Annotated in this window: 51 protein-coding genes (2 of these 51 running past the window's edge); 33 read left to right on the top strand and 18 right to left on the bottom strand. The window is 51.5% G+C overall.

The features are described 5' to 3' along the window. The 6 genes from F608_RS0118215 to F608_RS0118250 all read left to right on the top strand — a co-directional run. A protein-coding gene (locus F608_RS0118215; RefSeq protein WP_022667092.1) for a methyltransferase MtaB domain-containing protein crosses the window boundary here: on the top strand, window positions 1–202 show its end. Its footprint begins 1,172 nt before the window's first position; the window shows 202 of its 1,374 coding nt (coding positions 1,173–1,374); its start codon lies off the left edge, out of view; its stop codon occupies window positions 200–202. Window positions 203–452: 250 nt separating this feature from the next. Then, window positions 453–2,150, top strand: a complete 1,698-nt coding sequence (locus tag F608_RS0118220) for a methylamine methyltransferase corrinoid protein reductive activase (RefSeq protein WP_027362880.1) — start codon at window positions 453–455, stop codon at window positions 2,148–2,150. Window positions 2,151–2,196: 46 nt separating this feature from the next. Further along, on the top strand, window positions 2,197–2,802 hold the full coding sequence (locus F608_RS0118225; protein ID WP_022667094.1) for a hypothetical protein: 606 nt from the start codon (window positions 2,197–2,199) through the stop codon (window positions 2,800–2,802). Between the two features lie 287 nt (window positions 2,803–3,089). After that, window positions 3,090–3,869 carry a substrate-binding periplasmic protein gene (locus F608_RS0118240; protein WP_022667097.1) on the top strand — a complete coding sequence of 260 codons (780 nt, stop codon included), beginning with the start codon at window positions 3,090–3,092 and terminating at the stop codon, window positions 3,867–3,869. A gap of 26 nt (window positions 3,870–3,895) precedes the next feature. Continuing rightward, on the top strand, window positions 3,896–5,314 hold the full coding sequence (locus F608_RS0118245; protein ID WP_022667098.1) for a methyl-accepting chemotaxis protein: 1,419 nt from the start codon (window positions 3,896–3,898) through the stop codon (window positions 5,312–5,314). Between the two features lie 13 nt (window positions 5,315–5,327). After that, window positions 5,328–5,939, top strand: a complete 612-nt coding sequence (locus F608_RS0118250; protein WP_244154331.1) for a response regulator — start codon at window positions 5,328–5,330, stop codon at window positions 5,937–5,939. A gap of 16 nt (window positions 5,940–5,955) precedes the next feature. Here F608_RS0118250 and F608_RS0118255 read toward each other — a convergent pair whose 3' ends face one another. After that, window positions 5,956–7,242 carry a nickel pincer cofactor-dependent isomerase, group 22 gene (locus F608_RS0118255; RefSeq protein ID WP_022667100.1) on the bottom strand — a complete coding sequence of 429 codons (1,287 nt, stop codon included), beginning with the start codon at window positions 7,240–7,242 and terminating at the stop codon, window positions 5,956–5,958. 189 nt (window positions 7,243–7,431) lie between these two features. Here F608_RS0118255 and F608_RS0118260 point away from each other — a divergent pair, with 189 nt between their 5' ends. Both F608_RS0118260 and F608_RS32515 read left to right on the top strand, forming a co-directional pair. After that, on the top strand, window positions 7,432–8,436 hold the full coding sequence (locus F608_RS0118260; RefSeq protein WP_022667101.1) for a TAXI family TRAP transporter solute-binding subunit: 1,005 nt from the start codon (window positions 7,432–7,434) through the stop codon (window positions 8,434–8,436). 147 nt (window positions 8,437–8,583) lie between these two features. After that, complete coding sequence (locus tag F608_RS32515) at window positions 8,584–10,497, top strand: TRAP transporter permease (RefSeq protein WP_022667102.1); 1,914 nt, start codon at window positions 8,584–8,586, stop codon at window positions 10,495–10,497. Between the two features lie 125 nt (window positions 10,498–10,622). Here F608_RS32515 and F608_RS0118270 read toward each other — a convergent pair whose 3' ends face one another. Genes F608_RS0118270 through F608_RS0118280 form a run of 3 tightly spaced genes read right to left on the bottom strand, consistent with a single transcriptional unit; the run spans window position 10,623 to window position 13,415 of the window. Then, on the bottom strand, window positions 10,623–11,903 hold the full coding sequence (locus F608_RS0118270; RefSeq protein WP_022667103.1) for a TRAP transporter large permease: 1,281 nt from the start codon (window positions 11,901–11,903) through the stop codon (window positions 10,623–10,625). 1 nt (window position 11,904) lies between these two features. After that, on the bottom strand, window positions 11,905–12,378 hold the full coding sequence (locus tag F608_RS0118275) for a TRAP transporter small permease (protein ID WP_022667105.1): 474 nt from the start codon (window positions 12,376–12,378) through the stop codon (window positions 11,905–11,907). Window positions 12,379–12,386: 8 nt separating this feature from the next. Beyond that, a complete protein-coding gene (locus tag F608_RS0118280) occupies window positions 12,387–13,415 on the bottom strand; it encodes a DctP family TRAP transporter solute-binding subunit (RefSeq protein WP_022667106.1) in 1,029 nt (342 codons plus the stop codon). Between the two features lie 311 nt (window positions 13,416–13,726). Here F608_RS0118280 and F608_RS0118285 point away from each other — a divergent pair, with 311 nt between their 5' ends. The 6 genes from F608_RS0118285 (at window position 13,727) to hypD (ending at window position 20,820) form a co-directional block, all read left to right on the top strand. Then, window positions 13,727–14,761, top strand: coding sequence for a hypothetical protein (locus tag F608_RS0118285; RefSeq protein WP_022667107.1), 1,035 nt, complete (start codon window positions 13,727–13,729; stop codon window positions 14,759–14,761). 20 nt (window positions 14,762–14,781) lie between these two features. Beyond that, complete coding sequence (locus F608_RS0118290) at window positions 14,782–15,723, top strand: carbon-nitrogen hydrolase family protein (RefSeq protein ID WP_022667108.1); 942 nt, start codon at window positions 14,782–14,784, stop codon at window positions 15,721–15,723. A gap of 210 nt (window positions 15,724–15,933) precedes the next feature. Further along, a complete protein-coding gene (locus tag F608_RS0118300) occupies window positions 15,934–16,737 on the top strand; it encodes a histidinol-phosphatase (RefSeq protein WP_022667110.1) in 804 nt (267 codons plus the stop codon). Window positions 16,738–16,935: 198 nt separating this feature from the next. Beyond that, entirely contained in the window at window positions 16,936–17,706 is a 771-nt protein-coding gene (locus F608_RS32520) for a FadR/GntR family transcriptional regulator (protein WP_022667111.1), read from the top strand. After that, a complete protein-coding gene (locus F608_RS0118310) occupies window positions 17,615–18,457 on the top strand; it encodes a glycyl-radical enzyme activating protein (RefSeq protein WP_084681189.1) in 843 nt (280 codons plus the stop codon). Before F608_RS32520 ends, F608_RS0118310 begins: the two co-directional genes overlap by 92 nt. Before the next feature lie 2 nt (window positions 18,458–18,459). After that, window positions 18,460–20,820, top strand: coding sequence for a trans-4-hydroxy-L-proline dehydratase (gene hypD / locus F608_RS0118315; RefSeq protein ID WP_022667113.1), 2,361 nt, complete (start codon window positions 18,460–18,462; stop codon window positions 20,818–20,820). 13 nt (window positions 20,821–20,833) lie between these two features. Here hypD and tsaA read toward each other — a convergent pair whose 3' ends face one another. The 3 genes from tsaA to F608_RS0118330 are packed head-to-tail and all read right to left on the bottom strand — an operon-like array spanning window position 20,834 to window position 22,226. Beyond that, the gene (tsaA, locus tag F608_RS0118320; protein WP_022667114.1) at window positions 20,834–21,544 is read right to left on the bottom strand and encodes a tRNA (N6-threonylcarbamoyladenosine(37)-N6)-methyltransferase TrmO; all 711 of its coding nucleotides are present in this window, start codon (window positions 21,542–21,544) and stop codon (window positions 20,834–20,836) included. A gap of 14 nt (window positions 21,545–21,558) precedes the next feature. Continuing rightward, a complete protein-coding gene (locus tag F608_RS0118325) occupies window positions 21,559–21,945 on the bottom strand; it encodes a type II toxin-antitoxin system VapC family toxin (RefSeq protein ID WP_022667115.1) in 387 nt (128 codons plus the stop codon). Further along, window positions 21,942–22,226, bottom strand: a complete 285-nt coding sequence (locus F608_RS0118330) for a type II toxin-antitoxin system Phd/YefM family antitoxin (RefSeq protein WP_208599543.1) — start codon at window positions 22,224–22,226, stop codon at window positions 21,942–21,944. The genes F608_RS0118325 and F608_RS0118330 overlap by 4 nt, the downstream gene beginning before the upstream one ends. A gap of 119 nt (window positions 22,227–22,345) precedes the next feature. On the opposite strand from F608_RS0118330, the gene F608_RS0118335 reads away from it, so the two are divergent. Continuing rightward, entirely contained in the window at window positions 22,346–23,173 is an 828-nt protein-coding gene (locus tag F608_RS0118335; protein WP_022667117.1) for an alpha/beta hydrolase, read from the top strand. Window positions 23,174–23,237: 64 nt separating this feature from the next. Here the strand turns inward: F608_RS0118335 and F608_RS0118340 are convergent, their stop codons facing one another. Continuing rightward, a complete protein-coding gene (locus tag F608_RS0118340) occupies window positions 23,238–23,429 on the bottom strand; it encodes a hypothetical protein (protein WP_022667118.1) in 192 nt (63 codons plus the stop codon). A gap of 121 nt (window positions 23,430–23,550) precedes the next feature. Between F608_RS0118340 and F608_RS32525 the strand changes: the two genes are divergently transcribed. Then, window positions 23,551–24,519, top strand: coding sequence for a LysR family transcriptional regulator (locus F608_RS32525; RefSeq protein ID WP_022667119.1), 969 nt, complete (start codon window positions 23,551–23,553; stop codon window positions 24,517–24,519). A gap of 40 nt (window positions 24,520–24,559) precedes the next feature. Here F608_RS32525 and F608_RS0118350 read toward each other — a convergent pair whose 3' ends face one another. Then, window positions 24,560–25,333 carry an enoyl-CoA hydratase/isomerase family protein gene (locus F608_RS0118350; protein ID WP_022667120.1) on the bottom strand — a complete coding sequence of 258 codons (774 nt, stop codon included), beginning with the start codon at window positions 25,331–25,333 and terminating at the stop codon, window positions 24,560–24,562. A gap of 212 nt (window positions 25,334–25,545) precedes the next feature. On the opposite strand from F608_RS0118350, the gene F608_RS0118355 reads away from it, so the two are divergent. From F608_RS0118355 to F608_RS0118370, 3 genes are all read left to right on the top strand, one after another. After that, entirely contained in the window at window positions 25,546–26,568 is a 1,023-nt protein-coding gene (locus F608_RS0118355) for a ketopantoate reductase family protein (protein WP_022667121.1), read from the top strand. A gap of 177 nt (window positions 26,569–26,745) precedes the next feature. Beyond that, window positions 26,746–26,955, top strand: coding sequence for a dodecin family protein (locus F608_RS0118360; protein ID WP_022667122.1), 210 nt, complete (start codon window positions 26,746–26,748; stop codon window positions 26,953–26,955). A 252-nt stretch (window positions 26,956–27,207) separates the two neighbouring features. Next, window positions 27,208–27,825 (top strand): LysE family translocator, encoded by a 618-nt coding sequence (locus F608_RS0118370; protein WP_022667124.1) that lies wholly within the window; start codon window positions 27,208–27,210, stop codon window positions 27,823–27,825. Between the two features lie 89 nt (window positions 27,826–27,914). On the opposite strand, the gene pspC is transcribed toward F608_RS0118370, so the two are convergent. From pspC to pspA, 3 genes are read right to left on the bottom strand one after another with little or no spacing between them, the layout of a single operon-like run. Further along, complete coding sequence (gene pspC / locus F608_RS32530; RefSeq protein ID WP_022667126.1) at window positions 27,915–28,361, bottom strand: envelope stress response membrane protein PspC; 447 nt, start codon at window positions 28,359–28,361, stop codon at window positions 27,915–27,917. Between the two features lie 2 nt (window positions 28,362–28,363). Further along, the gene (locus tag F608_RS0118385; protein ID WP_027362886.1) at window positions 28,364–28,618 is read right to left on the bottom strand and encodes a hypothetical protein; all 255 of its coding nucleotides are present in this window, start codon (window positions 28,616–28,618) and stop codon (window positions 28,364–28,366) included. A 36-nt stretch (window positions 28,619–28,654) separates the two neighbouring features. After that, complete coding sequence (pspA, locus tag F608_RS0118390; protein WP_022667128.1) at window positions 28,655–29,338, bottom strand: phage shock protein PspA; 684 nt, start codon at window positions 29,336–29,338, stop codon at window positions 28,655–28,657. Window positions 29,339–29,577: 239 nt separating this feature from the next. Between pspA and pspF the strand changes: the two genes are divergently transcribed. Then, window positions 29,578–30,690 carry a phage shock protein operon transcriptional activator gene (gene pspF / locus F608_RS0118395; protein WP_084681190.1) on the top strand — a complete coding sequence of 371 codons (1,113 nt, stop codon included), beginning with the start codon at window positions 29,578–29,580 and terminating at the stop codon, window positions 30,688–30,690. Here pspF and F608_RS35865 read toward each other — a convergent pair. Then, the gene (locus tag F608_RS35865; protein WP_161626873.1) at window positions 30,685–32,772 is read right to left on the bottom strand and encodes a LysM peptidoglycan-binding domain-containing protein; all 2,088 of its coding nucleotides are present in this window, start codon (window positions 32,770–32,772) and stop codon (window positions 30,685–30,687) included. The two genes, pspF and F608_RS35865, sit on opposite strands and share 6 nt — an antisense overlap. 259 nt (window positions 32,773–33,031) lie before the next feature. Here F608_RS35865 and F608_RS0118405 point away from each other — a divergent pair, with 259 nt between their 5' ends. Continuing rightward, window positions 33,032–33,337, top strand: a complete 306-nt coding sequence (locus F608_RS0118405; protein ID WP_022667131.1) for a hypothetical protein — start codon at window positions 33,032–33,034, stop codon at window positions 33,335–33,337. Between the two features lie 941 nt (window positions 33,338–34,278). Further along, window positions 34,279–35,400 (top strand): LbtU family siderophore porin, encoded by a 1,122-nt coding sequence (locus F608_RS0118420; protein WP_022667134.1) that lies wholly within the window; start codon window positions 34,279–34,281, stop codon window positions 35,398–35,400. A gap of 53 nt (window positions 35,401–35,453) precedes the next feature. Here the strand turns inward: F608_RS0118420 and F608_RS0118425 are convergent, their stop codons facing one another. The 3 genes from F608_RS0118425 to F608_RS0118440 form a co-directional block, all read right to left on the bottom strand. Continuing rightward, window positions 35,454–36,641: an aminotransferase-like domain-containing protein gene (locus F608_RS0118425; RefSeq protein ID WP_022667135.1), complete on the bottom strand. Its 1,188-nt coding sequence runs from the start codon at window positions 36,639–36,641 to the stop codon at window positions 35,454–35,456. Window positions 36,642–36,951: 310 nt separating this feature from the next. Beyond that, the gene (locus tag F608_RS32540; protein WP_022667137.1) at window positions 36,952–37,848 is read right to left on the bottom strand and encodes a PA2778 family cysteine peptidase; all 897 of its coding nucleotides are present in this window, start codon (window positions 37,846–37,848) and stop codon (window positions 36,952–36,954) included. 85 nt (window positions 37,849–37,933) lie between these two features. Further along, window positions 37,934–38,314, bottom strand: a complete 381-nt coding sequence (locus F608_RS0118440) for a PA2779 family protein (protein ID WP_022667138.1) — start codon at window positions 38,312–38,314, stop codon at window positions 37,934–37,936. Window positions 38,315–38,680: 366 nt separating this feature from the next. Here F608_RS0118440 and F608_RS0118445 point away from each other — a divergent pair, with 366 nt between their 5' ends. From F608_RS0118445 to F608_RS35050, 6 genes are all read left to right on the top strand, one after another. Continuing rightward, a complete protein-coding gene (locus tag F608_RS0118445; RefSeq protein ID WP_033398829.1) occupies window positions 38,681–39,382 on the top strand; it encodes a response regulator in 702 nt (233 codons plus the stop codon). Then, a complete protein-coding gene (locus F608_RS0118450; RefSeq protein WP_027362889.1) occupies window positions 39,379–39,993 on the top strand; it encodes an AAA family ATPase in 615 nt (204 codons plus the stop codon). The genes F608_RS0118445 and F608_RS0118450 overlap by 4 nt, the downstream gene beginning before the upstream one ends. 138 nt (window positions 39,994–40,131) lie before the next feature. Next, window positions 40,132–42,699, top strand: coding sequence for a BTAD domain-containing putative transcriptional regulator (locus F608_RS0118455; RefSeq protein WP_027362890.1), 2,568 nt, complete (start codon window positions 40,132–40,134; stop codon window positions 42,697–42,699). Window positions 42,700–43,131: 432 nt separating this feature from the next. Beyond that, the gene (gene fdnG, locus F608_RS0118470) at window positions 43,132–46,170 is read left to right on the top strand and encodes a formate dehydrogenase-N subunit alpha (protein WP_153307541.1); all 3,039 of its coding nucleotides are present in this window, start codon (window positions 43,132–43,134) and stop codon (window positions 46,168–46,170) included. A 13-nt stretch (window positions 46,171–46,183) separates the two neighbouring features. Next, entirely contained in the window at window positions 46,184–46,927 is a 744-nt protein-coding gene (locus F608_RS0118475) for a 4Fe-4S dicluster domain-containing protein (RefSeq protein WP_022667141.1), read from the top strand. A gap of 60 nt (window positions 46,928–46,987) precedes the next feature. Beyond that, on the top strand, window positions 46,988–47,875 hold the full coding sequence (locus tag F608_RS35050; RefSeq protein ID WP_022667142.1) for a formate dehydrogenase accessory protein FdhE: 888 nt from the start codon (window positions 46,988–46,990) through the stop codon (window positions 47,873–47,875). Window positions 47,876–47,973: 98 nt separating this feature from the next. Here F608_RS35050 and F608_RS32550 read toward each other — a convergent pair whose 3' ends face one another. Further along, on the bottom strand, window positions 47,974–49,497 hold the full coding sequence (locus F608_RS32550) for an FMN-dependent alpha-hydroxy acid dehydrogenase (protein ID WP_022667143.1): 1,524 nt from the start codon (window positions 49,495–49,497) through the stop codon (window positions 47,974–47,976). A gap of 1,171 nt (window positions 49,498–50,668) precedes the next feature. On the opposite strand from F608_RS32550, the gene F608_RS0118500 reads away from it, so the two are divergent. From F608_RS0118500 to F608_RS0118525, 5 genes are all read left to right on the top strand, one after another. Then, the gene (locus tag F608_RS0118500) at window positions 50,669–51,388 is read left to right on the top strand and encodes a transposase (protein WP_022667146.1); all 720 of its coding nucleotides are present in this window, start codon (window positions 50,669–50,671) and stop codon (window positions 51,386–51,388) included. 53 nt (window positions 51,389–51,441) lie between these two features. Then, a complete protein-coding gene (locus F608_RS0118505) occupies window positions 51,442–52,110 on the top strand; it encodes a transposase (protein ID WP_022667147.1) in 669 nt (222 codons plus the stop codon). Between the two features lie 291 nt (window positions 52,111–52,401). Beyond that, entirely contained in the window at window positions 52,402–52,746 is a 345-nt protein-coding gene (locus F608_RS0118510) for a DUF7670 domain-containing protein (protein ID WP_022667148.1), read from the top strand. Window positions 52,747–53,054: 308 nt separating this feature from the next. Further along, the gene (locus F608_RS0118520; protein ID WP_022667150.1) at window positions 53,055–53,873 is read left to right on the top strand and encodes a hypothetical protein; all 819 of its coding nucleotides are present in this window, start codon (window positions 53,055–53,057) and stop codon (window positions 53,871–53,873) included. A 503-nt stretch (window positions 53,874–54,376) separates the two neighbouring features. Next, entirely contained in the window at window positions 54,377–55,753 is a 1,377-nt protein-coding gene (locus F608_RS0118525; protein WP_022667151.1) for an IS4 family transposase, read from the top strand. A gap of 128 nt (window positions 55,754–55,881) precedes the next feature. Here the strand turns inward: F608_RS0118525 and F608_RS32555 are convergent, their stop codons facing one another. After that, window positions 55,882–57,671 carry the 3' portion of a sigma 54-interacting transcriptional regulator gene (locus F608_RS32555; RefSeq protein ID WP_022667152.1) on the bottom strand. Its footprint extends 181 nt past the window's final position, so 1,790 of the gene's 1,971 nt are visible here — the last part of the coding sequence; its start codon lies beyond the right edge, outside the window; its stop codon occupies window positions 55,882–55,884.

A 57,671-nucleotide genomic window follows, 5' to 3' on the forward strand; every position in this document is an offset into this window, starting at 1 on the left:
CGCCCTTGCCGGTGCCAAAAAGGCCGGTGAGATTGTCCTGAATGATCCCAAAATGAAGTTGACAAATCTTGAAAAAACCGCTCTTGAAGGTGCCATGAAAGATATGGACGCTCTGCCTGATAATGAGGGCAGCTTCATTGATATGTGCCTTGGCAAATACCAGAATGTCAAAGGATTTAACCCGGCTTCCTATGGTCTTTAGATCACACCGGAATATGGATTGAATCTTTGGTAACGGTTTTTTAACCAACCCATGTCCGGGGGTGTAAACTCATCCCGAACGGATAGTCCTTGATCGGGGAGGCATTGCAGGGTGCTCACAAAGAGTTCTCTGCAGTGCCTTTCCTTATTGTTAAATCTATGGTTATAATTATCCGCAACAGGGCATGAAACCCGGCACCGGTTTCGATTTCGGCGTTCATACAAACAAATTGGGAGGCTCAAGACTTCAAATGGCGAAAATCGGCATTGCACTGGACCTCGGCACAAGCGGATTCCGTGGGCAGGCTATCGATCTGGATCAAAACGGCATCATCTTATCAACGGCGGTTACGACCCGTCATCCTCTTCCCGGAGCCAATGTCATAGACCATCTCCATTTTGCTCTGGAAGTCGGATTGGACTGGGCCCACAGGGTCGTCATTTACGCCGTCAACCGAGTCATTGACAACCTCAGGATCGACAGAGAGGATGTGGTCTGTCTCGCGGTTTGCGGCAACCCCATTCAATTGTCTCTTTTCCAGGAGATTGAAATCCGGGATCTGGCCTACGCAGGAAAAAGAAAACTGGATGCCATGGGGGTTGTCCCCCCCAAACGGGATGCACAGATCGTAAAAGCCCTTGAAATCAAAGAGCTTGATCTGCCGCCGGAGATAGATGTCTTGATTCCGCCGGCGGTCCGGCACGAGATCGGGGCCGATGCCCTGGCCATGATGCTCCAGACCGGCATGCTGGAAAAAGATGAAATCTCCATTACCACGGATTACGGAACCAATGCGGAGATGGCCCTTTTTTACAAGGGCACGGTTTTTACCGGGTCCACGGCTGCCGGCCCGGCCCTTGAGGGACAGCAGATTGAAGACGGGCTTCTGGCGCTTCCGGGTGCCATCTGCGATGTTGAGTTTGAGGCAGATGAAGACAGGGACTGCATCCGGTGCCGCCAGCGAACGGGAGCCCGGGATCAGGCCAGGAAAGGAAGACTAAAAACCTCTGTCCTGAATCAAGATATGTCCAGTATCCAGGGGGATATTGTTGACCCGGAAACGGGCGATCTTATTGCCCGGGGGGAAGCAGATGCAGTCGGTATTACCGGAACCGGGGTGGTGGCTCTGCTCAGCCAGGGGATATCCGCCGGCCTCATCCGGATTCCAAAGATCACCACATCATATCAGAAGATCTTTCTGCCCAACGGACTGAAATTTACGGAAAAAGACCTGCTGGAGGCCGGCAAAGCCATCGGTTCTGTCCGTGCAGGTCATATCACCCTGTGCCAGGAAGCTCAGATCAAACTCGAAGATATTGAAACCGCCTATATGTCCGGTGCATCCGGAACCTATGTGGATGCCCTAAAGGCCCAGGAAATCGGTATGATCCCGCCCGGGGTCGAGAAAATTTACCAGGTGGGAAACACCTCTCTGGCAATGGCCAGGGATATGGTCAGGGATGTGAACGAACTCTGGCGCATGAAGAAAATAGCCGATGATCTGCGGCAGCATCATTGTATGTTCGCCTCTTCCAAAGTCTTTGAGAAGGTATATATCCTGGAACTCTCCCATTGGACAGAGGGGATGAACCTGAAGCAATACCAGAAATTTTTAAAAAAGTATGGTCTGCCTCCCTTAACCGAGGTGACCCGGCAGCCCGAGGTCATTAAAACCGTGGAAAAAGATATCCCGGATCTGGGTAGAATGGGGCTTGAGATTATTTCAAACATCGGTCATCAAAAGACCATTATTTTTCAAAGATGCCTGGGTGACGGCGCCTGTGTGGAGGAGTGCCCTGAAAAGGCCATCGCCATGGAGGAAGAGGATGGGGAATTCAAAATTATTATTGACCTGGCCCAGTGCGACGGAGTTGCCTGCAGAAGGTGTGAAAGGGCATGCAAAGACAAGGTGTTTGACCTGGTTCAATTGATTACTTCTCCGGAATGATCTTGATAAAGGATAACGGCCAAAGATGTAATGGAGTGAGTATGCAATGGACAAAGATGAAATAGACAGGTGGTTCCTCTCTGGATTTAAAAAGGTGACAGGCATCAAGGCCGCTTTTCCCTTATTTGATGAGGACCGGGAAAAGATTCTTGATATTGAGCAGGATGCCGAAGACAGATCTTTGATGGGGCTGGGCAAAGTAATCAATTCAGGCGTCAGAAAGGTGTTAAATGATCAGCGGGTCTATGTGGCTCTCACGGATATGGATTTTGAATGGGGATGCCATTCCACACTGATATTGAAGAAAGGAAGTGAAGTGGTGGGCCGGGAAATCAGGGATAAGGATGAGATTGAAAAATTATCCGGAAAGGAAAACGTCTGGTTCATGCACCGCAATTTTGTGGTTTTCAAGGATAAAATTTCCTTTCCCGGGGATATTATGAAAAAGATCTGCCATTTTGAAATCCCCGGGCTTGAGGGAGACTGGTGCAAACCGGAAAATGAAAAAATAAAATGCCGGTCCGCTGTTTTCGCCAACCCGGCCACTCCCTGTGACGTTTATTTAAAAGAAAAATACTTCAAGGGAAACGATGAAAGAGGATTGGGAACCGTCCTGATCGGAATTAATCTTGAGGGAATCTTGGATCATTAAAATTTCCCTGCAATGCGGAGATTGAATCAAAAGATCCCGGACAAACTCCGGGGCGGTTTATTTTTTCTGCCGGCCCCGCCTCCCCCCTTTAGCGAAAAAGAGATCTTTTCCTGCATAAAAAAACTACAAAATCGTTGAGCAACCGGGTTAAGTATGGGATTATAGAAAATGTTCAGCAAATCCCCATATAAAATTCGCAACCGGACTGCAGGCAGGGGGTGGTCTGGTACGTCCGCCGGAAAAACGGCCGGGACATATATCTGCCACGGAAAACAAAGAGGGCCCCTATGAAAAATTTTTTGATCAAGGGACTGGCAGTCCTTTTTTCCATCCTGTTTTTGAATTCCTGGACGGCCGGGGCAGGGGAGCCCAAGGTATTGCGGATCATAGAAAATGACTGGCCGCCATACTATTTTAAAGAAAAATCGGGTCCCTTGCCCGGGTTTGCCAGGGAGCTTTTAGACCATTGCCTTCCCCGGCTCGGGTTTGAGACCGAATTTGTCTTTTACCCGGTGAAACGGATGTATACCTATCTTGCAAAGGGTGAAATTGACATCGCTTTGTTCTCCTATCGGAAATCCCGGGAAGATTTGGTCCATTACAGCAGTGAACCCCTGTTCGTCTCCGGATACAGGCCGGTGGTGCGGGCGGGCACCAATATCCGTATCCAAAGCCTGTCAGATTTTGACAGCCTTACAATCGGACATCTGGCAGGGTTGAAGTACTCTAAGGATTTTTTGTCCTATATCGAAAAACGGCGTGGGGCAGGTACCCTGGTCACCAGCATCACAGGAGATTCATGTCTTAGAATGCTGACCGAGGGGATGATCGATGTCTTTGTGGATATCGAAAATACGGTGCGATGGCGGGCCAAACAGATGGGGTTCACGGATCAAATTGAGATCCTTTCCTATGATATCCGCACCCGGGACTATTTTGTCACCCTGTCTAAAACCTCTCCCCGAATTGTTGACAAGATTGATTTTCTGAAAAAAATGGACGAGTGCCTGAGAACCATGAAGACCGATGGCCGGTATCGGGAAATTGCCGCCAAATATGGTCTATAGGGGGCCTATTGTCATTCTTGAGGGATATGAAACTTCGTGCCGCCATTGCTGTGGTCTTTTTTGTCGGTTTTTTTATCCCAACGGTTGTGGCCTGTTTTCTGACCATTCAATACCAGCGCCAGGTCCTCACCGCCGAACTCAGGGAGGATCATGCCCGGACGGTTGAGGTGCTTGCCCTGGGTCTGAGAGAGTCGGTCTGGGCCCTGGTTCCGGAAGCCGGCATTCCCATCGTGGACGCCGTCATGACCGACAGCCGCATTCAGCGCATCCGTGTGGATTCCGAAGAAGGTCCTTTTATCCGGAAAACCCGGGAGGGCCCTGTCCAGGGTCATTCGATTCAGACCATGAAAAGCCCCATTCTTTATCAGGGAAGGCGCATCGGAGAGGTTTCCATGGACATAGACACCAGTCCCATGGAAGCGGTACTTGCCAGGCAGCAGGCCCGGTATCTCTGGATTTCACTGGGACCCTTTTGTCTGAGTGCCGTGATCCTCTTCTGGATACTGAGCCGGAAGATCTTAAGGCCCATGAACCGTCTCCTCCATCAATCCGAAGATCTGGCCGCCAAAAAACTTGACCGGAAATTTCAATGGGACCAGCAGGATGAGATGGGGATCCTGGGTCATAGCTTTGAGAAAACCCGGCAGTCCCTGGCCGCCCTTTTTCAGGAACTGGAACAGACCAATGAGCGTGTCGTGGGCCAGGCCGATGAACTGACCCAGACCAACGAGAAATTAAAAGTCGAGGTGGCTGAACGGAAACGGATTGAGGCCCAGTTGATCCGTCACCAGGAAAAGCTTGAAGAGATCATCAGCCGGCGGACCGCCGAGTTGACCCAATCCAATAAAGAACTGAAGCAGGAGATCCGCGACCGCCTCAGAATCGAGGCGGACCGCAGGGAAATGGAAGTTCGGCTTCAGCGGGCCGAAAAAATGGAAGCCCTGGGAAATCTCGCCGGCGGGGTGGCCCATGATCTCAACAATATCCTGTCCGGAATCGTCAGCTATCCTGAACTGATGCTCTTGGATATCACTGAAGATGATCCCATGCACAAACCCCTGAAGATGATTCAAAAGGCAGGGGAGAGGGCTGCGGTGGTCGTGCAGGATCTTTTAACCCTGGCCCGGAGGGGGATTACCGTCAACGATGTCCAGGATTTGGAAGAGATCGTTTCGGTTTATCTCGATTCGCCGGAGTACCGCAATCTCATGGAATCCCATCCCAATGTAAAAGTGGAAACAGAGTTCAACACCGGGGGATTGAAGATCAAGGGGTCTGGTGTTCATATTACCAAAACGGTGATGAACCTGGTCTCCAATGCTGCGGAGGCTATTAAAGAAAACGGAACCGTTCGAATTGTCATAGCTCCCAAACCCGGGGATAAGATAAATTCCATGGGCCAAGACCCCCCCCCCGGGAGACTTTCTTGTTCTGTCCATATCTGACGATGGAGAGGGGATCCGGAAAGAAGACCTTGATCATGTTTTCGAACCCTTCTACACCACCAAGATCATGGGAAAAAGCGGTTCCGGGCTGGGAATGGCAGTGGTCTGGGGAACGGTGACGGACCACAAGGGTATAATCGACATCCAGAGCGAAGTGGGCCGGGGGACCCGGGTAGACATCCATTTTCCAGCCGGCCGGTATGAAACTCTTCCTGAGGCCCGGGAGATTCCGGAAGTCATCGATTCTGGCCAAAAAAGGATCCTGGTGGTGGATGACCTGGAAGATCAGCGGACCATCACCCTGGGGATGTTGAAGCGCATGGGATTCAATGCCACGGCCGTGAACAGCGGGGAGGCCGCCATAGATCTTTTATCCCGGAGCCGCTTTGACCTGTTGATACTGGACATGCTCATGGAACCGGGGATCGACGGGTTGGAAACCTTTCACAGGAGTCTCAGGTTCAATCCGGACCAGCAGGCCGTGATCGCATCCGGCTTCAGTGAGCAGGAGCACATCAAGGAGGTAAAGACTCTGGAAAACTGCCGGTATCTTAAAAAGCCTTTTCTGCTCAATGATCTCAGACGGGCGGTTCAGGAGGCCCTGGAGGCATCGGAGAAGAGCTGAATGGCAATTGGTTTGTCTAAAAAACCGGATTCAGGTCACCGGCAGGAGTAAATTCCAGTCGGTTTTTATTTCCGATCCGGGCCTGGGGGATTGCCTCTGCCTCCTTGATCAATGCCCGGCTGACCAGAAAATCCATGGTATGCATGGTGTCCTTGATGATCACGGCCCGGACATGGTCCGGGTCAACGGGTCCGATGGTCTGGAATGACGCCTGGACAGCCTTTTCCTCGGTGGGAAGCCGGACCGGAATAAAGGCCTTTCTCAGGGACATGGAGGTCAGGGCGTTCATGAGGGTGGCTTCGTAGTCCATCTCCTGGAATACTTTTTCCGTGATAATGTCTGCATTTCCCAGGCCGATGGCGTTTCCGGCGGTTCCGGCCGACAGCCCCAGAATCGTCACCCGCCTGGCTTTCAGGCTTTTTGAAAAATCGTCTTCCATGAAATCATAGGTCCGCCCCGTGACATTGGGATCCATCCCGGCACCGCTGATCTCCTTGCCGATCTGCTGAATGACCAGGATATCGATGTCCTGAAAGGGCAGGCCGGGGAAATGGGCCTTTGCTTTTTCCAGGAGCAGGGGCTCTTTTTGGGCGATTTCCCGTGCCGGGACAACCTCCACAGCCAGGGTCCGGTCAAGCTGATCCTCCACGATTCCGATGCCCAGGCAGAGATTGGACCTGGCAACGATTTCATCTCCCATTTTTTTTAGGAGATCAAAGAACCCGTATTTCAGGGCCATGTTGTGATAGACCAGGGCCCCCTGGTGCTTGCCCATCCCCACCACCATCATCTTGTAGAGTCCGCTTTCCATGGGGCCCTTGAACTTTGTGTGGGGCTTGATCCGGTTGATGCAGATGGAATGGTCCGCCTCAAGGGCTTTTGAAGAGAAAAGTACGGGCACATCACCCAATATTCTGGAGATCTCTTTTACATCCATTTCCGGATGGATCCGGGCCTTGCATTCTTCCGGACAGATCCCCAGTTTTTCTAACACCCTTACCTGGCCCCGGGGGGTTGCACTTCCGTGACTGCCCATGGACGGGATGATCCAGGGAACCGCCCCTTTTTTCCGGATGCATTTACAGATGCAGGAAATAAACTCACTGATATTGGCGATCCCCCGGGAGCCCACGCCCAGGGCAACGGTCTGACCCGGGCAGACCCGGACCCGGTCAAGGGCCGGCATCAATTGTTTTTCCACTTCCCGGACCGGATCCCGGAGCAGATTGGCAGGAGGGGTCAGCCGGACCCGGAAAAAATCGGGAAAAGAAAATTTTCCTTCAATATAGTCTGGATATCGCATTGGGTTTTTTCCTATTTCTTCCTGGAATCTTTGGGGACAAAAAAAGAGTTGACAAGATCAAATCCCTTAAATAACTAGGATAGATGTCTGACTGCCTGTGGTCGTATATCACAGAAACTTGGGATGAGTAAAGCCCCGGGTAAGCGTTTCAATTTCATTCATTGATTTTTAATTAGTCGAGGAGGTTCCATGTTTAAAAAAGCCTTATTTTCATTGATCGCATTTACTCTGATTTTATCTTTCCATGCTGAGAAATCCCAGGCCAAAGACAGCCTGATCCTGGCCACGGCCACAACCGGCGGGACCTACTACCCGGTGGGCGTTGCCATCGGCACCCTGACCAGCATCAAACTGGCCAAGAAATACCAGATCACCATGACGGCCATTAACTCCGCCGGATCCGGCGAAAATGTCCAGATGCTGAAAAACAAGGAGGCCCAGCTGGCCATTCTCCAGTCCCTTTTCGGGCTGAATGCTTACAAGGGCATGGGGCCTTACAAGGGAAAAGCGGTAAAGGATTTCAGGTCCGTCAGCATGCTCTGGGAAAATGTGGAGCATTTCCCCCTGAATCAAAAAGCCGTAAAGAGCGGCACCATCTCCGACCTTGCCCGGATCAAGGGAGAGAAGTTCTCCATCGGCAAACGGGGATCCGGAACCGAAGGCTCAGGCAGAACCCTGATGGCGGCCCTGGGGATCGATCCTGAAAAGGATATGGTCCTGGAGTTTCTGGGATATACCCCCAGTGCCCAGGCCATGATGGACAACAGGATCATCGGGGCCAATATCCCTGCCGGCGTACCGGCCGCCGCCATTACCCAGCTTTTTGCCCAGATGGGCGATAAAAAGGTAAAGGTCCTTGATTTCACCGACGAACAACTGGCCGTTATCCAGAAAAAATACCCCATCTGGAACCGGTACGTGATCCCGGCGGGCACCTATCCCGGTCAGAAAACAGAGATCAATACCATTTCCCAGCCCAACTTCCTGGCGGTTCACCCCGATGTATCCGAAGAAACGGTGTATCTGATCACCAAAACCATCTATGAAAACCTGCCCTTCCTGGCCAATATCCACAAGGCCACCAAGGTCATGAACATCAAGAAGGCCATTGCCGGCCTGCCCGTGCCCCTGCACCCGGGTGCAGCCAAGTACTACAGGGAAGTGGGCATCGATATTCCGGCTTCATTATTGTAAATGTCAAAATCGGATTTTCTCCAGACCTGCCCTGTTTAGGGGCGGTCTGGAGACCCCCCGGGATCATCGGATCTGCCGGGCAGACAAAATTGCTGAAGATAAAATTAGACAACGGACTTGGATTTTCAACCTAAGGCGGCAGGTGCTATGACAGACAGCGACACCGTAAAAGAGACAAACGGCGAAGGCATCGTCATCCGGAAAAAGCTGTCCGGAAAAATGGAAACCCTGCTCTACTGGACCGGGGTTCTCATGGCCGCCTTCCATCTATGGGTCAATACCGTGGGGGTCATGCCCGAGATCCAGCGAAACGCACTCCACTTCGGGTTTATCCTGTTCATGGGATACCTGGTCTATCCCTTTAATCAGCGGTTTGCCTCAAAGCTGACGTGGATCGATTTTATCCTGGCAATCCTGTCCGTGTTTGCCGCCCTTTATCTCCTGGTTTTCGAAGACGCCCTCCATGCCAGGAACGAGGTCCCCATCCTTTCAGACCTGATTTTTGCCGGAATCGCAGTGGTCCTGATGCTGGAGATCACCCGGAGAACCGCAGGCTATATCATTCCGGGGCTTGCCGTTGTATTCCTGGGATATGCCCTCTGGTTCGGCCGGTACATGGAAGGCATGTGGAGTTTCCCCGGGGTGAGCCTTACCCGCATGCTCTACAGGATGTACTTTGCGCCGGACGGAATCTTCGGCACCATTGCCACCATTTCCTCCACCTTTGTTTTCTTGTTCGTTCTTTTTGCCGCCTTTCTACTCAAATCCGGGGCCGGGGATTTTATCATCCGGCTCTCCGTGGCCGCGATGGGGAAAATGGTCGGGGGACCGGCCAAGATGGCCGTGTTCGCTTCGGGTCTCATGGGGTCCATCTCCGGCTCTGCCGTTGCCAATACCGTGGGTACGGGCTCCATCACCATTCCTTTGATGAAACGGGTGGGCTTTTCCGCCCGGTTTGCCGGGGGAGTGGAAGCGGCCGCCTCCACCGGGGGGCAGCTCATGCCGCCCATCATGGGGGCGGGTGCCTTTATCATGAGCCAGTGGACCCAGATCCCTTATCTCAAGATTGTTGGGGTGGCTGTTATCCCGGCCTTGCTCTATTTTCTGAGCGTGGCCTTTTTCGTCCATCTCAGGGCCAGAAAGGATAACCTTAAGGTGATGGAGGACCATGAAATCCCAAGGCTTGCTGATGTGCTCAGGGAAGGCTGGCACTTTTTCATTCCCCTGGGGGTCCTCATCGGCCTGCTCATGTCCGGGTTCACCCCCACCTATGCGGCCTGTGCCGGCATTGGTTCCATTGTGGGGGCTTCCTGGCTGAACAAGAAGACCCGCATGGGCGTAAAAGACGTTCTGGATGCCTGCGACCAGGGGGCAAGGTCCATGGTGACCACCGGGGTGATCCTGCTCTGCTCCGGCATCGTCATCGGCGTGGTTCTCATGGTGGGGGCCGGGATCAAATTCTCCATCATGATCTCCGGCATTGCCGGGGGCAGCCTCATCATTACCATTGTCCTCATTGCCCTGGCCTCCCTGATCCTGGGCATGGGACTGCCCGTCACCGCATCCTATATCGTTCTGGCCGTGCTGGCCGCCCCCTCCCTGGAGATGCTGGGGGCCTCCCTCATCGGCGCCCACATGCTGATCTTCTGGTACTCCCAGGATGCCAATGTCACCCCTCCGGTCTGCCTGGCCGCCTACTCCGCCGCCGGCATATCCGGAAGCCCGCCCCTGGCTACGGGTCTGGAATCCTGGAAACTGGCCAAGGGCCTTTATATCATTCCCCTTTTATTTATCTATACCCCCATCCTTTTTGAGGGAAGTCCCTGGGAGGTGGCAGAGGTCAGCCTGTCGGCCGCCGTTGCCCTGTTCAGCTTTGCCGTGTTTTTTGAGGGATATCACCGCCGGCCCTTGAACTGGTTTTTCCGGCTGGGGTACGCAGGGGCCGGGGTCATGATGATCTGGCCTCTGATCTGGCTCCACGGGACCGGGCTGATCCTCTTTGTCCTGCTGGCCTTTGCCCAGGGCAGGGACTTAAGGGCCGGCCCATCCGTCCGGGGATAGGAGGGCAGGGGGTGGAGAAAGAACGATTTAAAAAGATTCCCGGGCAGAAGGTCGGTGTTAAGATGTTCAACCCGATCAAGGGGCGGATCATCTCGAATTTGCTTCTTCCAGAATTACCGGAAGGCTTACATCAGGCCGAAAAATCTGGGAATGAAAAGGGATAAAGCCGGAAATGCTATAACCACCAGGAGGGTGAATATCATGGCAAGCACCATGGGCCAGACCGCTTTAAAGGTATCTTCCAGACGGATTTCTGCCAGCTGGGTGGTGACGTAGAGATTTACCGCCACGGGCGGGGTAAACTGGCCGATGGCCAGGTTAAGGGTCATGACCACGCCGAACCATACCGGATCCCACCCGTAAAGGTCCATGACGGGCAGAAAAATGGGCAGAAAAATATAGAAAATGGAGATGGCGTCCATGAGCATGCCCCCGGCAAAGATCAAAAGATTGATGATCAGGAGCACCACCCACTCATTGGTGCTGATCCCCATGACCAGTCCGGCCATGGCGTCAAGGACTCCCACGGTGGAACCGGCCCAGGAAAAAAGCCCGGCAAAGGCAACGATGAGCATGACAATGGCCGAGGCTTCACTGGCATCGGCCAGGATCCGGTAAAAGCTTTTCAGGCTCAGGGTCCGGTAAATGACAAACCCCAGGAGAAGACTGTAAAAAACAGCCACCACGGCGGCCTCCGTGGGGGTGAAAACCCCTCCGTAAAGCCCTCCCAGGATGATCACCGGGGCCAGCAGCCCCCAGAAAGACTCCCTAAAGGATTTTCCCAGGGAGATCCTCTCCTCGCCCTCCTTTTCCGAGCCATACCCCTTTTTTCTGGCCATCCAGATGGCCGGGATCAAAAGGGACATGCCTGCAAGAAATCCGGGAACCGCTCCTGCCGCGAACAGGGCCGGTACCGAGGTGTTGGTAATGGCCCCGTAGATGATCAGGGCAATGGAGGGAGGCACGATAATGGCTGTGGAGCCGGCTGCGGCAATCAGGGCCGCGCTGTACCCCCGGCTGTATCCCTGGGCGAACATGGCCGGGATGAGAATGGCCCCGATGGCTGCCGAGTCGGCAGGTCCCGAGCCCGACACCCCGCCGAAAAAAACACAGACCCCGATGGCCACGATGGCAAGTCCCCCTCTCCTGCGTCCCACCAGGATATTGGCGAACCGGATAATCTTCTGGGAAATGCCGCAGCGTTCCAGGATAAAACCGGCCAGGATAAAAAGGGGTATGGCCAGAAGGGGGAATTTAGCGATGCCGGCAAAAAAGTTGGGAGCGATCACCGGGGTGCCCAGATCGGCAAGCCAGATGATCATAAACGAGGGTACGGCCACGGCCACGGCAATGGGTGCCCCTAAAAGAAGGAGAATCAGAAAGGAGACAAAGAGCCCGATTCCCATATCAGCTCCACCCCTTTATGTCTTCTGCTATGGTCTGGATGATCCGTCCCACGATCATGACGCATCCGATGGGAATACAGACCGTATAGATCCACTGGGGAATATTCAGGGACTCCGAGGTGATTTCCAATAATCGTTCATCCATGAGCTGCATATGCCCGAGAACTCCGAGGACGGCAAACAGGCCTGCAGACAGCAGTCCGATGGCCACATGGAGAACCCGGCGCAGAACCAGGGGAAACCGGTCCTGGAAAAAGAGCATGCTCAGATGCCGCCGGCGCCGGAATGCGCAGGAAGTGCCGAACATGGTCAGCCAGACCAGGGCATTCACCTCCAGTTCTTCGGTGAATGCCAGGGGATATTGAAAAAGATAGCGGGTGATCACATTGGCAAAGGCCAGCAAGGCCATGATCCCGAGAAGAGACGCCCCGAGCACCTCCTCAATGTGTCCCGCTATCCAGCGCAGGTTAAACACGGGATTTCCTAACGGGAGGCCTCGACAATGGTCCGGGCCTTGTTGACAAGGTCGGTGCCGATGACGGGGATCCATTTTTTATAGACATCCTTGGTTTTGGCCTTAAATTGATCCCGGGTGGCCCTGTCCAGTTCCACCACTTCCATGCCGTTCCGGCGGAGGGTATCCAGGGCGCTCAGATCCGGGGCAATCAGTCCTTTCCGGACCACTGCCCTCTGCTCTTCTGTGGCTTTTACGGCCGCCTGTCTGATGACCTCCTGATCTTCGGGGGTAAAACCTGCCATGACCTTGTTGTTCACCGTGAGCATCAGAGGATCAATCACATAGCGCCAGATGGTGGCATACTGATGAAACTGCCAGATCTTCACCGGTATCTCTATGGCCACAACCGGGTTTTCCTGACCGTCTACCACGCCCTGCTGAAAGGCCACCTGGGCATCTCCCCAGTTCATATTCACGGGATTGGCGCCCATGGCTTTCATGGTTTCAATGAAAATGGGGGTTCCCACCACCCGGATCTTCAGGCCTTCAAGATCCTTGGGCACTTTAATGGACCGCCTGGAATTGGTGATTTCCCTGAATCCGTTCTCTCCCCAGCCCAGGACGGTTACCCCTTTGGCCTGGATCATGGCTTCAAGTTCTTTTCCCACCTCTCCCTGGGTGACCGCATCCAGGGCCTTGTAATCGGGGAAGAAAAAGGGCAGGTTGAAAAGGTTAAGGGGCTTGATGGTGGTGGACCAGTTAATGGTGGAGGCAAAGCAGAAATCGGCCACCCCCTGGCGGTGAATCAGAAATTCATTGGTCTGTTTTCCGGCCATGAGAGAAGAAGAGGTATATACCTTGATGTTGATTCTTCCGTCGGTCCCTTCCCTGACCAGCTCGGCAAACCGGGTGGCACCCGCTCCCCAGGGCAGCTTGGGGCCGACCACCACGCTCATCTTGTATTCTTTTTTATACTTTGTACCTGCCAAAACGGCGGATGGGAAAACCATTGCCAGGCTGATTGCAGCAATGAACACCATCAGACGGATTCTCATGTTACCTCCTTTATGAATTCCTCAACTTAAGGTTTGTGTATTCCTTAAAAAGGAATAAAATTTTGTTATGATAGTAAAAACAGGCAAATCCGTCAATATAAACAGGCTCGATCTTTTCATTATTTTGAGGAGGGAGAGATCCTTGGACTGAAACGGATAAGGATAGTAATCCGGAACCGTTAATCCGACCCCGGATTTTCCGCCTGAAGACCAACAGGTTTTCCCATTCTTGATTTTGACACGGTCAGGCAGATGGCCTATACTCCACGGATACGCGGGCAAGATTTTCCCACGGGCAAGGGGGATATCCTTTGATTGAATTTAAAAAAGCAGAGATTGAGGCAGAGTTTTCAGATCCTTCGGGCAAGCCGGTCCAGAGGATTATCGAGGTGCGCACAGATCCCGTCACCTTAAAAAAGTCCAGAATCACCCCCCACCGGTCCCTTGAAAAGGAACGGGGCACGGATCGGCTTTACTCCCCTCCTGAATCGGATCTCATTGAGGAAAAATGTCCCTTCTGCCCCGGAAACCGGGATTCCATGGTCCCCCGCCTCAAACCGGAGATCAGCAGAAGCGGACATCTGGTATACAACCGTTCCGTTCTTTTTCCAAATCTGTTTCCCTATACGGAATGGTCGGCCGTGTCCCTGTTTGACGATACCCACCATGTGGAGGTCGGCACTGCCGAGCCTGATTCCTACGGGGACTGCTTCATCAACTGCTCCCGATACCTTGAACGGGTGATTCATACGGATCCCAGGGCCCATTACATGTCCATCACCCAGAACCACCTGCCCGGAGCCGGCGGTTCCCTGGTCCATCCCCATCTCCAGGTTCATGCCACCCGGGAGTGTTCAAATCTCCATGGTCTGATCCGGAACAGGGCCCGGGAATATGAGGCCGAGTACGGGAACTCTATTTTCTCCGACCTGATCTCGGCTGAAAAAGCGGCAGGGGAAAGATATATTGGTGCGACCGGCTCATGGGAGTGGATTGCCGCCTTTGCCCCCTCCGGGTTCTATGAGATCTGGGGGATATCCCCGGACAATGGTTCTCTTTTGATCCCCCAAGAAAAAAAGGTCTGGCAGGATCTTGCCCGGGGCGTGATTAAGGTCCAGCAATTTTATAAGAGCCTGAACCGGAATTCCTATAATCTTGCCCTCATCTCCGTTGAAGATGCCACTTCCTTCCCCAGTCTCAGGGTAAGCCTGACCGCACGGTCCAGCTATGCCCCCTGGGTGAGAAGCGATTTTACCGGGTTTGAAATCTCCTCCGGAGAGATGGCCACCTTTACCCGGCCGGAGTCGGTGGCTGAAATGGCCCGGAAATTCTGGCAAACTACCTGAAAAACGAAAGGCGGAAAATAATGAAACCAGTCAGAGTGTCTGTTGTCCAGGCCGCGCCTGTCTTATTTGATAAGGCGGCCACCAGTGAAAAGGTTGTTGAGTTGATTCGGCAGGTCCGGCAGGAGAAGAGTCAACTGGCTCTCTTTCCCGAGGCCTTTATCCCGGCCTATCCCCGGGGATTCAGCTTCGGCATGAAAATAGGCTCCAGGAGCGAACCGGGCCGGCTTCTGTACGAACGGTATTGGAACAATGCCATTGAGGTCCCGGGTCCTGAGACGGATATGCTCGCAGAGACCGCCAAAGAGGCCGATCTGTTTTTATCCATCGGTGTCATCGAAAGGGAGGGGGACTTTGGCAGGGGCACATTGTTCTGCACCCAGCTTTATTTTGATCCCCGGGGCAATTTCATGGGAAAACACCGGAAACTCAAACCCACGGGATCGGAGAGACTGATCTGGGGAGAGGGGGATGGGTCCACTCTGCCGGTCTTTAACACCTCCATAGGCAGAATCGGCGGATTGACCTGCTGGGAAAATTATATGCCCCTGGCCCGGATGGCCATGTACGGCAAGGGCGTTCAGATTTATATGGCGCCCACGGCAGACTCCAGGGAAACCTGGCAGGCAACGGTCCGTCACATTGCCTGTGAGGGCCGGTGTTTTGTCCTGGGGTGCAACCAGTACGTGACCCGTGACATGTATCCCAGGAATCTTGAGACCATTGAAGAACTGGATGACCAGCCCGAGGAAATCTGTCCGGGAGGAAGCGTCATTGTGTCGCCCTTTGGCGATATCCTGGCCGGCCCGGTGTTCGGATCCGAGGATATTTTGACGGCAGACCTGGATTTTTCCCTGATCACCAGGGGAAAACTGGATTTTGATGTGGCAGGCCATTATGCCCGGCCCGACGTGTTTCAACTGACCGTCAATGAGAAAGGGGCAAAACCTGTCAAGTTTGAATAGGATAATGAGATGAGGGAGTGGAAAAGATTTATTATCCTGTTTTCCGCCCTTCCGGGGGATTTTGATCTGATCCGCCGGAATCTGCCCATGCCGGCCACCTGACTCTGCTGTTCGGTCTTATCCGGGAAAGGGATCAAATCCAATCCGGAACTAATAAAGAGTTGGTAAAATAATTTTGAATTTGAGACTGGAAAAAGGATGCATTTGAACATGGACATACTCAGCGATCTGCACACCCACTCCCTGTTTTCCGACGGAAGGGCCTCCATTGATACCATGGCCGGAACCGCTGCTGAAAAGGGCTTAAAAGTCATCGCCGTCACGGATCACATGCCCCTGCCCTTTGAGACCCGTTATGCCATGGATATGGATAAAATTGAGTTGTACCGGAACCAGATCCACCAGGCCCGGCAGAAGTACAAGGACCGGATCAAAGTACTTGCCGGGCTTGAAATGGAATTCTCCCCTGAACTTTCCGGATGGATTGAACCCATGGTCAACCTGGGCTGGGATCACCTGATCGCATCGGTCCACGGCCTTTTTGTGGATGGAAAACCCCATCTGATCAACGGTAACAGACAGGAGTTTGACAAGGCCCTGTTTACGGTATTTAACGGCGACATCCAGTCCCTGTGCCGCCACTACTTCACCACCCTTCAGCAGGCCTTTGAAACCGGGTGGTTTGATGCGGCAGGCCATTTGGATGTGGTCAAAAAACATAATGAGGGATTTTTCAGGGAAAGTGATCCCTGGTACCGGAAACTGGTCCTGGAGACCCTTGAGACCCTCAAAAAGATGAATATGAAAATGGAGATCAATACCTCCGGCCTGATTCAATTCCCCAAAGAACAATACCCGAGCCTCTGGATCATTCGCCGGGCCGTTCAAATGGGAATCCCCCTGGTATTCGGTTCAGACTCCCACCGGCCAGATACCCTTGGCCAATCCTTCCACGCCCTGGCGGCCGGGATTTCTTTGGAGATGAAAAATCCGGCTGCGGTCTCTTCTGTCTGAGGCCAGGATAATCCCGAAAAGCCGGGAACCTCTCTGTCCGAAGACTCTCTCTTCAGACCCATGCCGCCAAATCTGGAGTCCTGAAAATTCTTGACAGGGGTTTTTTAAAGGATTAAATTGTTAGACCGTTAAACAATTAAAAAAGAGTACAGGTATCGGTCACGGAAAAACCCGGGGACAAGATCTCCAAGGAGAAAGATGAATTTACAATTCAAAAAAATGAAACCCAAAAAATCCTACCAGCACGTGGTGGAGGAGATCCAGACCGCCATTGTCAACGGGGACCTGGATTCAGGTGAGCGCCTGCCGCCGGAGATGAAGCTCAAGGAGATGTTTGACACCAGCCGGGGAACCGTCCGGGAGGCCCTCCGGGTCCTGGAGCAGAAGGGCCTGGTCAGCATCCGGACAGGGGTGAAGGGGGGCGCGGTGGTCAAGGAGGCCAATGCCGAGGCCATGACAGACAGCATCGGGATCATGATCCGTCACCAGGGGGTCTCCCTGGATCATCTGGCCGAGTTCAGGAAACTCATGGAAGGGTACGTGGCCCGGGAGGCGGCCCGGACAGCCGGGAAAGGAGATGTCCGGCGGTTGAGATCAATTCTCTCCCAAATCAAAGATCTGGTCAACACCCGGCCCTCCGGCTGGGAAAAATTTCATATTCTGGACGCCCGGTTCCACCGGGAACTGGCCCGGATCGCGGCCAATCCACTGATCGAAACCAATCTTACAGCCATCCATGAAAATATAGAGACCTATTTCCATGAGTACCTGCCATTCAGCCGGGCTCTGCTGGAAGAGGACTGCAAGGACCTGGAAGAAATAGTAAGGGCCGTTGAAGATAAAAATGAAAGAAGGGCTGAAGAGATTGCCCGGCGCCATGTCAGCCGGTTTTCTTCCCTCATGGAAAAGAACCTGGAAAACCGGGAGGATAAGAACCTTCCGGGAAAAAAAACAGGTTCCCGTGGCTGAGATCCGGGACAGGATATTCAGGATCCAGCGCTACTCGGTCCATGACGGGCCCGGTATCCGGACCACCCTGTTTTTCCAGGGCTGTCCCCTGTCCTGCCCCTGGTGCCACAACCCGGAAAGCCAGGCCATGGTCAAGGATTCCGGGTTTGAAAATGTCGAGGAGAGTCTTTCTTATCTGATCCGGGAAATTGAAAAAGATTTGATCTTTTACGATGAATCCGGGGGAGGTGTCACCTTTTCCGGGGGAGAACCCCTGTGCCAGCCTGATCTGCTCATGGGGCTGGCCCGGGCCTGCCGGGAGCGGGAGATCCATACCTGTCTGGACACCTCCGGGTTCGGGTCCAAAGAGATCCTTGAACAGGCCGCCGGGAGCGTCAACCTGGTCCTCTATGATCTCAAGATCATGGATGAGGGGGAGCACATGAAACTCATGGGAAAACCCCTGGAACCGATACTGGACAACCTGAAGATGCTGTCTGCAGGTAAGATTCCCGTCCGGGTGCGTTTCCCCCTGATCCCGGGGATGACGGATTCCCGGGAAAATATGGAAAAGATCATTGAATTCCTGGTTGGGCAGACCCGATACAGGGATGTCCATATTCTGCCCTTTCACAATACAGGCCAGGGAAAATATGATCGTTTGAACATGGAGTATAGACTAAACTACATCCAGCCTCCGGGAGAAGAAACGATTTCCAGGGTCAGGCAGATGTTTGAATCCGGCGGTTTATCCGCCATGATCGGAGGATAAAGATGAATTCAAGGGTTGAAAGATTAAGGCAGAAGAGCCTGGACCGGAAAGTGACTCTGTCCCATGAGCGGGCAGAACTGGTCACCCAATTTTATAAAACCCAGCCGGGCGTGGGAAAATCGGTTCCGGTCCAGCGGGCCCTGTGCCTGAAGCATATCCTCTCCACCAAGAAGATCTTTATTGACGACGGGGAACTCATTGTCGGGGAAAGGGCGCCCCAACCCAAGGCCGTGCCCACCTATCCTGAGATCTGTCTTCACTCCCTGGAAGATCTTGAGGTCCTGGACACCCGGCCCAAGGTAGCCTATGGGGTCAGCGACGAAACAAAAGAGATCTATGAGCAGGAGATCATTCCCTTCTGGAGGGGAAAGAGCATCCGGGAAAAGATATTTGCCTCCATGGATCCCTCCTGGATCGATGCATTTGAGGCCGGAATTTTTACCGAGTTCCAGGAACAGCGCTCTCCGGGGCATACGGCCGGGGGAGATCTGATTTACTCCAGGGGATTCAATGACCTGAAAGCAGATATCAAAAAGCACCTGGCAGGGCTGGACTTTTTTGAAGACCCGTCTGCCATGGACAGACAGGAGGTCTTACGATCCCTGGACATTGCAGCGGACGCCCTGATCCTCTTTGCCCGGCGCCATGCCAAAGCCCTGGACCGGCTGGCGGAAGAGGAAAAAGATCCCCAGAGAAAAGATGAGCTTGCAGAAATGGCGGCGGTTTGCCGCCGGGTGCCGGAGAACCGGCCCCGGACCTTTCACGAGGCCCTCCAGTATTATTGGTTCCTCCACGTGGGCATCATCACCGAACTCAACCCATGGGATGCGTATAACCCGGGCCGTCTGGACCAGAATCTCTATCCCTTTTACAAAAAAGATATTGAGGAGGGGCGCCTGACAAAAGAAAGGGCAAAAGAACTGCTTTCCTGTTTCTGGATTAAATTTCATAATCATCCGGCCCCTCCCAAGGTGGGGATCACGGCGAAGGAGAGCAATACCTATGTGGATTTCTGCCTCATCAATCTGGGGGGTGTCACCCCGGACAACCGGGACGGGGTCAACGATCTGACCTATCTGATCCTGGAGGTGATCCAGGAGATGAGGCTGCTCCAGCCCAGCTCCATGATCCAGGTTTCCCGGAAAAATCCGGACCGGTTCATCCGGCGGGCCCTGGACATCATTGCCACGGGATTTGGCCAGCCCTCCGTGTTTAACACCGACGCCATTGTCCAGGAGATGAGCCTCCAGGGAAAGAGCGTTGAGGATGCCCGGAAAGCCGGAGCATCGGGTTGTGTGGAGGCCGGGGCCTTTGGCCGGGAAGCCTATATTCTCACCGGGTATTTCAACCTGCCCAAGATCTTCGAAATTACCCTGAATAACGGCCTGGATCCCCGGACCGGAAAAAAAATCGGGCTTGAGACCGGCGATCCAAATACTTTTGATAGTTTTGATAAGCTTCTGGATGCCTATTCATCCCAGGTCCGTCATTTCGTGGATATCAAGATCAAGGGGTCCAACATCATCGAGCAGATCAATGCAAGGTATATGCCCGTTCCCCTGCTCTCCCTGGTCACGGAAGACTGCATCCAAAACGGGAAGGACTACAACCAGGGCGGGGCCCGGTACAACACCTCCTATATCCAGGGGGTGGGCATGGGAACCATCACCGACTGCCTGGCTGCCGTGAAGATCCATGTCTACGATCAAAAAAGCATGACCATGGCCGGTTTGAGAGCCGCCCTGGAAGAGGATTTCAAAGGCCATGACATCATCCGTCATCAGCTCTTGAAATCACCCAAGTACGGGAACGATAATCCTGTGGCCGACGGGATTCTCAGGCAGGTTTTTGATGTTTACCACAGAGCCGTTACGGGACGGCCCAATGCCCGGGGAGGGGTCTATCGGATCAACCTTCTGCCCACCACCTGCCATGTCTATTTCGGAGAGATCACCGGAGCCCTGCCCGATGGCCGGCAAAGTGGACTTCCCCTGTCCGAGGGGATTTCCCCGGTTCAGGGGGCGGATCACTGCGGCCCCACGGCCGTATTGAAATCTGCCGGAAAAATCGATCACCTACGCACCGGAGGAACCCTGCTCAACCAGAAGTTTCTGCCGGATTTCCTGGAAAACGAAACCGGCCGGACCGCCCTGGTTCACCTGATCCGGTCCTATTTCAAGATGGACGGCCACCATATTCAGTTCAACGTGGTGGATGAAAAGACCCTGAGAAAGGCCCAGAAAAACCCTGAAAATTACCGGGATCTCATCGTCCGGGTGGCCGGATATTCCGATTATTTCGTCGATCTGACCGAGGCCCTCCAGGAGGAGGTGATCTGCCGGACCGCCCATGCCGGCTCTTAACCCGAAGGGAGAATCAGACCGGATCCAGGGATATCACATGAATGGCCCGCCCCTTCTGGGTCCACTTCAGGTCAAAGTCAAAGAGTCGGATGCCGAAGATTTTATGGGAGTTCTTTGGAGATTCATCGTAATAGGCCGGTCTGGGATCCTGTTCCAGCACCTGGGTGATGAGGGTGATCAGGCCTGGGATCTCTTTTTCCCTTTCCCGGCACTGGGCCAGGGCCTGGGATGAAAATTCAATACAGAGATCTGATCCCGGAGCCTTGGGGGCAAATCCGCCCACAGAATCCTGAATGATATCTGAATAGGGCAGATAGGGCTTGATGTCGAGAATGGGGGTCTGGTCGAGAATGTCAGCCCCTTTAAGATGGAGAACCGGTCCCTGGTCTGTCTGCTCAATGGAGGTAAGACGGACTGCAGACATGCCTAAGGGGTTGGGCCGGAAAGGGGACCTGGAGGCAAAGACCCCCACTTTCTTATTGCCCCCCAGCCGGGGGGGCCTGACCATGGGCTGCCACTGGCCCGGCTTAGATCGATGAAAGACAAAGACCAGCCAGATATGGGAGAAGCCTTGAAGCTCCCGGACCGCCTCGGGGCTGGCAAATTCCGGTTCAAAGACCAGGAAGGAGGGGGCATCCTTGACCAGGTTGGGCTGCCGGGGGATGCCGAATTTTTCCTTGAAGCAGGAATGGATTCGGGCGATGGGGGTGAAGGTATATGTCATTGTTTCGTCTGAAATCACCAGAAAGAGCGGATCGGATACTGGGTGATCAAAGGGTCGGGGGTCAGGATCGTCAGGGAATGTTCAATGGCCTGGCAGATGAGCATACGGTCAAAAGGATCGTTGTGGGGAACCGGTAGTTTGCAAAGGTGCAGGGTGTCCCTTTCCGATAGATCCAGGGGAACGATGAAATGCCTTTTCCGTTCCTTTGGAATAAAGATGTCCGGCGGAATGGGGAGAGGCAGTTTGCCCAATCCATGTTTAACACCAATCTCCCAGGCGGAAACAGCACTCAGATAAATTTCATTTTCCGGCCTGGAAAAGACGTCTGCCGCCTTCGGGGAAAGCTGGTCAGATCCAATGGTCAGCCAGAGAAATGTGCAGGTGTCCAACAGAATCTTCACGAGTCTTCACCGTTAAAAACGGCAGCGATATCCTCCGGCAGGGGGTCAAAAAAGGCATCACTGATTTGAAAATCCGGATATTCTTTTCCGGCCAGGCCGATGGGACGTCTTTTTTTCGGCGGCGCCGCAATCGGCTTTAATTCGGCAACGGGGATATTGCGTTTGCAGACGATTACGGTTTCTCCATTGATGACCTTTGCAAGGCAGCGTGAGAAATGAGTCTTTATTTCATTGATATTCAAATTGATCATGGTCTGATTATAGCCCTTAAACTTGGTCATGTCAATGACCTGGTTATTGTCCGGTGTTGTCAATCTGATCCCGGATCCGTGTTGAAAACTCCTTTTCTTCCGCTGCGGTCTGTCGTATCCTGATTTCAATACATTAGGGGAGAAGACAGATGAAAATCATTGGAATCATTTTTGTTTTCGGCTTTGTTCTATTTGGAGTTCTCTACCTTTTTTCAAGGAAACTGCTCTACTTTCCGGCGCCCCTTGAGCCGGGGCGGCTCGACCATATCCGGAGCAGTCTCAAGGGGGTGGAGGAGATCTCTATTCCCGTTGCCCAGGGGGTGATTCTCCATGGATGGTTCATCAATAAAGATCTTGAACATCTGCCGGTCATCTTTTATTTCGGGGGAAATGCCGAAGAAGTTTCCCTGAACCTGGAGGAGTATTCTGCCAATCTGAACGCCAATGTCATCCTGGTCAACTACCGGGGATACGGAAAGAGTACGGGCAGGCCAAAGGAAAAGGATCTCAAGGCAGATGCCCTGGCCGTATACGATGCCATGGCCCGGCAGTTCCCCCTCACCCCCTCAGCCGTCATTGCCTGGGGCAGGAGCCTGGGATCGTCCATGGCCTGTTTTCTGGCCCTGGAAAGAAATCTCGGGGGCCTGATCCTGACCTGCCCCTTTGACAGCATTGAAAATGTGGCTGCATCCTATTACCCGGCCTGGCTGGTCCGGCTGGTTCTCCGGGACCGGCACCGGACCACGGATTATTCAGGCAAAATCCAATCAAATACCCTGGTGCTGGTGGCTGGCCGGGACGAAGTGATCCCGGCGAAAAATACCCTGGCCCTGTTTGACAGCCTTGGCTGTGAAAAAGAAAGGGTGGTCATGGAGAAGGCCGGCCATAACACCATTTCAGATTTTAAAGAGTATTTTGAGTCTGTGAACCGCTTCTGCTCCCAATTTAAACCCGGGCCTGCCTTGACCCGGGAATAGTATTCCAAAAAAGAATTTCAGATTCACAATCCAAATCTTTCCCGGTTGCGAATCGTCTAAGGGGTTACAGCAGACTCAATAAGAAGGAGAGAACACAGGCGTTCAGCATCCAGATCAGGACCTTGGCCGATGCCGGCCCCGGACGGGCGGGACCGGGGGCAAGGCTGAGGATGCCGTATCTGACAGGCCCGGAAGAATCTTCCGGTGTGAAAAGATAGATCAGGAGTCTCATCAGCCTTTTTATTATCCCTTTCATGGATGCACCTCCTTATCTGATTGGGTTTGTCGGGTCCAGCCGGGATCTTCTTTTCTCATTGAAAATATAAGACATCTGTTATATTAAGTAAAATTAAAACAATTAACTCTTAGGTTAAGCTATGTTAATGATTCCAGATCTGAACCGGGTCAAAATCTTTTACCATGTCTTCCATATCGGAAGTGCAGCCGGAGCGGCCAAGGAACTCAACATCAGCCCTTCCGCCGTGAGTCAGGCTTTGGCCAAGCTGGAGTCTGAGGTCAAGGCCCGTCTGTTTACCCGACTTCACCGCCGCCTGGTGCCTACTTCGGCCGGGAAGTCCCTGTTCTCCATTGTCTCTCCCTTTATCCGGGAGCTTGCGACTGGGATGGAAGGTATCCGGCAGTCCCGAAAGGTCCCGTCGGGAATGCTGAAAATAGGAGCTCCCAAAGAGTTTGGGAAAAATTATTTTCCCGGGATGTTTGCCCTTTTCCGGAAAACCTATCCGGCCGTGGTGTTTACCCTGACCCTGGCCGGTCCGGCCGAGATCCTGTCCATGATCTCTGGGGGGGAAATTGATTTCGGGCTGGTGGATATTTTCCTGACACGGGAACCCGTGTTCGGGGATCTGAGCCGGTACAGCATGGAGCCCCTGGTGGACGAAGAGGTCTGCCTGGCCTGTTCCGGGACCTATTACCGCCAGGCGATTAAGGAAGATCACTCTTTTGAAAACCTGGTCCAAAAGGAGTTTATCTCCTACCAGAGCTCGTCTCTGCCCCTGAAAAGCTGGTTCAAGCATCATTTTAACCGGTTTCCTGCCAACCTGAACCGGGTCATGACAGTGGACAGTCTTCAGACTGTGATCAACGGGATTAAGAACCATTTAGGCTTAGGAGTGGTTGCCGCTCACATGGTCCGGGAGGATATTGAAGACGGGAGTATTGTACCGGTGGGAACTTCCAGGGAGGATGTGATCAACACCATCGCCCTGGTCCAGCTCCAGGAGAAGATTCCCACCCTGACGGAAAAGACGTTCATCCGCTACATGAAGGAGGACATCAAGTCCTCCGGCTGTTTTGAAACTTTTCTGGATACCGGCTTCAGGCCCTGAAGGATTTGCATTCCCCTGGAGCCGGTTTTTTAAAATTCTTCTACCCCATCTTCCACTGGGGCGGTCGCTTTTCGAAAAAAGCCCTGACCCCTTCCTTGGCATCCTCTGTTGTGCAGAGCCGGGCAAAGGCCTCGTTCATATAGGCGAACTGGTCCTGGTAGCCCATGTCCTCGGAGGTATAAAATGCGGTTTTGGCGATCTGGACGGCGATGGGGCTCTTTTGAGCCAGGGTCTCGGCCCATTCCAGGGCTTTGGATTCCAGTTCGTCCAGGGGAGCGATTTTATTGATCAGGCCCAGGGCCATGGCCTGGTCCGCCTTTAACAGATCTCCGTACAGCAGGAGCTCAAGAGCCTTTTTCCGGCCCACGCATCTGGCCACCGGGATTACCGGGCCCACACAGTTGAGGCCCACGTTGATGGCGGTCAGTCCCATTTTGGCGTTGTCTGCGGCAATGACCAGGTCTGCCGAGGCGGCAAGCCCCATGCCGTTGGCGGCGGCAACTCCGTGAACCTGGGCAATGACCGGGGTTCGAAGTTTTGAGATGGATACCAGGGGCTGCTCCATTTTTTCGATCCATTCCCGGTATTCAACAGCGGTTTTCCCTTCCAGTTCATTGACATCGATACCGGCGCAAAAGGCTCTTCCCGCGCCTTTGATGAGAATCACCCGGACGGCAGGGTCTGTATCCAAATCCACCAGGGCCTGTTTGAGTTCGGCCGCCATGAGACTGCTGAAGGTGTTCATCTGTTCCGGACGGTTCAGTGTGATGATTCCGACGTGGGTCTCGGTCTTTTCAATGAGTATCTCTTCCATGGCCTCTTTCCTTTTCTTTAGAATGATAAGCGCAAATATACCCTTTGCTATAAAAATGGGGTGTTGATGGATCCGTGAATCAGCGTAGCACTTATGGAATGGGATGAAAAGGGGGGATCCGGATATTCTTTTCTATGGAAATCCAATGGGTTTGACAACTATTCTTTACCTGTAATAGATATTGGGTTTAGAGCGGATCAGGAGAAAAGCATATGAATCAAGGCAGCAAAAATTTGAAAGTAGCGGTTGTGGGGGCAGGGGCCATCGGCGGGATCTGTGCCGGGCTCATCGCCAAGGCGGGATACGATGTCCAGGTGGTTGTCAGGCGGCCGGAACATGCCGATGAGATCATGTCAAAGGGGATCCGTATTTCCGGGATCCGGGGCAGTCATCGGGTGAAGATTCAGGCGGTCTCCCGGATCGAAGATATGAAAGCCGACCGGGATGTTGTCCTGCTGGGGGTTAAGGCCACGGCCATGACGGATGTGGTTGAAAAGATGGACCTGAAGCCCTCTGCCGTGCTGGTTTCCCTCCAGAACGGATTCTGTGAACAGGCCCTGGCCCGGATCATCGGACCGGACAGGGTCATGGGCTGTGTGACCGGGTGGGGGGCCACCATGCACGGGGCCTGTGATCTGGAGATGACCTCTCTTGGGGATTTTATCCTGGGAAGCATGGATAATAAGGAAGATCCCCGCCTGGAACAGGTTCAAGAAATTTTAAACCATGTCCTTGAGACAAAGATCTCCCCCAATATCCAGGGAAGCCTCTACTCCAAGCTGATCATCAACTCCTGCATTACATCGACAGGGGCCCTGTGCGGCCTTGCCCTCGGTCCTATGCTGGCGAAAAAAAGAGTTCGGCAGGTTTTCCTGGAAATCATGAAAGAGGCCATGGCCGTTGCCCGGGGACTTGACATTAAAGTTGAGGTTTTCGCAGGCAGGCTCAATTATTATACCTTTTTAAAAGCCGGGGGGGCGTTTGCCGAGTGGAAGAGACATCTATTCTTAAGAATTCTGGGATTCAAATACAGGAGGCTGAAATCTTCCAGTCTCCAGTCCCTGGAGCGGGGCGAAAAAACAGAGATTGAATTCTTAACCGGGTTTATCACCTCCAATGCCCGAAACTTAGGCATACCGGTCCCCGTAAATGATCAGGTTCTGACCATGGTCAGGGAGATCGAAGCAGGCCGGCGGAAGATCTCTTCTGCCAATATTGATCAGATTCAATTCTGACCTTTTCCGGGATTCCAGCGGCCGGCTTAATCTGGAGATCCTGTAAAAAGCTTTTGACAACCTGGATTTTTTTTATATAATCAATACCAATTCCACGTCTCAACTGATCTGTGTATCACAGGACCACCATTTCGTCCGTCGCGCCATATCTTTAACTTTTTTAAGAGGAGGTGACCCATGACTGAAAGTGTTTACAAGATTATCGACCTTGTCGGTTCCAGCCCGACATCCTGGGAAGATGCCGCCGCCAAAGCCATTGAAAAGGCTTCCGGCTCCTTGAGGGATCTTCGGATTGCAGAGGTCCAGAAACTGGATATTAAAATCGAAGGCGGGAAACCGGCCCAGTTCAGGACAAATTTGAGACTCTCCTTTAAGTACCAGGACTAGTTTGAAATTTATCTTCGGCCGCAGCCGGGCTAGGCCTGTTAAAGGGTCCAGGCTCTGCTGCGGCTGTTTTTTATCTTCCCTGCCATGACCCCTTCCCCATGTTTTTAGGATTGAAGAGAACCCCTGTTTTGCATATAATGCCTTTTTCATCTTAACCGGATGCTGACACGGAGCCGATATGACAAAACCATGGGTCCCCGGGGACCTTGATTCCCAAGGCCGCTGTTTGGAAGCAGGGGAGAGAAATCTTCCATGATTCATTTCCTGACCATGGGAATCCTCCTGGGGCTGTCCGCCGGGCTTTCTCCGGGGCCTTTGCTGGCCCTTGTGGTCTCCGAAACACTCCAGCATGGGACAAGAGCCGGAATGCGGGTGGCCCTGGCTCCCGTGATCACGGATCTGCCCATTGTTCTGGCCGCCGTATTCCTGGTGTCAAGACTGGCGCATTTCAATGGGGTTCTGGGCATGATTTCCCTGGCCGGCGGGGGAGTGATCCTTTGGATGGGAATACAAGGGATCCGATCTTCCGGGATGGCCGTCCACGGGCGGTCCCAGCCGGACCGGTCTCTGGTCAAGGGGATTCTGGTCAATTTTTTAAGTCCCCATCCCTATCTTTTCTGGATCAGCGTGGGCGGCCCCGCCGTGATCCGGGCCAGGGAGGTGAGTCCTGCCGCTCCCCTTTTCTTTGTAGGCAGTTTTTATCTCCTGCTGATCGGTTCAAAGGTCGGACTCGCCCTGATTGCAGGCAAATCCAGAGTCTTTCTAAAGGGCCGGGCCTATATCTTTACCATGAAGGTCCTGGGATTTGCCCTTTGCCTCCTTGCCCTGGCCCTGTTCCGGGAAGGGTTCCGGCTTCTCGGTCTTTTATGAGATCTCAAAAAAGGGCAGCTTTTGACTTTCAGCTAAAAAAAAGACAGGCCGCAAAAGCGGCCTGCCAAAAGGAAAAAGATGAAATGGGATTAGAGCTCAAACTCCCTTGAAGTGACCGTATCTTCCATTCTCTGGATCCTCCGGTCAATGTTTTCAAATTTTCGTTTGATCCGCTGGATGGCCGACTCCCTGGAGGTTGTATAGGACTGGTAGAATTCATGTTCTTTTTCATCCCGCAGGGGAATCACGGGCTCCATTTTCATGATCAGCCCGGCAACGATGTAGAGTACACCTATGGGCCAGAATCCCGTGAACAAAAAGATGAAAAACACCACCACCCTAAGCCAGAACACATTGAGGTTAAAATACTCTGCAAGTCCCCTGCAGACCCCCATGAAGATGCCTCTCCTGGAGCGGTAAACCGGGCAGTTGAACAGCCCGTTCCTGTTCCGGAAAATGTCCTGGTGGCTGCAGCGGCTGCCGAATCGGCTGAATTGACCGGGCCGTCTGAACCCTCCCTTAAAATTATGTCTCATTTTTATATGTCCTTTTTCTGTCTTTCGATGAGGATGGTTTCAAGGGTCTCCACCCGTTCCTCCATCTTTGAGAGACCGTTGAAAATATCCTGGATCATCCGGGTTTCTTCGGTATGGGCCTCTTTCTCTTTTTTTGAAAGTCCCCCGGTTTTTATGGCCCTGATGATACCGATGAGGATCAGGCCCAGGGTGGCGAGGATGAGGATGGCCCCTCCGATGCAGATTCCTACGATAAGTACGCCATGCATACCATGCATAATAGTGATGCTCCCTTGTAATGGTTGTCTGATAATTTATGCATTGGTTGTATCATCATTTTTCAAAGATTTGGAGGACTTTAATGCGGCAAGCTGGCCTTCGATTTCATCATCGGCCTCCAGGTCCTCAAAGGCCTGTTCCAGATCGTTTTTCCGTCCGTAGTTCACCAGGTCTGCCTCGGCCTCCATGCGCTCGATATGGGTTTCCATTTCTTCAAATTTCTGCATGACTTCCGCACTGTCTGCCCTGCGGATCTCTTCCTGGGTTTTTTTCTTTTTACTGGCCCGGATATGCCTCTGGACCAGGACCCGCTGTTTTTCCCGGGCAGACTTGAGCTTGGATTCCAATTCCTGGATATCATCCCTGTACTGATCTGCGATCTGGGCCAGTTCGGTGAGCTCATTCTCAACGGCTTCGGCCCTCTGGGTAAATCGTCTTTTTTCAATCAGGGCCTGTCTGGCCAGATCGTCCCTGCCCTTATTAACGGCCAGATCAGCCTTGTTTTTCCAGAAGGCCTCTTTTTCCAGGATTTCATCCAGCATGCGCTGGACCTTTTTCTGGCTGGCAATGGTACCGGCGCAGGAGGATTTAATTTCAATTAAGGTGTCCTCCATTTCCCTGATCATGAGCTTGATAAGCTTTTCAGGATCTTCTGCCTTATCCAGCATTGCGCTGATATTGGATGCCACGATGTCTTTGAATCTTGTGAATATGCCCATGGTTTGCCTCCTTAAGCTGCCGCCGGAAATATCCGGGAGCGGTTTTTTGTTTGGTTTCCTCTGTCTGCTGCCTATCCCTAAGAGCAGGATATGTGCCAAAGAAAGAATATTGATAATTTGCCCATTATTCCAGGGGGTTGGTCGGTTTGACATCATGATGGAATAATGGTAGAAATACCATTATATGGTGTTTTATTCTATATTATGGTAATATTTTCCAAAGAAAAAGCGAGGGATCCATGACATATGGTGAACAGGATCGGATGGGGGATGGAAACTTATCCATGGCCCGGGCCCTGGGCCAGTCCGAGGCCTTTCTCAATTTCCAGGAGCAGCTGTCCCGTGTGGCTCCCATTGACCGGCCGGTCCTCATTCTCGGTGAAAGGGGAACGGGCAAGGAACTGGCCGCAGCCCGGGTCCATTTTTTGTCCAGAAGATGGCAGAAGCCCCTGGTGACCCTCAACTGCGCGGTCCTGACTCCCACCCTCATCGGATCGGAACTCTTCGGGTATGAGAAGGGAGCCTTTACCGGGGCCGGTTCCCGGCAGACCGGGCGCTTTGAACAGGCCGACCAGGGAACCCTTTTCCTGGATGAAATCGGAATCATCCCTTTGGAGGTCCAGGAAAAAATTCTCAGGGTGGTGGAATACGGTTCCTTTGAGAGGGTGGGCTCGTCCAGGCCTGTACAGGTGGATGTGAGAATCGTGGCCGCCACCAATGCGGATCTCTCCGGGATGGCCCAATCCGGTTCCTTTAAAAGAGATCTGCTTGACCGGCTCTCCTTTGAGGTGATCTATGTGCCTCCCCTGCGGCACCGGCAGGGAGACATCCTGCTCCTGGCCAATCATTTTGCCGGGCGCATGGCCTTTGAACTGGGCTGGGAAGAGGTCCCCAGGATCTCGGACCGGGTCGCCAGAACTCTTGAGGCCTATCCCTGGCCCGGAAATATCAGGGAATTGAAAAATGTGATTGAACGGGCCGTATACAGATCTCCCCTTCCCGATGAAGGGGGAAATCATGAGGTCGTCCTGGACCAGATCTGTTTTGACCCCTTTGAGTCTCCCTATGGAGATGGCCCTGAACCGGCCGGAGAAGCGGCTCCGCCCGATTCGAAAACCGGAGATGGGAACGGGTCCCGGGAAAATGACTCTTTCCGGAATCAAGAAGGGTCCTTGGGCATCCCCGGAGAGGATCTGCTGGAGAGCCCCCTGAAGGAGGCCATACGTTCCCTTGAGCATTACCGGGTGACCCGGGCATTGGAAATCTGCCAATTCAACCAGAAAAAGGCGGCCGCTCTTCTGGGACTGACCTATGATCAGTTCCGGGGGGTCAAGAGGCGGCTCGGCCTATAGGCTGTCCCGATGGTCCTGTTTTTTGTCTACAATGGGATACTGGATCTTCTGACGGGGCCTCAGGGCATTGAAATTCATATTCGGATTATACTTTTTCAGCAGCCAGATGGGAATTTCCAATTCATTCAGGCAGAGATCCCAGAGGGTATCTCCGTTTTTTATCACATAGGTCTCCACATCTGAAATCCTAAAGGATTCAAAAAAATCTTCTTCCATTTCCTTGTGAAATTCATACCGCTGCTCTTCAAAATCCTCTTTTCCCGACACCGGGATGGGAATTTTAATCTCCTGGTCAATGGAGATCTGCTTTCCCATTTTGATCCGGTTCAGGGACCTTAACCGGCTCGTGGGGATTTTGAGCCAGTCCGCGTAATGGCCCAGGGTTTCCTCCGGGGCCACCTTGATGATCCCAATGGCCTGATCTCCCTTGGAGGGAGCCTTCTTGATTTTCAGGCTGTCGGTGGGAATTTCCGGATTGATGCTGATCTTCCCGGGATCGGTCAGGGGCCTGGCCTGGAGCTGGCCTGCCACATCACCGTTGAGGGTGTCTGAATCCCCGGTCTTTTCTTCTTTTTGAATGATTTTTTCCGGGGCCTGGACCGGGGAAACTTCCTTTGCCTGTTCAGGGGCGGGAGCCGGGGGAGGGATGACCGGTTCTGACCGGGGTGCCGGCTTGGTTTTATCCTCCGGTTTGCTTTTTAACGCCTTTTTTCGGTTCTGGGCAAGGATGATTTCTTCCCGGGCCGGGATGCGGAGATTCTGGCCGATATAAATCACGGCCTTTCTGCCCAGCCCGTTGGTCAGAATCAGGTCGCTGACGGATACCCCGTGGGTCCGTGCAATGGCTCCGGCCGTATCCCCTTTCTGAACCCGGTGGAACCGGGAGGGTTTCTGCCGGGCCTGGTAAAGAGCCGATGCCGCCTCTGAGATGGTGTTGTGGGGGATGTGGCCCGGAAATCTCAACTCAAATCCCTTGGGGATATGTTTCTGCCCCTTGAACACCGGGGGGCGCAGGGCCGGATTCATGGCCCTGATTTCCGACATGGAGAGTCCGACGGCCTCTGAAAGGGGTTTGGCCGGGATATATCCCCGGGTTTTAAACCTTGTGGTTTTTACGGGTTTGGCAAAGTCCAGCTCGCCAAAATAAGTTTTGTAGTTTTTTGCCGTTTCCCGGGCGGCCAGAAATTCAGAGTAGAAATTCCTGGAGGCAAATCGAAAAGAGCGGCCGTTGTAAGAATTGAAAATTCTTTCATATGAACCCTTTGCCCTTTTTGCCCTGGCCATTCCAGCCAAGCCGTGGTTATAGGCGGTAATGGCCAGGGGCCATTCCCTGAGCCGGGCATGATTTTTTTTCAGGAGCCGGGCCGCCGCATCCGTGGAAACAAAGGGATCCCTTCTCTGGTCCACCACATAGTTGATTTTCATGAAAAGCCTGCCCGTTTCCCGGGTAAACTGCCAGATACCGGCGGCCCCGAATTTTGAGTAGGCCTTTGTGTCAAAGGAGGACTCCACACTGGCCAGGTAGACCAGGTCCGTGGGGAGACCGTGGGATAGAAAGATGGCTTTAAATTCCTCGATAAAGGCACCCGAGCGGATCAAACCCTCCCTGAACCGGTCTTTTATCCCGGTCTGGCATCTCAGGTTAAAGGCGGCCCGCTTAAAATCCTTGGGACCCGCCCCGGGGCCCAGCAGGGCCGCTACCTTCTTCTCCAGGGGCGTGGCTGGGGGGCTTCCCTTTGCCAGTCTGAGCAGGACGGATTTATATTTTTTCAATACGGCCTTTTTGATTTTTTTGTTTTTCCGGGCTCCTCTTATGGTGTTTTCCGGGGCAAGGCGGATGACCTCATAGACCCGGTTCAGATGCCTTGTGTCGTGGATGAGTCCCTGGGAGCTGTCATATACGGCAAAGACCTTTTTCCAGAAGTTCACATTGGGTCTGATGGAGGGAAAAATTGGAAAATCTTCTTTGACCGGGGTCAGGGTGGTGGAGGCGGAAAGGGGTATCCCCGTGGTGAAGAGAAGGAGTAAAATCAGGCCGATGATCATTCCCGGGCCTGATCGGGCGCTGGTCTGTCCGTTCATGGGCCTCCCTGGTTTCTGTTTCAGGACGGGCAGCCGGGGAATCCGGCATTTGGGTCTGAAACAAAAAATCAAGGCTACCATATAATACCGGATTTTTAAACTTGAATTTGGCCGGGGAGGAGAAACCCGGGCATATCGAAGCCAATAATTAATTAAGTCACACCTAACTTTTTCTTGACAGGCTTTTGCTCCCCCCTTATACTTAAGTCGTAAAAGTCCTCATACAAAAGAATCCCTTAGAATGAATCAGGAGGCCTCAATGCAATCGAAGTTCCATTTAAAAACTCAAAAACGGAATCAGAACCTTTATATCGATCTCTACGGTACTTTTGACGGATCTTCGGCCTTTGAACTGGTCAATATCATTCAAAAAGAAAAAAACCGGAATCAATCTATTTTCATCGACACCAGCCGGCTGTCCAAAAGCTTTCCCTTTGGAAGGGCCGTACTGGATTCGCACCTGCCGAACAACTCCCTCCGGGAGAGGCTTCACTTTTTGGGAAGGTGGGCCAACAGAATCCGTCCTGAAGGAAGCAGGACTCTGAAGATAAAAAAATCAGGTTGACTGGATCTGCACAAAATAAAGCTCCCTACTGATCAAAAGCCCGGATCATTCTGAACCTTTCCGTCTAAAAAACAAAGCCCCCCCGGCATGCCTTGGTCAATCCCTTTACCCGGAAGCCTGCGGTCAGGGAAGAGGCGGTTTTGCCCAGGGGTTTCCCCGGGCCTGCCTCTGACACTGATCAAATGGCAGCAGCAGCTTAGAACCAGGATGAGCCGCCTGGTCAGGGAGGCCGGGGAAGAAGGCCGGTACTTTCCGGTCCTCTTTGTGCTGGCCACGGCATTTGTTTACGGCATGGTTCACTCCGCGGGTCCCGGCCACGGCAAGGCCGTGGCCGTCTCCTATTTGCTGGGAACCCGTCCCGGACTGATCCGGGGCTGGCCGCTGCGGAAAAACACATGGGGAAGGCCTTCCGGCTTGAAGCTTTTATCCAGGCCGCAGCCGGCCTCATGGTTGCCGCCCTGGGGTTGTTTTTTTTATTGGGCGCTGCCTAATCCGGTCCTGCGGAAATACATCCTTCCTTTTTTTCACTTCAGACGATTTTTTTAAAAAAGGCTTGACAAGTATTCCTTACCATGAAATATGAGTTCTTCATATTTTAGTTAGTTTTTAATAACTTTAAGGTAAGTTAAAACAATTTTTGAATGGATCATACATAGGGAAGGATCACTTCCTGTTGAAGATAATTTGTATCCTGCGGGAACCATGCCCCGGAAGGGGCCTGCTTCTTTCAAAACAAAGGGAACCGGCCGGAGCTCTTTGAAGACAGTTTAGAGAAACACCCAGCTATCGTTGATGGGTCCGTAAAATAGTTCTATTGTTATGCCGTGTTGCTAGGAAAGGCTTATTTTTTTAGACAAGACACTTCATGTCTTGTCTCTTGTCCGAAACCGGACAAAATAACTCCATATATTTTAACCCTGATTTTCTTTAAAGGAGAAAAAATGAAAAGAGCAAATGCAGTACTCGGTCTAGTTACCGCCCTGGCCATGATCCTGATGGGGGCCATGCCCGGATTCAGCGCCTCCAATGCAGAGCTGGAGGAGCGGATCACCAAACTTGAGAAAGAGACGGAAGAAGGCTCTGTCCCGGCCTCCCTTGGGCAGATATCGGAATGGGTCTCCCTTTCGGGTACATTGGAAGTAGAAGTCGGTTTTGAATCCTCGGATGTCAACGACACGGACAACAGTGATATCAGTCTGGCTACCGCAGAGTTGGGCATTGAAGCAAGTCCCCAGGAATGGGTCACCGGATTTGTGCTGCTCAGCTGGGAAGACGATGATGACAAATTTACCGCAGATGAAGCCCATATTACCCTGGGCGCAACCGATCAGATCCCCTATTATCTATCCGCAGGAAGGCTTTATGTTCCATTCGGTTCCTTTGAAACCATGATGGTCTCTGACCCCATTACCCAGGATTTTGCAGAAACAAGAGACGAGGCTGTTCAGGTGGGCATTGAAATGAACGGGATTCGGGCTGCCGCCTTTGCCTTTAACGGAGAGGCAGAGGAAGCCAACGAAAATGATGACACCATAGATGTTTTCGGTCTTTCCCTTGGCCATGCCATGGAAACCGAGGCCTTTTCCCTGGATCTGGGTGTGGACTGGATCAATAACATTCTTGAATCGGGCGGCTTAAGAGAGGTTTATGATGATAGCGGATGGGCTGCTGCCCTGGAAGATCAGGTTCCTGCGGTTTCCCTCCACGCCGTTGCCGGTTTCGGCCCGGTCTCCCTGATGGGTGAATATGTGGTCATGACCGATGATGTCGTGGCTGCAGGCGGTGTTAAACTCATGGACGAAGCATCTGCATATGCCCTTGAAATCGGATACACCTTTGATCTGGCAGGTTATGAATCTACCTTTGCCTTGGGATACCAGGGCAGCGATGACGCCGAAGAGCTTCTGCCGGAATCCAAATACCTGGCCGCCCTTGGCGTCGGCATCACCGACAATCTTTGGGTAAATTTTGAATACTCATCCGCGGACAATTACTCTGTGGCCGACGGCGGAGACGGAGACGACATTGACACCTTCACCATCCAGATGGCCTTTGAGTTCTAATCCTTTTTTATAGATACCTGCTTAACGAAGCCGGCAATTGTTTTGCCGGCTTCTTATCCAATAATTTCCCGGGCGGCAGCCCCCAGCTTCTCAACTGCCGTTTCAATGGTGGCCTCATCTGCCATGGTGTAGTTTAGGCGCATGGTTTCATGTCCCTGGGAGGGATCCGTGTAAAAAAAGCGGCCGGGCACAAAGGCCACCCCCTTTTCCACGGCCTTTTCATAGAGGGTCATGGCGTCAAAATTTTCAGGTCCTGAAACCCATAAAAACATACCTCCCTGGGAAGGAGAGCAGGTGAATTCCCGGGGCATCCCGGTCTCAAGGGCATTGAGCATGGCCTGCTGCCGGGGTCTGTAGAGCTTGATGATCTTGGGCAGATGATTCTCCAGGTATCCCCCTTCCAGGTATTGGGCGGCCAGGGCCTGGTTGAATGTGGAGGTGTGAAGGTCCACCCCCTGTTTTACCAGCACCAGCCATCGGCTTAAAAATTCCGGCGCAGCATAAAACCCGATGCGAAGGCCCGGGGCAAAGATCTTGGACAGGGTGGAAACATAGATGACATGATCCGGGGCCATGGTTTTTACGGCCGGGACCGGTTCTCCGTCATACCGCAGGGCAGAGTAGGGATCATCTTCCACAAGAAGGGCATCGTACTTTTTCAGAAGTTCGGCGATCCGGATCCTTCTTTCCATGGGCAGGGTCCGGCCCGTGGGATTCTGAAAGGTCGGGACCAGGTAGATCAGCTTGATCCTGTGGGTTTTCAGAGTCTGCTCCAGGGATTCCGGAATCAGTCCATGGTCGTCGGTCTCCATGGAGACATACCGGGGCTCATAGGGGTTGAATGCAGATATGGCCCCCAGATAGGTGGGGGATTCCATGGCGATCTTGTCCCCTTTGGAGATGAGAAGTTTGCCCACGGCATCCAGCGCCCCCTGGGAGCCTGAAGTAACATGGATATCTTCCGGTCCGGCCTCAATTTTCCGGCCGGCCAGTAAAAGGGAAAGCTGCTCCCGTAAAGGGATAAATCCCTCGGTAAGGTCGTATTGAAAGGCGGCCGATTGATATTTTTCCATTACCCTCCGGGAAAGCTCATGGAACAGGTCCATGGGAAAACTTTCCGGGGAGGGGATGCCCCCGGCCAGGGAAATGATACCGGGTTTGGCCACCACCTTTAGAATTTCCCGGATGGCGTTGGCCTTCATCAGTTCTGTCCGCTCTGCCAATAGATTTGTAAAGTCCATTTTTCTCTCCTGGTTGAAATCTCTGTCTTGAGAGAGTTCTTATATCAGAAAATAAGATGGCCTGAACAGATACAGAAGAGCAAGATATCGACCATAACAGATTCCGGTCTGTCCGCCAGGTGCAGGGTTTTTCTTTCCAGGGATTGCCCATGTAAGTTTTGTGATCTCTTCCTGTGTTTTTTACCCACAAAGAGCACCAAGGCCACGAAGAAGTGCGGGCTCCCGTTATGCAGCAAAAACACTTTGTGAAATATCGGGGATCCTGCCTCTCCTTAAAAGGAGAAAACCCAGACAGTCCTCCTTGTAAAGATCAATTCAGATCCGGCGATGGGCTGTCTTCTTCCTGGCGTAAATTACGCTTTTTGATGGATTCGATTTTCTGCTGTGTTCCCAATAAAATCTCTTTCATGGCCGGATCCGAGCTTTTTGATCTGTCTATTGCTTTGCGGATAATACCTTCCGCTGATTCAACATGCCCTGTCTCAAGAAGAGCTTCGGCATAGTTGTTTGCGGCTGCCAGATGATCCGGATATTGCTCGAGCAATTTGCGATAGATCTCCTTGGCCTGTTCCGCATAACCGCGTATGAGAAGATTGGTAGCGGCTCCGAAAAGAACCGTCTGATTGACAGGCCATTTTTTAAGGGCAGAAGCATAACTTGCAGCCGCAGCATTTGCCTGTCCTGTTTCTTCGAAGGCGCTGACCGCTTCAATATAATTTTGGGCATTGGCGGTGGCTGGAATTTCTCCGGGTTTCAGGGCAACAATGCCCCAGGAACCGGCTCTGTTCCATAGCAGAAGGAAACGGCGGGCAGATATTTCAATCCGTTTTTGGGTCCCGGAACGGAGAATCAGGCGGTCCCCGGGCAAGATGCCAATCACCACGGCATAATGGTATGCCGGCCAAAAGGCGAATCCCTGTTTCTCAAGAATCATTACCGGTCTTCCGGCTTTGAGTTCCCCAACGAGTGCCTCTAAGTCCGGCTCAATCCGGTAGGGAATCCGTCCAAAGCGCCGGGTTGCTGCTTTCAGTTCCATTTGCAGACTGCCTTTGCGTCCAGGCAGGTAGGTCAGCGGCATCACATCTTCGGGCAAGGCTTCAACTCCGGATGATCCCAGCAGCATTGCCAGGCTGGCAGGGCCGCATTGATATTCTTCCTGAGCAAAAAAGGGTGTAGCATTCAATTCCACACCCTGTTCATACTCCATAACAGAGATTCGAGTTCTGCTGCAGCCCCCGGTCAGTATAAAAACTATAGTTAATAAGAGGGCAGGACTGCATTGATATTTCATCTTACATTCGTGTGAAAATATCGGTAACCCCTACAAGCTCGAGAACAATCAGTACAACCAGGACCACTCCCAGTACAGCGAACACATTGGATCCAGCCGGAAGATCATCAATCGACTTTTGAAGCTGATTAATTTCCGCATCACTCAAATTCGCAATTCGTTTGGCCGCGTCATCCGGGTTGACACCCATTTCAACCAATTGTTTTCTGACGTCATCCCTGGCCATAAACGCATCAACATCACTCCTTGCAGAATGGTTCTGCTGCTGTAAATATTCACCCGTCCCGATAACCTTTGCCTGGGCAGCCGGAAGCATTATACTGGTCAAAACAAAAACAGAAATAAACAATGTCATGGGAAAGATCTTGACCATTTTTTTCATAAGGAATCTCCTTTTTATTGATTTGTGAAAGACAGATTATTCAATATTTAAGAATTTCTCGAAAAGATGTCAAGTTCAGGCGGGAGATATCAGCGCCCATCAAACTTGAAAAGTACAATTTAAAATATGGGATTGGAAAAAAAGTTCGAATTTTGATTGCTGTGCTTTTCATGCCTGGCAGGTCAGGATGTGGAATATGATTTTTTTGAGTGTTTTTTCATGGACGCGGGCTCCATAAAGCGTTATGTCAGAATTGACAATACGATGGGGCTCATTTATTGTCAGGGATTGGAAATGACCTTATCGGGGCAGGGAAGTTCCGGATTCTGTTTTCCGCCCAAGCCCATGAACAGGAGGCGATTGCCCATGAAAATTCTGGTCATAGATGATGAACGGCCCACTCTGGCCATGTTCAGACTGTTTTTGACCGCATGCGGCTACGAGGTGCTCACCGCGGAAAACGGGGAGCAGGGTATGGATTTTTTTGCTTCCGAGGGGCCGGATATCGTATTCACGGACATCCGAATGCCCGGCATGGACGGGTTGGAGGTCCTGCGGCAAATCAGGGAATCCGGGTCGTCCTGTCCTGTGATTATCATCACAGGACACGGGGATATGGAACCGGCAATGGCCGCCCTGGACCTGGCCGCTTCGGATTTTATTAATAAACCGGTTGAACGGACCGCCCTGAACTCTGCCCTGGTCCGGGCTGAAAAACAGCTTTATCAGACCGAGCCGGCTGAGTTTTCAGTGACGGAAACACCTGGGGACCAATGCCTGAAGCTGATCTTCAGCGGCAGGCTCAGCCAGGCGGCGGCATCCAAGTTGTCCGCGATTGATCTGGAAACGGTTCCGGGCGGCAAGGCCCTGTTCCTGTTCAAAGATAATTTTTCCATTGACCGCCACGGAGTTTTCATTCTGCTGGAATATCTCAGGCAGACTGCCGGATCAGGGGTGCGCATAGAGATGTCCGGACTGTCCCACAATCATATCCGGTTTTTTGAAATGGCCGGTGTGGACAAACTGGCCAGCCTTGTCCCTTCAAACCCCGGGGAGACAGGACTGTGATACCTGACGGCTGCCATATTCCTGAGACAGCAGATGCCCTGCAGCGGCCGCGTCTGCATAAGATGCTGCACCGGTATGACCGGTGTAGGGTGATCCTGGTGACAGGCCAGGCCGCCCAGGGCAAATCCACCCTGGTGGCCGACTTCCTCAAAGAGAGCCGGGAACGGAGCCTATGGTTTCATCTGGATCGAACCAGCTCAGACAGCGGAGTACTCTTTGACCGGTTGATCCGGGAACTGACCCGCAGTCCGGACAGGGAGACCGGGGCCGGAAAAGACAGCGCATTACCGCCCCATATTCCTCTGGGATCCCGCCAGGATCTTCTCCGCCAGATTGATATCCTAAGACAATTAATGGTTCAATACGGACAGGGGCTGAACATCGTATTTGACGACATGGAAACTTTGGATGAAAAAGGCACGGCTCCGGGGCTGATCCAAGGATTGATCCGGGAAAGCCCGGGCGGGGTCCGCTTCTTTCTGATTTCCCGGAGCCGGCCGGCCGTCAACCTTTCCCGGTTCAAGATGAACCGGCAGGTGCTGACGCTGACCAACGCGGATCTTGCCTTCACCCTGGATGAGGCAATGGCGTTTTTCACGGCACCCGGCTGACTTCCTGAAGGCAGTGATGCACCCGGGAAGGATGCCGTTGAAAAAATTCTTAAAGCTACGGAAGGCTGGGTTGGCGGACTGGTTCTGGTCTGCGAGGCCATCCGGCAGGCCGGGACTCTGAACCACCTTCCGGATCAGTTGACCACCGAGGCGTTTTCTTATTTTTCCAGTGAAATTTACCAGACGCTGGCACCGGAAATCCGGGACTTCCTGATGAAAACCGCCATCTTCGACGAACTGGATACCAAGATCCTTTCCCTGTTTTTCGATACGGTTTCTCCGGAAGCCATACTGGATGAACTGGAACAGAGGAACCTGTTTATCAGGAGAATCAGAAACGACACCGGCCGGCCGGTGTACCGATACAACACCCTTTTCAGGAATTTTCTGGCCGCAGACCTTATGGAGACCATGGGCAGGGAAGGAGTTTTAAAACTGAACCGGAAGGCCGGGGAGATTTACTTGAACCGAAAGGATAGTGAAAAAGCCGTTTTCCATTTCAGGCAGGCCGGCTGCCATAATGAAATCGCCCGGATTATCCGGATCACGGGAACGGACTACGTGATTACCGGCCGGACGGACCGGCTGGCCGAGTGGATCGCTTCCCTGCCCGGGGAGATGACAGCCCGGGATTCCTGGCTCATTCTTTACGATACCATGTCCCGGCGGATCAGGGGAGGGAAGGCCAATATCACTGCCTTTGCCGAAGCCCTGGAAGGATTCCGGGTGCAGGCCGATATTCGCGGACAGCTCCTTAGCATTGCCTATCTCATTGAAGCCTCCGTGTTTATCCGGCAATCCTCCCGGGTCATTCTCAAATGGATCAGGGCCGGGGAGCAGGCCCTGGAGGATCTGAAGGGAAAACACCGTTTCTCCTGGGCCCGGACCCTTCTCTGGCAGCAGATCGGTTTGGGCTATATCGCAGGCAACGGAAATATTCCCAAAGGATTGTCCGCCTGCAGAAACGCTGTTCTGCTGGCCCGTCACATCCATAATTCGGATCTTCTGATCAATGCCCTCATTATTCAGACCCTGGGCCTGGTACAATCCGGAGATTTATCCGGAGCCAGGGCTATGCTGGAGAAGACGCAGACCGCGACGACCCTTTATCCTGAATACCGGGCCCTGAAAAACATCACCAATGCAGACCTTGCCCTGAAACGCGGGAATATGGCTCTGGCCGAAGAATTCCTGTCAAAGTCTGAAGCGGAAATTGAAAAGTTCGGCCTGATCTTTCTCTATCCCGGAACCGTTGAAGTCCGCGCCCTTTTTCATGTCCAGACCGGCCAGTTTGAGCAGGCAATTCAGGCTGCAGATCATCTGTCTGATTTTTCCATACTTGACGGCAATGATTTTTATCTGGGAATCTCCCACCGGATCAAAGCCGTGGCCTCTTTGTGCCGGGACCGGTATGGCGAGGCTGTTGACTGGGCCCGAAAGGCAATCCAGGAACTGAACCAGTCCCGCCGGGGGAATATCCACCTTTCCCTGGCCCGGCAGATACTGGGCATCTCCCTCTACCATAAGGGCGATCATGACCAGGCCCGGGAGGAACTCGAAACCGTGCTGGCATATTTCAAATCCATCTGCGCCGATTTGGGGGAGAGTGAGACTGCCCTCTGCCTGGGAATGCTGCTGCATGACTCGGGAGATCCGTGCAGGGGTACCGCTTATCTGAAGGCCGGTCTGGAAAAGGCCATGGAAAACAACTACCGCTATTTTCCCCTTGTCAATTACCGCATTCTCGCCCGGGGACTGGTCATGGTCACCGCTGAACAGGTTGTGCCGGGCAGAAAACTTGCAGATTTCCTCACCAATTTCAACGCCCCGGATCTTTTAAAGCAGGTGGCCGGGGAAATTGACAAGATCCTTGGAAAGCTTTCCAAAAGGGAAAGATTCTTGACGGCAGAGAAACTGGCCCTTCTTTTCAAGCACACCCGGCCAAAGATCATGATACACACCCTGGGTCCTTTTTCTGTTCAATCGGATAACCAGGTTCTTCCGGCCTCGGTGTTTGGCGGCCCCAAGCCCATACGGCTGCTCAAGCTCATTGTTTTAAAGGGAGGAATTGATATCCCCAAAGAGGTTCTCATCGACAGTTTATGGCCGGATGCACCGGTGGCGGCCGGAGAAAAGAATTTAAAGGTGAACCTACACCGGTTGCGCAAGGCATTGGAGCCTTCTCCTTCAAAGGATTTCGGCAATGTCTACCTGAATAACAGAGAGGGATGTATATCCCTGGATCCCGACCTGGTTCAAATCGACACCCAGCTGTTCACGGCCCTTTCTGAAAGAGGAGATACCCATGAAGACGAGGGAAGTTTCACTGAAGCCCTGGATGCCTATGAAAAGGCCATGGGGCTTTACCGGGGAGACTACTTTGCCGGGGAGCTCTACCTGGACGGTGTGGAAAATGGCAGGGAATTTTTCCGATCAAAAAGCATGAGAATACTGGAAAAAAAGGCAGCCGTCCATGAGGAGCTGGATCAGTGGCAGGCGGCGGTGAATACATGGCAGGCCGTTCTCAGGATGGACCCCTGCCACGAAACCGCCTACCAGAACCTGATGATACTCCATGCGGATGCCGGAATGAAAAGCGGCGCCGTACATGTTTTTGAAAGGTGCCGGACAGTGCTCAAGGCAGAGCTGGATACCTCACCCGGTCCGGACACCCTGGCGATCTACCGGAGGGTAGCAGCCATTTGACAACACCCTTTCGCGGCAAAGTCCTCACGCTCTTTCATATCCTTAAAAAAAACAGGCATGCGGGCACTGCCCGCTACACCGGCACGGTGAGCCGTTTTGGTTTTCTGAAACAGTTTTAAATTCTTAAAATAAAGATCCGTGAGATCCTTGATCCGACCCTGTTCCGCTGGATATCTATCTGAATTTATTATCTTATGAAACATGGTGGACATTCTGCACATCCCTTTGTAACCCCTTTGTAACCCAATGGTGGTATTGCCTTTTTGATTATGAAGCAAAGGGGCAGAGGCGCGGCTTATTGCCCGGTTATTAAAGGGCACCTTTGAAGGAATCCGTCCTCTGTCTGCCAGAAGCCGGACCGGTTTAATCTGCCCGTCCGGATCAGGGTGAGATAAAAGGATTTTAAATGATTTCAAAGGAAAGGAGAATGTTTTGAAACTAAGCCGAAGAACCTTTATGAAGTGGAGCGGCTCCGGTGTGATCGGGTTGTCCCTGCTCCGAATGGGGATTGATCTTGAACCTGTCAAAGCCTATGCATCCCAGCTCAAGATCGAAGGCGCAAAAGAGGTGATCAGCATCTGTCCCTTTTGTTCAGTGGGGTGTCACATTATCGCCCACGTAAAAGACAACCAATTGGTCAGTACCGAAGGGGATCCCGAATACCCGGTTTCAGAAGGCTCACTCTGCGCCAAGGGGGCCGCCATGCTTTCCATGACCCGCAATCCCCATCGCGTCACTGCCCCGCTCTACCGGGCGCCTTATAGTGACAAATGGGAAGAAAAATCCTGGGACTGGATCCTGAAGCGTATCGCCGCCCGTGTCAAGGAAACCCGGGATCAGGGACTCATCCGTACAAACGCCAGGGGAGAGCAGGTCAATCGTCTTGAAAATCTTTTTTCCCTGGGGACCTCCCATATGGACAACGAGGAATGTGCCCTTGTTCACCAGGCCATGCGGGGCCTGGGGGTGGTCCACATGGACCACCAGGCCCGCATCTGACACAGCGCTACTGTAGCGGCTCTGGGAGAGTCGTTCGGACGCGGTGCCATGACGAATCACTGGATCGATATTAAAAACGCCGATGCCGTTCTTATCATGGGCAGCAATGCAGCTGAACATCATCCCATCTCATTCAAGTGGGTGCTGGACGCAAGGGACAAACGCGGGGCCGTTGTCATGCATGTGGATCCCAAGTTTTCCCGGACCTCGGCCCGTTCAGACTTCCATGTCCCCCTGCGGTCGGGCACGGATATCGCTTTTCTTGGCGGCATGATCCATTATATTCTGGAAAACAAGCTCTATTTCAAAGAGTATGTGACGGACTATACCAATGCGGCCTTTGTCGTAAAAAAGAGCTTTACATTCAAGGACGGTCTTTTTTCAGGCTTTGATCCCAAAACCCGGACCTATGACAAAAAATTCTGGGATTTTGAGATGGACGGTAAGGGTATTCCCGAACAGGACAAGACGCTGGCCCATGGGCGGACCGTTTTTCAGCTCATGAAAAAACACTACTCCAGGTATACCCTGGACAAGGTCTCTTCTATCACCGGCGTGTCCAAAGATAACCTGCTCAAGGTCTATAAAGCCTTTGCCGCCACCGGTACGGCAGAAAAATCAGGGACCATTCTCTACGCCCTGGGCTGGACCCAGCATACAGTGGGCGTACAGAATATCCGGTCTGCAGGTATCCTCCAGCTGCTGCTGGGCAATATCGGGGTGGCCGGCGGCGGCATCAATGCCCTGAGGGGGGAACCCAATGTCCAGGGGTCCACAGACCATACCCTGCTCTACCACATCATCCCCGGGTACATGGCCATGCCCCGGGCAGACTGGCAGACCCTGGACGCATATCTTACGGCCAATACTCCGGTAAGCGCCGATACCGCCAGCGCCAACTGGTGGCAGCACAAGCCGAAATACTTCAACAGCCTGCTCAAGGGATGGTTCGGAGAGAATGCCACCCGGGAAAACGGGTTTGGCTACGAGATGCTGCCCAAACTGGAAAAGGGCGAAGATTATTCCTATCTTTTCCTCTTTGACCGCATGTACGAAAACAAAATAAAGGGCGGATTTGTTTTCGGCCTGAACCCGGCCAATAGTGTGGCCAACGCCAACAAGGTCCGCAGGGCCTTTGACAACCTGGACTGGATGGTCAGTGTGGATCTCCACCACTCGGAAACCTCGGACAATTGGCATCGTCCCGGTGTTGATCCCAAAAAGATCAAGACAGAGGCGTTCCTGCTGCCCAGCGCCCACCGTCTGGAAAAAGAAGGCTCGGTCACCAACTCCGGCCGCTGGATGCTCTGGCACTACGAGGCAGTCAAACCCCCGGGACAGGCCCGCACCTTTGGCCGCATGATTGTGGACATCATGAACCAGGTCCGCGACAGCTACAGGAAAGAGGACGGGGTCTACCCGGATCCCGTTGTCAAACTGGACTGGCCGGAAACCTATGATGCCGGCCTCATGGCCCGCCGCATCAACGGGATTTTTACAAAGGACGTAACGGTCAAGGGCAAGGCCTATAAAAAAGGGCAGCAGGTGCCAAGCTTCACGGCTCTTTCCGATGACGGCTCCACCCTGTCCCTGAACTGGCTTTACGCCGGCAGCTATACTGAAGACGGCAATAAGGCCAAACGCAGGGATCACAGCCAGACCGGCAAACAGGCCGCCATCGGCCTCTATCCCAACTTTGCCTGGTGCTGGCCGGTGAACCGCCGCATCCTGTATAACCGCGCCTCCGTGGATCAGAACGGAAAACCCTGGAGTCCTGAAAAGGCTGTCATTGAATGGCAGAACGGCAAGTGGACCGGGGACGTGCCCGACGGCGGGTGGGCACCCATGTCCAGCGGCAAGGGCAAACATCCCTTTATCATGGCCAAGCACGGCATGGGACAGCTTTTCGGGCCCGGCCGCCAGGACGGTCCTTTTTCCGAACATTACGAGCCCGTGGAAACCCCAGTGACCTCCCACCCCTTTTCCGGACAGTTGAACAGTCCCTGTTATAAATTTCTGTCCTCGGACATGGATCTCTTGGCCAAACCGGCAGATCCAGACTATCCCATTGTCCTGACCACCTATAGTCTCACCGAACATTGGTGCGGCGGCGGTGAGACACGAAACGTGCCCAATCTGCTTGAGGCCGAACCCCAGCTCTACATCGAGATGAGCCCGGAACTGGCCAAGGAAAGAGGAATTAAAAACGGAGACGGGGTTGTGGTGGAAAGTATCCGGGGCAGGGTTGAGGCCATTGCCATGGTCACCGTTCGCATGCGCCCCCTAAAGGTTCAGGGAAAAATCGTCCATGAAGTGGGCATGCCCTTCTGCTTTGGCTGGACCACTCCGGGCTCTGGAGATGCCACCAACCGCCTGACCCCGGCTGTGGGAGATCCCAATACCACCATTCCTGAATTCAAGGCCTGCTGTGTAAATGTCCGCAAGGCTGAAAAACTCACGGAAATTTCCTAAAGGAGACAAAGATATGTCATATTCATTTTTTGTTGATACATCAAGGTGCACAGCCTGCCGCGGATGCCAGATCGCCTGTAAGGAATGGTACGAGCTGCCGGCCAACAAGACTCGCCAGACCGGGTCCCACCAGAATCCGCCGGACCTGAATGTCAATAACTACAAGCTGGTCCGGTTCAGTGAACACCTGGAGGGGGAAAAGATCCGCTGGAATTTTTTTCCGGATCAGTGCAGGCACTGCATTGATCCTCCCTGCGTTTATATCGGCCAGAACTATGAGGATGATGCTGTTTTCCAGGATACAAAGACCGGGGCGGTGGTTTATACGGATAAGACCCGTAAGATTCCAAAAGATGGGTTTGACAGCATGCGGGAGGCCTGTCCCTATGATATCCCCAGAAGGGATCCTGCCACAGGCAGGATCTCCAAGTGCAGCATGTGCTACGACCGATTGGTCCGGGGATTAAAGCCTGTTTGCGTGGATGTCTGCCCCACCGGCACCATGAATTTTGGTGAGCGCAGCCAGATGCTGACCCTGGCGGAAGAAAGGCTGGCCAGGGTAAAAAAAGATCACCCCAAAACCATTCTGGCAGATGTTGAAGACGTCAATGTCATTTACCTGCTGACGGATTTGCCGGAGAACTATCATGAATACAGCGTGGCCCAGGGCAGTTCAGGCCTGAACCGGCATCAGTTCCTGGCCGGGATTGCAGCCCCGTTCAAACGGGCCGGCAAAGTGCTGAGCAAATCCGTATAATCATTTTTACAGACCCGGGAAGGCTTTGCGGCCTTCCCGGGATTTTCAGGAGCAGACGATATGGAACTTGCAGTGAAAAATGACCGAATGGAAAAGATCAGCCGGACAGAACAAACCCTGCTTGAAAGACATCCGGCACTGGAAAATGTGATCCGGCCTTTTGCAGGGGTGTTCCGGGAAAAAGCCGGCCTGGTGGAACGCCTCAAGGAAAAAGTGAATTGTGAAATGACGGTTTCGGACAAACCCCTGGCCCTGGAACTCGATGCCTTCCCGTCCCAGGCCTCTGTCATGGCGGCCCGGGAGATCATCATTGCCCTAAAACAAAATTTTCCGGCTCTGGAACCAGGTCTTTATCAACTGGAAACAAAAATGGGCAGTATGGATTTTTCCCGCCTTTGCAAGGCGTATCTTGAAAAGGGGGCGGATGCGGCGGCCGAATATGCCCAGGACCTTGATATCCCGGCGGATAGTCTGGAACTGGTCACAAGGTTCTGCCTTTCCGCTTTGCTGGAAGCCATGTTTTCAGGAAGGCCGATCAATGGACAACCTTCTCAGACCCATTGCCCGGTATGCGGTTCTCTTCCTTCCATCAGTTACCTTGACCGGGTACCGGATAATCAATCCGAGTTTCTGACCGGGGGCGGGGGAATGAGGTTCTTTCACTGCTCTTTATGCGGCCATGACTTCAAGACCCACCGGATATTCTGTCCGGTCTGCCACACAGAGGATCCGGAACAGCTGCGATACTATAAGGCAGACAAAGAAAGCGGCGAGCGAGTGGATGCCTGCCTCAACTGCAATACTTACCTGCCTTCCATCGACCTGCGCAAATCCGACGGCATCATGGATTTGGACACGGCGGCCCTGGGGCTCCTGCATCTGGACATATTGGCAAGACAAAAAGGATATCAGCCCTTAACCTGGACCCCTTGGAACCGAATGGAGTGACAAAGCGGTTGTGCCGTTTCCCCTGGAACCTGGAATCCCGGTTTGGGGAGCCAGGTAAAAACAATTGATAATTAAAAATTGAGGATGCTCCGCGTCTTTTAGATTCGTGCCCCCGGTTTTAGAGGTTCATAGGTATCCAGCTGGAGATGATCACGGGCCTGGGCCGGGACGTGGGTCATCAAATTGCTGAAGAGCACATGGCTTTTTGAAATGTCTGCAATGGTCGGGGTGCCCATCAAGCGCATCACCATGGTCAATTCGTCTTTGAAAAGCGAGCACATCCTTTCCACTCCCTCCTGACCGTAAGCGGCAAGGCTGTAGAGAACCGGCCGCCCGATGCCGACCGCAGTCGCACCCAGGGCCAGGGCTTTGAAGATATCACTGCCCCGTCGAATGCCGCCATCTATGAACACCTCGAAATTCGAGCGCCAATTCGAGTCATTTTCATCCAGCGCGGCAATAGCTTCGGGCAGGATTTCGATTGCCGACCTGGCCGTATCCAGTTGCCTGCCCCCATGGTTTGACAGAACAACTCCGGCACAGCCCATCTGATAGGCCATCACCGTGTCGAGTCCGCAGCCGACACCTTTTAAAATAATCGGCATTGAGGTGATGCCTTTGAGCCAGGTGATATCGTCCCAGCATAGGCTCGGGTCAATGAATTCACTGATGGCCCGGGCAACGCCCTCACTGCGTTTGACCTCATCCCCTTTCTGGACATCAGTGCTTTTGGTGAATTTGTTGCGCATATCCTTTTCACGGCGCCCCAGCTGCGGCGCATCTACCGTGACAAATATCGCTTTGACCCCGCCTTCCTCCAGCTGCCTGACATACTCCTCTGTACGCTCTCTTTTCGTATTTACATACAATTGGCCAAACTGAACCTGACCGGGCTGACGGACTTTCAGCATCTCATCCAGCGGAAAAGAGGACAGGGTGGGCAGCATGTAAATTGTATCTGAGCTCGCAGCGGCCCGTGAAATTGCCAGCTCGCCAGACTCGTTGGCCAGCTTGCCCAGGGCAGTTGCACTGAAATAGAGGGGCAGAGAAGATTTTACCCCAAGTATGGAAGTGGTCATATCAATCTCTTTTACATTGACCAGTATGCGGGGTTTAAACCAGATGCGTTGAAACGCGGTGTGGTTTTCCCGCAGGGTGATTTCATCATCACCCCCCGATGAATAGTAGCCCCACCCCTCCTCCGTCATTGTCCTTGCGGCGACGCTTTCAAAGTCAAAGGTATTCAGCATGGCGTCGATGGGGGGCTTTTCCCATGGCTGATCCTGCGGGACCCCGCTTCCTGACGGTGCAGACGGCGGTTTCTGACCCCTGGGCGGCGCTTTTTCCTTCCCGGCCACCACATGCCTGGCCGGGTCGACCGTGTCCATATCGACGACTCCGACACAGGCTTCCGGGGAAAGGAGTCGTTCGGGAATATCCTTGGGATGCACATTGTTGAACAGGTTGGACACATCCTTACCGGCGTTGTTGGTGATTATCGGCGATCCTCCGGGATGCTCCTGTTGAAAAACAGATAAATCATACACCTTGCCGTTTATTACAACCCAACAGTCGTCAGGGGTATTGTGACCTTCCACTTCCTGCATGGTAATCTTTCGCATAGTCGTAAACCTCGGTCTTTTGTTTTGATTGTCCTGCTCCTTTTTTCATTCAAGAGATTTAAATTACAGCGATTTGATGCGGCTGTCAAACTGCACGGCGTGAGGATCGCCGTAATAGTGAGAAGGAAAATTCAAGGAATACCATTATCCGATTACGCAGACGAAGCCCTAAATTTCGTGATCTTCCTGTGCTTCGTGGTTTCCTGTTTTTTTGTACCAAGAAGAGCGTGAAGGCCACGAAGAAGAGTTGTTCTTCACGGCACTAAAAAACCTGGAATTTGCGAGAATCTGGTTTGGACGGGGGGAGATTCGGATCGGGAGTCCGGCCCGGGTAAGGTGCAGCTCCGCAGGGTTTACGATTACCACAGTCTCTATCATCCCAGATATTTCCTGACATTTTGAATGTTCTGGAAAAGAAGCATGTGATGATGGTTGTATTGTTGATCGCAAATCTCGAAATCCAAAATGTCACCCTCCGGGCGAACCGTTTTTACCTCATCTGCGTCGTTACAGGTCGGTCGCGGTATGAAGACTACAGCTTTCCGACCCGTGCCTTGCATCTGAAGCAAAAACACTTCGTGAAATATCAGGGGTAAGCCGCTCCGCAAAAGGCGAAAACTCGCATCCGCTCAAACTGTTCACCTTTTTAGCTCCACGCCATGAAGAGTCTGTAAAGCAATCGAACCCGATGTCTCCGCCTGCACCCCACCCAGGCCTCATGGAGAGTGCGTTTGGCCATAGTATGTTATAGGTTAGATAATTAGTTACACTGTCCCCGGAATTCGGAACAGGATAATTAGTCGTGATTTTGGCTATCAGCCAAGATTACTTCTGCCAGTCCTGCCATTTTGGAATTTAGTGTGACACAGGTTTAATACCATCATTGTGCTCTACTAAAAAATCCGGAATGATAGCAATCAGGCATGGAGCGATACACGGAATATTGCTCACCGGTTTGATGATTTAAAAAGTGCGGACGTACAGGGATAGTCTTGGGTTGTTCATTCGTTTGAAAAACAGAGCGCATCCCGGAGGTAGTCCACGCAATCAGATAAGGGGTGATGTATAGTGCAATAATCAACGGGCTGTTGCCCAAACACCCCAATTAAATATTGATCGCAACCATCTGTATTGATAAGATAAAACAAAAATATATGGAGAGTTTCTTATCATGATGGGCAAGCAAACCCAGGCCGAACCTAAACTCTTTTATGATCGTATAAGCATAGAAGAAAGAATCTGTCCCAATCATCCACTCAGAGCAATTAGTGAAACAATCAATTTCAATTTTGTCTATGATGAGGTTGAACACTGTTATGGCTCAAACGGCAATGTATCGGTTCCTCCGCCGGTGATCCTTAAGATGATGTTCCTTTTGTTCTTTTACAATATTCGCTCCGAGCGGGAACTAATGGATACCATTCCGATTCGTTTGGATTGGATGTGGTTTCTTGGGTATGATTTGGATGACCAGATCCCAAATCACAGTGTGTTAAGTAAAGCAAGGAATCGTTGGGGCACTGAGATTTTCCAAACTTTTTTTAAGCGTATCGTCATACAATGTGTCCATGAAAACTTGGTAGACGGGAGCAAAATTTTCATGGATGCAAGCCTGGTTCAGGCCGATGCATCTAATAATTCTGTAGTAAACCAACAATCCCTTAGACGGTATTTAAATAAAAGCTATCGCAGGTTAGAAAAAAGGTTGGAGCAAGGAGAGAGAATAGAACCCAAAGCTGGTAAGGAAAACCGCAAACATATCTCCACCACAGATCCGGATGCCTCAGTCGTGCGTATGGGATCAGGACGTTCAAGGTTAAAATATAAGATCCACAGAACTGTGGATGAAAAAGCTGAAATCATAAGGCAATACATGAAGCACACCTTCTAACCGACCTCGTAGATCAACATGATTTAAATACTGGCAAGGAGACGGATACAGTTGTGACGGACAGTAAATATGGCACGATAGATAACTATCTGGCTTGTTGTGACCGCAACCTTAGTCCTCATTTTGAATCATTAGAGGCAACCAGTAAAAACAATGGACGGCGCAGAGGGATTTTTCTTCCTTCAGAATTTACATATGATACAGAGAAAGATAGGTTCATCTGTCCGAATGGGAAACATCTGAAGCGGAGAAAATTTAAAAAGAAACGAAATCATTTTGAATATGCGATATCCGGCAAAGTGTGTAACAAGTGCAACCTGAAAGACCAGTGTACACGCTCCAAATTTGGCAGGACTCTCAAGCGCCATGTCAGACAAGAAGATCTGGATCGAAAGGTAACCCAATCCCAAAGCCAGACATCCAAGGATGATATTGGCAAAAGACAGCATCTGATGGAGCGCTCTTTTGCCAGAAGTGTTCGATATGGATATAAACGAAGCAGGTGGAGACGGCTGTGGCGGCTCAAAATTCAGGAATATCTGACGGCTACCATCCAAAATATTATGATTCTTGTCCGGAACGGAAGGAGCAAAGACCGGGCTGTTATGGGCAAAAGCCTGGAGTATTACCCGAATTTGGTTAAGATGGTTGAAAAAGTCTGGTCAGCAAATCAGAATAAACATTTATGGAATTCAAGTGAATTATTCATCGGCTTTAGTTGACGCTTTGGGCAACAGCCCGTTAATGGGTGACCCCATGCATACATGACCCCATGCATATAGTAGCAACGTTGGCCAGTAAATTCGGGGGAAAGCAGGAAATACAATAATATATTAATCGGCTTTTTGTAGACGGCATTCCGGATCTCAGGATCCCTGCCCTGGCCGATAAAATTAACAAGGTAATATGTTTACACTTGCAATCCTGTCTATAATCAGCCTATTTTCAAAGAAATGGATATGCTAAACCACACATCATAATTGTTATATCCTAAACATTAGGAGGATCAAGATATGAAGAACAGAAAATTAATAATGTGGGTAGTGCGCATTCTTAACTTCGTAGCATTCGTGTTGATATTGTCCGCTATCTGTGAAGATGGATTCCCTCCCAAAAGTCCATTTTCATATCCGCTGTTATTCTCCATTGCGCAGACCGCTTTTTTTGCCTCGGCAGCCGCTCTGCTCATTGCTTTCAGGTGGAATGTTATCGGCGGGGTTGTGTCTATAGCTTGTCTGGCAATCACGTTTATATTTGTCCTGATATCCAAACAAATCGTGGTGTGGCCGGTCTTCCTCTGCATGATTCCCGGTATTATATACTTGAGTCTGAGCAGAAAAAAGGAGGCAAACGCCTAACAAAGCCGCTTGCACACGGATCGCTAAAAGCTGCGCTCGTTCCTCGCTTCGCTTTTAGCGCCCGGTGAAGCGGAGCGTTATAGATCTGAATGAACAAAATGATAACCAGAAAAAAGGTCAGATTGCCGAATTATAATTATTCGGAGAATGTGTTTTATTCCATCACGATCTGTACAAAGAACAGAGAAAATATTTTCGGTGATATTCCTACAAAGAAACAGGGGCAGACCTTCATTATTGACAAGATGACACGCGGGAAGCGGAATCTCACGAAACATCTTTTTAGTAAAACGAAAGAGAGGTAATATATGAACGGTAAATATCTTATAAAAATTATTTTCTGCTTTTTATTATTACAAAGTTTTATTGTGCCCAATTTATTGATGGCTGATTCTAACGATCAATCACTGTCCGAATCAAAAATAGTTGATAACTCCCCTCAAAATAGAAGAGGTCCTGGATTAAAGGTCGGTACAATACAGGGCAGGTCTCATATGATAATTGAAAAGGTCACGAATGAACAGATCCAAAAACAACAAAAAGAGATTGATGATTTCCAGCAAACAAAGGGCATGAACGATGAAGAATTAGTATTGATGAAGGCCTATTTAAATGGAGACATGTCCTATAAAGAAATGACAGCCAGGAAAAAAAAGATGTCGGGTGAAGCACCTCAAATAGACGAAAAGAAAATTAAGGAAAGCCTTAGCATGGAAGGCAAGTCTGATAAAGAGATAGATTATATTATTAAAAAAATATTTCGAGGAGAAGCCGATCCGGATGAAGACCAAAAAATGCCTGAAGAAATAAAAGCAGAGACTGATCGGCAGCTTCACACCCTCTGGAAAGAGATGAGAACAGCCTTGTCAAATAATGATATTGAAACGGCGATGAGCTGTTTTTCTGAGAAAAGTCAGAATACTTATAGATCTCTCTTTGAGAAGCTACCTCATAAAAAACTTCGTGAACTTGCAGAGGGCCTCAAAGATCTTCAGCTCATCAAATTTCACTCAGCCAGATATGCTGAATATGATGTACAGGAAACAAGAGATGGAGAGCAGGTATCCTGGATGGTTGTTTTTATAAAACCACCCTGGGAAAATGATTGGAAAATTAAGTCTTTCTAATATTCTTATTTATATTCGTAATCTCAACTTTCACCATTTAAAGACTATGGCAAGTAGTCGTAAATTTTCAAGAGTATAATGCCAAGCCTCTCGGCATCCGCCTGAACCATGAATAAAAATAAGCTTCATAGGGCCTCTTAATCGCTGTTGAATATGATTTACAGGAATTCCACAACAATAATTACGATTCTATTTTAGTAGGTTTGGGCAAATAAGCCCTTCTATGCAAGTGAATATATTTTTCGATAATGATTCAGGACAGGATGCATAATCATGTTTAAGACGCATGGTTCTCAATCGCCTTATCCACTTCAAGACAGTACTCTTAACAGATAGTCTGGGGTGGTCATCCGACTATAAAAAGCTCAACTTTCGGTGATTAAAACCAGTCGTATAGAAAATACAACAAACTGAAATCATTATAAAAATTGACGAATTCCACTCCGCATGATATGCTTTGTTTACCACTAAACAAACAATCGAAACAAAGGGAATTCGTCAAAATGAATACTACCTTTAACGGTCCACTAAATCAAATCACAAATTCAGAGCAGCTTGGCGTCCTCAATGAATACTTTGCAAAATTCAAAATAGGCACGCTATTGAACCAATCAGAAATCACTAAAACAAAGGGGGCATCTCCGCTTGCTATTTTCACAGCCCTTTTCAACCTGGCCTTTTGCAATAAGAATTTGTACCAGGGCATTGTGAGAAACAAAGAAATAGCGGTTGATAAGGACGCTGCCTACAATTTTCTGAACACACCAACATTCAACTGGCGGCGGTTTACCTTTCATCTTAGCCGCCGGATTTATTTTATCATCAGAGGTCTTCTTGATGATTCTTCCGAAGAGGTTCTTATTTTGGACGATTCTACCTATAGCAGAAATCGATCAAAAAAAGTGGAACTGTTATCCCGGGTGTTCGATCACACAAATATGAAGTTTATTAAAGGGTTTCGGATGCTGACCCTTGGATGGTCTGACGGCAATAGCTTCCTTGGACTTGATTTTGCCCTTTTATCATCCGCAGAAAAAAAGAATCGGTACAATGAAATCAATTCTGAGATTGATAAAAGGACCTGCGGGTACCATCGCCGTCAAGAAGCAGTCACAAAATCTACGGCTCACCTCGTACCGATGGTAAAAAGAGCCCTTGCTATGGGTGTCCAGGCCAGATATGTCGTGATGGACAATTGGTTTTCGATGCCCTCAGCAATAGCAAGTTTGCGGGAGCACATACAGGTCATATGTATGCTGAGAGATCACCCAAAATGGTATTATGAATATCAAGGCAAAAAACTCAGGCTGTCCGACCTTTACAGGAAATTGAAGAAAAAAAGGGGAAGAGCAAAGGTCAAAGCCCATGCCGTAGTATCTCTTCCAAACGGTAAACGGGCAAAAATAGTTTTTGTTCCCTGTAATACAAACCGAGGCTGGCTTGCACTACTGTCGACAGACTGGGCACTCCCTAATGAAGAAATCATACGGCTGTACGGCAAACGGTGGGATATCGAAGTTTTTTTCAAGATGTGCAAACAACACCTGAAACTGGTAAAAGAGGTACAAATCAGGAATTACGATGGTCTGATCGCACACACATCACTTGTATTTGCCAGATATAATCTTCTCAGCCTTTATCAGCGGCAATGTATGGATCAGAGGTCGTTTGGAGATCTCTTCAGAGCCTGTAACGATGAGATGACCAATTTGTCTTTTATGGTTTCTTTGGAGCGGATCATGCGCTTAGCTTTGGTAAAAATTCGGCGACTATTTGATTTTACCGAGCGTATGGTACAGGAGATGCTTGATCAGGTGATGGGTCAGGCTCTAAAATATTTCGGATTTTCTAATAGACCTAAGGAATTCTTGGGGGTGTAATTTTACTCCACCGAAAGTTGAGTAAAAAGGAGTCTGGCTGAAGGGTAGTCCTCACCTCAGCTCTTTAAATTTTAAATCTAAGGAACGTGCCGTTGAAACGATGTCTATGATATGCACAAAATGGGGTATCAGAACGGTACGGTTTCAGTTCCTCTCTCTTTCTTACGTATTCTCCAAAGGGTATTGGTGCTAATGCCAAGCTGTTTTGCCGCCGCCGTTTTATTGCCACCGCATTGCCGCAAGGCATGGGTGATAATTTTAAGCCTATAGCGATCCATATATTCGTTCAGCGTGTGAATTTGACCTTCAGTGCGCTCCGAATTGGTTTGACCGTGAAGAGAAGGAATGCAGTCCGCTGTTGCCGGGGACTCAGGATCGCCCGGATCTTTGTACTCCTCAAATAGATCCATGAACAAATGTTCGCTGAATTTATCCTTGCCCAGGAGTGTAAGATAACTTTCCATCAGAGCGTTTAATTCCCTTATGTTTCCCGGCCACCAATAGGTTTGCAATCGGTTTAGCATCTCAGAGGTGACGGACGCCAAGGATTTCCCGTGCCGTTTCAGCAACGGGTTCAGCAGTTCCGGGATGTCTTGAGTTCGATTCCGCAATGGCGGAATTGTAAGCCGTAGAACCGCCAGTCTGTAATAAAGGTCTTTTCTGAATCGCCCGACACGGACCTCTTCGCGAAGATCCCTGTGAGTAGAGCTGATGATGCGGACATCTACCGGAACAATTCGATCTCCCCCAACACGGATAACCTCCTTGCTTTCCAAAATTCTTAAAAGGCGAACTTGAATGTTGGAGGAGATATCGCCAATCTCATCGAGAAAAATTGTCCCTTGGTCGGCTAATTCGAACAGGCCTATTTTCCCACCTTTTTTGGCGCCTGTAAAGGCTCCTTCCTCATACCCGAAAAGCTCGCTTTCCAATAAGGTCTCGGAAAGTGCGGCGCAATTGACCGCCACGAACGGGGCCTTTTTACGGGGACTTTCGTTGTGAAGGGCATGACTGAGGAATTCCTTTCCCGTGCCGGTCTCGCCGTAAACCAGAATGGAGGCCTCGGTCTGTGCAAATTTTTTCGCTTTAGTGATCACCTTTTGCATATTAGGATCAATGGCAACTATGGTTTTCATCCGGTGTTTGGCAATAAATCCCTTCTTGTATATGCGTTCCCGCAATTTTCTGTCGATGCCATGAATGGCGCTTCCCTCCTTTAGCAGACTGACAGCCCCCCGAATCTGGTCGTTGATCAGGACGGGCAAGGAGGTCACAACAATGTCAGTATTTTTGAAATGGATTATTTTATCTGCCTTTTTTTGGGATTGAAGGGCATCCATGAGCCCGAGGGAATTGGTGAAATCGGAAATCGGTCGTCCCAGCCTCGGTTCGAGGTCCATTCCAAGTATTGTTTCGGCAGTTTTGTTGTAGAAGTTCAGGTACCCGTGCGCGTCAACACAAATCATACCGTCGTCCATCACGTTCAGAATAGTTTGCAGCCGTTGGTGATGTTCCGTTTCCATGCGGCGGGCCGCGGCCAAAGAACGTGCCTGTTTTATGGCCTCCCGGACATTCTGCGTTCCCGGTTTAACTATTACCGACTTGACATCAAGCTGATCTGCAATTTTTCTGCTCAGCCCCCCGCCGACAATTATGTCGACCCCTTCGCTGACGGCTTTCTCAATCCTCTCCTGCAAATCCCTATGATGATGGAACACAATCTCCCGGACATTCATCTTCAATAGTTCCCGGATGGTTTCGAATCCCTCATGTCCTTCGGATATGCTGGTAATTCCGATCCTGTTGCCTAACTCCCGGGCGTTGAGTAAGGCAGTAACAATATCTGACATATTCTTGGGAATGATCACCACAGGCTGACCAATGCTTTTTGCAATCATCCTGCCGGTGCCGCTATGGA

This window comes from Desulfospira joergensenii DSM 10085, assembly GCF_000420085.1.
GTDB classification, from domain to species: domain Bacteria; phylum Desulfobacterota; class Desulfobacteria; order Desulfobacterales; family Desulfobacteraceae; genus Desulfospira; species Desulfospira joergensenii.

What these genes read in the sequence shown, in the direction of transcription:
- tsaA (WP_022667114.1), bottom strand. Translation starts at nt 21,544, where the DNA reads ATGACATATACCTTCACCCCCATCGCCCGAATCCATTCCTGCTTCAAG.
- F608_RS0118355 (WP_022667121.1), top strand. Translation starts at nt 25,546, where the DNA reads ATGAATCAAGGCAGCAAAAATTTGAAAGTAGCGGTTGTGGGGGCAGGG.
- pspF (WP_084681190.1), top strand. Translation starts at nt 29,578, where the DNA reads ATGACATATGGTGAACAGGATCGGATGGGGGATGGAAACTTATCCATG.
- F608_RS0118270 (WP_022667103.1), bottom strand. Translation starts at nt 11,903, where the DNA reads ATGGGAATCGGGCTCTTTGTCTCCTTTCTGATTCTCCTTCTTTTAGGG.
- F608_RS0118445 (WP_033398829.1), top strand. Translation starts at nt 38,681, where the DNA reads ATGAAAATTCTGGTCATAGATGATGAACGGCCCACTCTGGCCATGTTC.
- F608_RS0118340 (WP_022667118.1), bottom strand. Translation starts at nt 23,429, where the DNA reads ATGAAAGGGATAATAAAAAGGCTGATGAGACTCCTGATCTATCTTTTC.
- F608_RS32550 (WP_022667143.1), bottom strand. Translation starts at nt 49,497, where the DNA reads ATGCGAAAGATTACCATGCAGGAAGTGGAAGGTCACAATACCCCTGAC.
- F608_RS0118225 (WP_022667094.1), top strand. Translation starts at nt 2,197, where the DNA reads ATGGACAAAGATGAAATAGACAGGTGGTTCCTCTCTGGATTTAAAAAG.
- F608_RS0118405 (WP_022667131.1), top strand. Translation starts at nt 33,032, where the DNA reads ATGCAATCGAAGTTCCATTTAAAAACTCAAAAACGGAATCAGAACCTT.
- F608_RS0118425 (WP_022667135.1), bottom strand. Translation starts at nt 36,641, where the DNA reads ATGGACTTTACAAATCTATTGGCAGAGCGGACAGAACTGATGAAGGCC.
- F608_RS0118385 (WP_027362886.1), bottom strand. Translation starts at nt 28,618, where the DNA reads ATGCATGGTATGCATGGCGTACTTATCGTAGGAATCTGCATCGGAGGG.
- F608_RS0118330 (WP_208599543.1), bottom strand. Translation starts at nt 22,226, where the DNA reads ATGACCAAGTTTAAGGGCTATAATCAGACCATGATCAATTTGAATATC.
- F608_RS0118220 (WP_027362880.1), top strand. Translation starts at nt 453, where the DNA reads ATGGCGAAAATCGGCATTGCACTGGACCTCGGCACAAGCGGATTCCGT.
- F608_RS0118350 (WP_022667120.1), bottom strand. Translation starts at nt 25,333, where the DNA reads ATGGAAGAGATACTCATTGAAAAGACCGAGACCCACGTCGGAATCATC.
- F608_RS32525 (WP_022667119.1), top strand. Translation starts at nt 23,551, where the DNA reads ATGTTAATGATTCCAGATCTGAACCGGGTCAAAATCTTTTACCATGTC.
- F608_RS0118360 (WP_022667122.1), top strand. Translation starts at nt 26,746, where the DNA reads ATGACTGAAAGTGTTTACAAGATTATCGACCTTGTCGGTTCCAGCCCG.
- F608_RS0118255 (WP_022667100.1), bottom strand. Translation starts at nt 7,242, where the DNA reads ATGCGATATCCAGACTATATTGAAGGAAAATTTTCTTTTCCCGATTTT.
- F608_RS32540 (WP_022667137.1), bottom strand. Translation starts at nt 37,848, where the DNA reads ATGGAGTATGAACAGGGTGTGGAATTGAATGCTACACCCTTTTTTGCT.
- F608_RS0118240 (WP_022667097.1), top strand. Translation starts at nt 3,090, where the DNA reads ATGAAAAATTTTTTGATCAAGGGACTGGCAGTCCTTTTTTCCATCCTG.
- F608_RS0118525 (WP_022667151.1), top strand. Translation starts at nt 54,377, where the DNA reads ATGAATACTACCTTTAACGGTCCACTAAATCAAATCACAAATTCAGAG.
- F608_RS0118520 (WP_022667150.1), top strand. Translation starts at nt 53,055, where the DNA reads ATGAACGGTAAATATCTTATAAAAATTATTTTCTGCTTTTTATTATTA.
- F608_RS0118335 (WP_022667117.1), top strand. Translation starts at nt 22,346, where the DNA reads ATGAAAATCATTGGAATCATTTTTGTTTTCGGCTTTGTTCTATTTGGA.
- F608_RS0118475 (WP_022667141.1), top strand. Translation starts at nt 46,184, where the DNA reads ATGTCATATTCATTTTTTGTTGATACATCAAGGTGCACAGCCTGCCGC.
- F608_RS0118260 (WP_022667101.1), top strand. Translation starts at nt 7,432, where the DNA reads ATGTTTAAAAAAGCCTTATTTTCATTGATCGCATTTACTCTGATTTTA.
- F608_RS0118420 (WP_022667134.1), top strand. Translation starts at nt 34,279, where the DNA reads ATGAAAAGAGCAAATGCAGTACTCGGTCTAGTTACCGCCCTGGCCATG.
- F608_RS32520 (WP_022667111.1), top strand. Translation starts at nt 16,936, where the DNA reads ATGAATTTACAATTCAAAAAAATGAAACCCAAAAAATCCTACCAGCAC.
- F608_RS0118370 (WP_022667124.1), top strand. Translation starts at nt 27,208, where the DNA reads ATGATTCATTTCCTGACCATGGGAATCCTCCTGGGGCTGTCCGCCGGG.
- pspC (WP_022667126.1), bottom strand. Translation starts at nt 28,361, where the DNA reads ATGAGACATAATTTTAAGGGAGGGTTCAGACGGCCCGGTCAATTCAGC.
- F608_RS0118280 (WP_022667106.1), bottom strand. Translation starts at nt 13,415, where the DNA reads ATGAGAATCCGTCTGATGGTGTTCATTGCTGCAATCAGCCTGGCAATG.
- F608_RS35050 (WP_022667142.1), top strand. Translation starts at nt 46,988, where the DNA reads ATGGAACTTGCAGTGAAAAATGACCGAATGGAAAAGATCAGCCGGACA.
- F608_RS0118500 (WP_022667146.1), top strand. Translation starts at nt 50,669, where the DNA reads ATGATGGGCAAGCAAACCCAGGCCGAACCTAAACTCTTTTATGATCGT.
- F608_RS32515 (WP_022667102.1), top strand. Translation starts at nt 8,584, where the DNA reads ATGACAGACAGCGACACCGTAAAAGAGACAAACGGCGAAGGCATCGTC.
- F608_RS0118510 (WP_022667148.1), top strand. Translation starts at nt 52,402, where the DNA reads ATGAAGAACAGAAAATTAATAATGTGGGTAGTGCGCATTCTTAACTTC.
- pspA (WP_022667128.1), bottom strand. Translation starts at nt 29,338, where the DNA reads ATGGGCATATTCACAAGATTCAAAGACATCGTGGCATCCAATATCAGC.
- F608_RS0118245 (WP_022667098.1), top strand. Translation starts at nt 3,896, where the DNA reads ATGAAACTTCGTGCCGCCATTGCTGTGGTCTTTTTTGTCGGTTTTTTT.
- F608_RS0118290 (WP_022667108.1), top strand. Translation starts at nt 14,782, where the DNA reads ATGAAACCAGTCAGAGTGTCTGTTGTCCAGGCCGCGCCTGTCTTATTT.
- F608_RS0118310 (WP_084681189.1), top strand. Translation starts at nt 17,615, where the DNA reads ATGTCAGCCGGTTTTCTTCCCTCATGGAAAAGAACCTGGAAAACCGGG.
- hypD (WP_022667113.1), top strand. Translation starts at nt 18,460, where the DNA reads ATGAATTCAAGGGTTGAAAGATTAAGGCAGAAGAGCCTGGACCGGAAA.
- F608_RS0118300 (WP_022667110.1), top strand. Translation starts at nt 15,934, where the DNA reads ATGGACATACTCAGCGATCTGCACACCCACTCCCTGTTTTCCGACGGA.
- F608_RS35865 (WP_161626873.1), bottom strand. Translation starts at nt 32,772, where the DNA reads ATGAACGGACAGACCAGCGCCCGATCAGGCCCGGGAATGATCATCGGC.
- F608_RS0118440 (WP_022667138.1), bottom strand. Translation starts at nt 38,314, where the DNA reads ATGAAAAAAATGGTCAAGATCTTTCCCATGACATTGTTTATTTCTGTT.